This is a genomic window from Promicromonospora xylanilytica (assembly GCF_054782895.1).
Genome location: NZ_BAAGRP010000002.1, coordinates 1 through 57671, shown reverse-complemented (window position 1 = coordinate 57671; position 57671 = coordinate 1). Strand labels below are relative to the sequence as shown.

Sequence of the window (57671 nt, the reverse complement as noted above, 5' to 3'; positions counted from 1 at the left end):
CAGCGGGAACGCCACGGCGACGAGCACGCCGAGCGCCATGCCGGACAGGACGTTCGCCCAGGACAGGTCCCCCCAGAGCAGCACCCAGAGCAGGGCACCCACGGCCATCGTGGGCCACAGCCCGATGAGCTTGCGGGTCCGCCGGCGCCACGGCCGCTCGGTGTCTTCGGCATCCGTCATGGCTGGTCCTCCCCGGCATCGTTCGCGACGTCGTTGGACTCGCCGGTGCCCCGGGGCGCCCCGTCGGGGAACACCGCCTCGACGTACGTGTGGCCGTCCATGACCGTGGCGGCCGCTCGCTCGGCGTAGCCGTAGAGCGGACCCGCTGCCACGGTGAGGCCCACGCCGACGGCGACCAGCGCCGCCGTCGGGCCGACCATGCCCCAGGGCAGCGGGGACTGCTCCGGCAGCGGCTCCTTGTCGGTGGAGGCCTGCCAGAACGCCTTGTTCCAGGCCCGGATCACGGCGTACAGGGTCAGCAGCGACGTGAGCACCGACCCGGCCACGAGCACCCAGGCGAGCGCGGAGCCGTCCACCACACCGGCCTCGAGCAGCCCCACCTTGCCGAGGAACCCGGACAGGGGCGGGATGCCGGCGAGGTTCATCGCGGGGACGAAGAACAGGACCGCAAGACCGGGGGCCAGCCGCGCGAGACCGCCCAGCCGGTCGAGCGACGTGGTACCGCTGCGGCGCTCGATCAGGCCGACGACCAGGAACAGTGCCGTCTGCACGGTGATGTGGTGCACCACGTAGAAGATGGCGGCCGCCGTGCTCGCCTGAGTGGCGAGCGCCACCCCGAAGATCATGTAGCCGATGTGGCTGACCAGGGTGAACGACAGCAGACGTTTCACGTCGTCCTGCGCCACGGCGCCGAGGATGCCGACGAGCATCGTGGCCAGGGCCAGCACGAGCAGGACCGCCTCGAGCTTGTCGTTCGACGGGAAGAGCAGGGTCTGCGTGCGCAGGATGGCGTAGACGCCGACCTTGGTGAGCAGGCCGGCGAACACGGCGGTGACCGGTGCGGGAGCCGTCGGGTACGAGTCGGGCAGCCACGCCGAGAGCGGGAAGATGGCCGCCTTGATCCCGAAGGCGAGGAGCAGGAGGGCCTGGATCCCCAGCCGCACACCCGGATCGACGTCGGGCAGGCGCTCGGCGAGCTGCGCCATGTTCACGGTGCCCGTCGCGGCGTAGATCAGCCCGACGGCCAGCAGGAACACGATCGAGCTGAGCAGCGCGACGACCACGTAGACGCTGCCCGCCCGGATGCGCTCGCTGGTGCCGCCGAGCGTGAGCAGCACGTACGAGGCGGCCAGCAGGATCTCGAACCCGACGAAGAGGTTGAACAGGTCCCCGGCGAGGAAGGCGTCCGCCACACCGGCGGCCAGGATCAGGTACGTCGGGTGGAAGATCGCGACCGGCAGGACGTCGCGGCGCCCCGACTCGTCGGCGTCCGGGTCCTGCGCCTTGAGCGCCTCCCGCAGGAGCTTCGCGTTCCTGGTCGTCGGCGCGGTGCGTTCGTTGCGGTCGGCGATGCCCTGGGCCATCGAGTACAGCAGCACGCAGAGCAGCATGATGCCGCTGACGAGCAGCATGATCGCGGCGAGGGGGTCGGCGACCAGGTTGACGCCGACCGGTGCCGCCCAGCCGCCGACGTCGACCACGATCGGCCCGTCCTGCGCCGCGACCACGAGGCCCGCGGAGGCGGCGGTCGCCACGGACAGGGCCACGACGGAGATGACGCGCTGCACCCGTTCGTACCGGTGGAGCGCCAGCGCCAGGCCCGCGGCGAACAGGGGCACCAGCACCGGCAGCGGTACCAGGGTCTGCAGGGTCCACAGGTTCATGAGCCGTCACGTCCCCGGGCCGGCGGGTCCACCGGGTCGGGCAGCGCGACCTCGTCGCGCGCGGTCTCCGCCTGCTCGGCGAGTGTGGAGCCCGACTCCAGGGAGTCGCTGTCGGCGTACGACGGTACGTCCGCGACGGCGAGCCGCGCGATCCTGGTGTCCTCCAGGTCGTCCTGGACCTCGTCGTGGCCGTGCAGCTGCCAGGAGCGATACGCCATGGCCAGCACGAACGCGACCAGGGCGAGCGTGATGACGATGGACGTCAGGATCATGGCCTGTGCCAGGGGGTCGCTCATCGGCTCCGGTTCGGGGCCCGCGCTGGTGATGGGCGGCGCTCCCGCCCGGCCGCCCGCCACCAGGATCGCCAGGTTGGCGCCGTTGCCCAGCAGCACGAAGCCGAGCAGCACGCGGGTGAGCGACCGCTCCAGCAGCAGGTAGACGCCGGCGCCGAACAGCACGCCTACCGCGAGGATCAGCGAGCCGGAGGGCACGGTGTCGAGCACGATCATGCGCGCTCACCCCCTGACCGGCTCCCCGCACGGCCGTGCGATCCGACGACCTGGGCGAACGGTTCGGCCTGACGGTCCAGCTCGGCGCCGAAGGTGCGCAGGATGTCGATGACCAGGCCGATGACCACGAGGAACACTCCGATGTCGAAGAAGAGGCTGGTGACCAGGTGGATCTCGCCCAGCACCGGCAGGTCGAGGTGAACGATGGTGCTCTCGAGCGCGGACTGGCCGACGAGCAGTGCGACGAGGCCCACACCTGCCGACAGGAACAGCCCGGTGCCGAGCACGAGGCCCGGGTGCACCGGCGCCGCCTCGCCCAGCTCGTACCGGCCACCGGCCAGGTACCTGACGGCGAGCGCGAGCCCGGCGACGAGCCCGGCCGCGAACCCGCCACCCGGCGTGTTGTGCCCGCTGAACAGCAGGAACACGGCGAACAGGATCATCGGGTAGAACAGCACGCGGGTGAGTACCTCGAACAGGACCGACCGTTGCTCCGGATCGAGCGTCGGGCCGGCGACGAGCCAGGTCCCCTGCCGGACCTGCCGGGAACCGGCGGTCGCGACCTGCTCGGCCGGCTGGTCCGAGTCGGCCGGGTCGAGGCGGAGCACGTCGCCGCTGCGCTGGCGCAGGAAGACGAGGGACGCGACGCCCGTCGCGGCCACCAGGAGCACGGAGATCTCGCCCACGGTGTCCCAGGCGCGGATGTCGACGAGCGTGACGTTGACGATGTTGTGCCCGCCGCCGAAGGCCTCCGCCTCCGCCGCGAAGTCCACCGACACCGGCAGGTGCACGCGGACGAGCGGGGCCGCGGCGACGAACAGCATGACGACGAGGCCCGTGAGCACCCCGATCGCGAGCCGTACCCAGCGGCTCGCCGCGAGGGGCCGGTCCGAGAAGTACGGCGGCAGGCGCCGGAGCACCAGCACCATGATGACGAGGGTCAGCGTCTCGCACAGCACCTGGGTCAGTGCGAGGTCGGGGGCGCCGTGCAGCAGGAACAGCGCGGCGTTGCCGTACCCGGCCACACCGGCGAGGAACACGGCCTTCAGCCGGCGTCGCGCGCGGGCCGTGAGGACGGCTGCCACGGCGATCACGAGGACGATCACGAGCTGGGCCGGGCGGTCCCACGGCACCAGGGCGAACGGGCCGAGGTGGAGCACGCCGTCACGCCCGACGGCCTCGGTGGCGACGGCCAGCCCGCCGCCGGTCGGCTCGCCGACCAGACCGGCCGCCAGCGCGAAGCCGGGGCCGACCGCGAGCACGACGAGGATCATGCCGAGGTAGAAGGGCAGGGAACCACGCTGCGTTCCGGCCGTGACGTCCGCGGCGATCCGGTCCAGCCGGCGCATGAGCCTGCGGTAGACCACGTCGGCGCCGTCGGGGAACCACAGGGCTGCCTGTGCGCGCTCGAGGCGGTCCCGCTGCCAGAATGCCAGCGCGCCCACGAGGAGGATCACGGCGGTGACCGCGAGGACGGGGGTGAACCCCTCCCAGAGGGTGAGGTGCCCCGGCTCGCCGAGCGGGTAGGTGTCCGCGTGCGGGTCGAGCAGCGCCTGTCCCACCTGCGGGACGAGAGCGACGGCAAGGCCGAGGACGGCGAGGACGAGCGGCGGCGCGACCATCCAGAACGGCTGGGGGTGCACCGTCGCCGGGGCGGCGTCGAGCCTGTCCGGGGGCTCGGCGGGCTCGGCGGGCTCGGCGTCCGAGCCTTTCCGGGCGTCTCCGCCGGGCCCTTTGAGCAGGTCGTCCTGGTCCGGCAGGGACCGGAGGCGGGGCTTGAAGGCACCCCAGAGGAACCGCAGCCCGTACGCCACCGTGAGGGCGGACCCCAGCGCGACGACGGCGATCATGATCGTGCCGAGGAGGTCGCCGTCGTGCGACCAGGCCGCGAGTGCCGCCTCCTTGGCGACGTAGCCCGCGAACGGCGGCAGTCCGATCATCGACGCCGTCGCGAGCGTGGCGGCCAGGGCCGTGACCGGCAGACGGCGTCCGACACCGGCGAGCCTGCGCAGGTCACGGGTACCGGTCGCCGCGTCGATGACGCCGACGACGAGGAACAGCGACGCCTTGAACATGGCGTGGGCACCGAGCAGGGCCAGGCCGGCGAGTGCCGTCGCACGCGTGCCGTAGCCGAGCAGCAGCGTGAGGAGGCCGAGCTGGGAGACCGTGCCGAACGCGAGGACGAGCTTGAGGTCGTGCTGGCGCAGCGCGCGGTAGCCACCGAGCAGGAGCGTCGCACTGCCGAGCACGAGCACCACCGTGCGCCAGGCGGCCAGGTCGGAGAACGCGGGGGCGAACCGCGCGATCAGGTAGATCCCTGCCTTGACCATGGCCGCTGCGTGCAGGTAGGCCGAGACGGGCGTGGGGGCGGCCATCGCGGCGGGCAGCCAGAAGTGCGTCGGCACGAGGGCCGACTTGGTGGCGGCCCCGGCCAGGAGGCAGAGCACGGCGATCGTCACCGCGGTGCCGGACGGCGGGTCGGCGACCACCTCCGAGACGCTCCAGGTCCCGGCGGTCACGCCGAGCACCACCACGCCGACGAGCATCGCCAGGCCGCCGGCCGTGGTCACCAGGAGCGCCTGCATGGCGGCCCGCCGCGATGACGTGCGGTGGGAGTAGTGGCCGATCAGGAGGTAGGAGAACACCGAGGTGAGCTCCCAGAAGACGACCAGCAGGATCATGTCGTCCGCGACGACCAGGCCCGCCATGACGCCGGCGAACGCCACGAGGTAGCCCCCGAAGCGGCCGAGGCCGCGTGCGTCGTGGGCGAAGTACGCGCTGCAGTAGAGCAGGACCAGCGTGCCCACCGCGCCGACCACGAGCAGCATGACCCAGGACAGGGAGTCGAGCCGGAGGTCGATGGCGAAGCCCAGCGCCGGGATCCAGGGCACGTGCTCGGCGGGCGTGCGGCCGCCGAGGACCGCGGTCGTCTGCGAAAGCGCGTAGAGGGTGGCCCCTGCGGGCCCGAGGGCGAGCACCCAGAAGGCACGTCGGCCCAGCGCTCTGACCAGGGCGGGGGCGGCCAGGGCCAGGACCCCATGGGCGAGTAGTACGGGGAGCACGTCCGTGCCGTCCTGTCGGGGGCTCGGGACAGACGACGTCGTGCCTCACGCGCCGGGTGGGACCCCGGTGCGAGTACGGGCCGGTCTACCGCGCGAGCGCGGGCGGGTGGGCGATGACCCCTACTTTATCCGCTCGAGGGGAGTGGCCGTGCACCGGAACCTGTGAGCGGCCGCGATCGTTACCCCTGGAGCGAACCTGCCGATCCGCTGTCGGTCATTGGGTCACGAGCCGGTGTTTACGGCCTACGATGGACGACGGCGAAACTTGACGACGACCTGGGAGAACCCGCGTGTCCATCCTCGACAAGGTCCTACGCATAGGCGAGGGACGTGTCCTGAAGAAGCTGCATTCCGTGGCTGAGCAGGTCAACCGCTTGGAGCCCAGCTTCGTCGAGCTGAGCGACACCGAGCTGCGTGAGGAGACCGCACGTTTCCGGGAACGGCTGGAGCACGGCGCCACCCTGGACGAGCTCATGCCGGAGGCGTTCGCGGCGATCCGCGAGGCGGCTCACCGCACGCTCGGCCAGCGGCACTTCGACGTCCAGATCATGGGTGGTGCGGCGCTGCACCTCGGCAACATCGCGGAGATGCGCACCGGTGAGGGCAAGACGCTCGTGGCGACGACCGCGGCGTACCTCAACGGGCTCACGGGCGACGGCGTGCACGTGATCACCACCAACGACTACCTGGCCAAGTACCAGGGTGACCTGATGGGCCGCGTCTTCCGGTTCATGGGTATGACCACCGGTGTGATCCTCTCCGGCCAGACCCCGGCACAGCGCCGGGAGATGTACGCGGCCGACATCACGTACGGCACGAACAACGAGTTCGGCTTCGACTACCTGCGCGACAACATGGCCTGGTCCACCGACGACCTGGTGCAGCGTGGGCACAACTTCGCGATCGTCGACGAGGTCGACTCGATCCTCATCGACGAGGCCCGGACCCCGCTGATCATCTCCGGCCCCGCGGCCGGTGACGCGAACCGCTGGTACAACGAGTTCGCCAAGGTGGTGCGCAGGCTGGCGCCGACCGTCGACTACGAGGTCGACGAGAAGAAGCGCACCGTGGGCGTGCTCGAGCCCGGTATCGCGAAGATCGAGGACTACCTCGGCATCGACAACCTCTACGAGTCGCTGAACACGCCCCTGATCGGGTTCCTCAACAACGCGATCAAGGCGAAGGAGCTGTTCAAGCGCGACAAGGACTACGTCGTGCTGAACGGCGAGGTCATGATCGTCGACGAGCACACCGGCCGTATCCTCGCCGGCCGCCGCTACAACGAGGGCATGCACCAGGCGATCGAGGCCAAGGAGGGGGTGGAGATCAAGGCGGAGAACCAGACGCTCGCCACGATCACCCTCCAGAACTACTTCCGGCAGTACGGCAAGCTCGCCGGCATGACCGGTACGGCCGAGACCGAGGCCGCCGAGTTCCAGAGCACGTACAAGCTCGGCGTGGTCCCGATCCCGACGAACAAGGAGCCGCAGCGGATCGACCAGCCCGACCTCGTCTACAAGAACGAGGACGGCAAGTTCAACGCCGTGGTCGCGGACATCGTCGAGCGGCACGCCTACGGCCAGCCGGTGCTCGTGGGTACCACCAGCGTCGAGAAGTCGGAGCTCCTGAGCGCCAAGCTCAAGAAGGCCGGCGTGCCGCACAACGTGCTCAACGCGAAGGAGCACGAGCGGGAGGCCGCGGTCGTCGCGATGGCGGGCCGCAAGGGCGCCGTCACCGTCGCCACGAACATGGCCGGCCGTGGTACCGACATCATGCTCGGCGGCAACGCCGAGTACCTCGCGGTCGCCGAGCTCGCGGAGCGGGGCCTCGACCCGGTCGAGACGCCCGACGAGTACGAGGCGGCCTGGCCGCAGGCGCTGGAGAAGGCGAAGGATCGCGTCGCGACGGAGCACGACGAGGTGAAGGAGGCCGGTGGCCTCTACGTGCTCGGCACCGAGCGCCACGAGTCCCGTCGTATCGACAACCAGCTGCGTGGCCGCTCCGGCCGTCAGGGCGACCCGGGCGAGTCCCGGTTCTACCTGTCGATGCAGGACGACCTGATGCGTCTGTTCAACTCCGGGCTCGCCGAGTCGATGATGAACCGCGCCGGCTTCCCCGACGACATGCCGCTCGAGTCCAAGATGGTCACGCGCGGCATCATGTCGGCGCAGGGCCAGGTGGAGTCGCGCAACTTCGAGATCCGCAAGAACGTGCTGAAGTACGACGACGTGCTCTCCCGGCAGCGCACCGTCATCTACGCCGAGCGCCTGCGGGTGCTCGAGGGCGAAGACATGCACGAGCAGATCCAGCACTTCCTCACGGACACCATCACCGACTACGTGACCAACGCCACGGCCGAGGGCACCTCGGAGCAGTGGGACCTGGACGCGCTGTGGACGGCGCTCAAGGCCGTGTACCCCGTGTCGCTGACCCCGGCGGAGGTCGCGGAGGAGGCAGGCGGCGCCGACCGGCTCACGGCCGAGATGCTGCTGGAGGAGATCCTGTCGGACGCGCGGGTGGCCTACCAGGCGCGCGAGGACGAGCTGACGTCTCCGGCCATGCGCCAGCTCGAGCGCCGCGTGGTGCTCTCGGTGCTGGACCGCAAGTGGCGGGAGCACCTCTACGAGATGGACTACCTCAAGGAGGGCATCGGGCTGCGCGCCATGGCGCAGCGCGACCCGCTGGTCGAGTACCAGCGCGAGGGTTTCCAGCTGTTCCAGGCCATGACCGACGCCATCAAGGAGGAGTCGGTCGGGTTCCTGTTCAACCTCGAGGTCACGGTGCAGCAGCCGGGCGCGGAGCAGGCCGGCGACGGCGGCTCGGACCTGCCCGCCGTCGGACAGGTTCCGCCGCGCGGGCGTCTGGGCACCGGACAGCCGGACGCCCCGCCGACGACCCAGATCCCCACGGTGCAGCCCGCCGCCCAGGGGCAGGGCCAGCCGCCCGCGCCGCGGCAGCGCCGTGCCGCGGGTGCTGCGACGGAGCCGATCCTGCTCGCGAAGGGCCTCGACGCCCCGAACCGGCAGCAGCCGCTGACGTACTCGGCACCGAGCGAGGACGGCTCGGGCTCCGCGTTCATGCAGTCGTCGGACGGCGCCCGCCGCCGGGCGGCCCTGCACGGCGAGGCGACCGCCGCCACGAGCGACGGCCGCACGTTCCCCGGGACGCCGCGCAACGCGCAGTGCCCGTGCGGCTCGGGCAAGAAGTACAAGGTCTGCCACGGGGTCAACGAGGCCTGACCCGGCACCGCCCGTCGCACTCCACCCGCCGAGGTAGTCGTCTGGCGAGGTAGTCACCTAGCGCTCGCTGGATGACTACCTCGCCAGACGACTACCTCGGCGGTTCCGTGGTGAGACACGGGTCTCGCGTGTCAGATGAGGCGGTTACCCTGATCGCAGACGTCCGGAACTCCCCGTGTGGACCTGCACCGGACCGGACCGTTTCCCCAAGACGAAAGCAGGATCGCTGTGCCTGTCCACGTTCCTGAGCCCGCCCGCGGGCTGCGGGTTGCTCTGCTCGGCTGTGGCGTCGTGGGCACCGAGGTGGCTCGGATGCTGCTCGACCAGGGTGCGGACCTGGCCGCTCGGGTCGGCGCCCCGCTGGAGCTCGCCGGCATCGCGGTCCGCGATGCGGCCCGGCCTCGCGACGCGGTGATACCGCGCGACCTCCTGACCGAGGACGTCGAGTCGCTCGTGGACGGCGCGGACATCGTCATCGAGGTGATGGGTGGCCTCGAGCCGGCGCGTGCCCTGCTGCTGCGGGCCATCGAGAGCGGAGCCGCCGTGGTCACGGCGAACAAGGCGCTCCTCGCCGCCGACGGCCCCACGCTCTACAAGGCGGCGGACTCCGCGGGCGTCGACATCTACTACGAGGCGGCGGTGGCCGGTGCCATCCCGATCGTGCGCCCCGTGCGGGAGTCCCTGGCGGGCGACCACGTGCGCCGGGTCCTCGGCATCGTCAACGGCACCACGAACTACGTGCTGGACCAGATGGCGACGAACGGGCTCGAGCTCTCCGACGCCGTCGCGCAGGCGCAGGAGCTCGGCTTCGCCGAGGCAGACCCCACCGCCGACGTCGAGGGGTACGACGCCGCGGCGAAGGCCGCGATCCTCGCCAGCCTCGCCTTCCACACCCGCGTCTCGGCCGACGACGTGGCCCGCGAGGGCATCACCGGCATCACCGCCGACGACGTCTCGTGGGCGGCCCGCACGGGCCACGCCGTGAAGCTGCTGGCGATCGCCGAGCAGACCGGCGAGGGAGTGTCCGTGCGCGTGCACCCGGCGCTGGTGCCGCTGGAGCACCCGCTGGCGGGCGTCAAGGGCGCGTTCAACGCGATCTTCGTCGAGGCCGACGCGGCAGGCCCCCTCATGTTCTACGGCCAGGGCGCGGGCGGTCGGCCGACCGCCTCGGCGGTGGTGGGCGACGTCGTCTCGGCGGCGCGCCACCGCGTGCTCGGCGGCAAGGGCCCGCAGGAGTCCACCTACGCGGCCCGGCCCCTGCTGCCCGCGGACGCCGCGGTCACCCGTTACCAGGTCCGCCTGCTCGTCGCGGACCTCCCCGGAGTCCTCGCGCAGGTCGCGGGCGTCGTGGGCGATCACGGCGTGTCGATCGACACGATGCGCCAGACCGGACCCTCCGAGGGCACCGCCGAGCTGCTCCTGACCACCCACGCCGCCCGCGAGGCGTCGCTGGCCGCCACCATCGCGGCGGTCCGCGACCTCGAACCCGTCCGCGAGATCACGTCCGTCCTGAGAGTCGAAGGCTGAACCCGTGCCTCCTGTGCTGCCCGCTGAACCGAACCTCCCCTCCGCCGGCTCCGGTGGCCCGGCCGCCTCGCGCCTGTGGCGCGGTGTGATCGCCGAGTACGCCGACCGCATGCCTGCCCATGTGCAGCGCAAGATCGTGACGCTGGGCGAGGGTGGGACACCGCTGGTCCCCGCACCGGCGCTGTCCGAGCGCACAGGGGCCGACGTCTACGTCAAGGTCGAGGGCATGAACCCGACCGGCTCGTTCAAGGACCGCGGCATGACAGCGGCCATCTCCGCGGCGGCCGGGCGCGGTGCCCGGGCCGTGGTGTGCGCCTCGACCGGCAACACGTCGGCCTCCGCCGCTGCCTATGCCACGCGCGCCGGCATGATCTGCGCCGTGCTCGTGCCGGACGGCAAGATCGCCATGGGCAAGCTGAGCCAGGCCGTCGCCCACGGCGCGCGCCTGCTCCAGGTGGACGGCAACTTCGACGACTGCCTCGTGGCGGCCCGCAAGCTCGCGGACACGCACCCGGTCGAGCTCGTGAACTCGGTGAACCCTGACCGCATCGAGGGGCAGAAGACCGCCGCCTTCGAGATCGTGGACGCGCTGGGCGACGCCCCTGACCTCCACCTGCTGCCCGTCGGCAACGCCGGCAACATCACGGCGTACTGGAAGGGTTTCCGGGAGTACGCGGACGCTGGTGTCGCGAGCCGGACCCCGGCGATGTGGGGCTTCCAGGCGGCCGGTGCCGCCCCGATCGTCAAGGGCCACCCGGTCGACGAGCCGGACACCATCGCCACCGCCATCCGCATCGGCAACCCCGCCTCGTGGCAGCTCGCCGAGGAGGCGAGGGACACGTCGGGCGGCGTCATCGAGGCGGTGACGGACGAGCAGATCCTCGCCGCGCACCGCATCCTCTCCGCCGAGGTCGGCGTGTTCGTGGAGCCCGCCTCCGCGGCCGGCGTCGCCGGTCTCCTGGCGCGTCACGAGCGCGGCCTGGTGCCCGCGGGAGCCCGGATCACCATCACGGTGACCGGCCACGGGCTCAAGGACCCGAGCTGGGCGCTGCGCACGCCCGACGGTGGCGACGTGGAACCCGTCCGGGTGTCCGCCGACGTCGTCTCGATCGCCGACGCCCTGTCACTCTGATGCAGCTCGGCGCCGACCACGTGCGGGTCCGGGTGCCCGCGACGAGCGCGAACCTCGGCCCGGGGTTCGACTCGCTCGGCCTCGCCCTCGCCCTGTACGACGAGGTCGAGGTACGCCTCGTCGCGAGCTCCGAGGTGGTGGTGGAGGTCGACGGCGAGGGTGCTGGGAACGTGCCCCTCGGGGAGGACCACCTGGTGGTACGCGCGCTGCGGCGCACCATGGACCTGGTCGGTGCCGTCCCCACCGGCATCCACATGACGTGCCACAACGTGATCCCGCACGGCCGTGGGCTCGGCTCGTCGTCGGCGGCCGTGGTGGCCGGGATCGTCGCCGCGCGCGCCCTCCTGGCCGACCCGGGGGCCGTCGACGCGGCGACGGTGCTGGCCCTCGCCACCGAGTTCGAGGGGCACCCCGACAACGCGGCGCCCGCCATCCAGGGCGGAGCCACGGTCGCGTGGACCACCGACGGCGGGCCCCGCGCCGTCGGCCTCGACGTCGACCCGACGATCGAGGCCACGGTGCTGGTGCCCGACGCGCGCCTGGCCACGTCCCGGGCGCGGGCCGCGCTGCCGGATCGGGTGTCGCATGGTGACGCGGCGTTCACGGCGGGCCGGGCGGCCCTTCTGGTGGAGGCTCTGGCGCGGCGTCCGGAGCTGCTGTTCGACGCCACGGAGGACCGCCTGCACCAGCCGTACCGCGCGGGCGTCCTCGGGGCCTCCAGCGAGCTCATGAGGGCGCTGCGGGACGAGGGTGTTCCTGCCACCGTCTCGGGCGCCGGGCCGACCGTCCTGGTGCTCGCCGGTCCGGAGCACAGGGCGCGGCGGGACGCCGTCCTGGCCGACCTCGTGGACGAGACGGCGGGCTGGCGACGGATCACTCCGGGGATCGATCTGACCGGCGCACGCGCGCGAAGGATTTCTGGCAACCCAGGTGCGCTATCGTCCGGTTCGTCAGGTGCAAACGGGCCTCATGTCGTACCAGGATCGCCAGCAGTACGGGGTGGTAGTATGCAGTGAACCTTCGGATAGCACGTCCTGAGCCATGGTGGCTGGAACTCGGATTCAACTTCGGTTCTCACCGCCTGATCCGGCAGAGTCGTTCAATCACAGAGCCTCAGCCGCTCAGCCGTGCCCGTTGCAGGCCGTGACCAACGGCCACCGCATCTCGCGAGAAGGCAGACAACGCCCCCGTCAGCCGTCGTCGTCGTACAACGGATGCGAGGTTTTTCGCGTACTGGCCGCATCGTGCCGGACGCCCACCATCCCGCGGCCCGCGATCACGCGATCAGCCGCAGTTCGAGGGGGAAGGGTCCTTCGTGACAGACACCACCGATAACGCTCAGTCAGCAGCCGGCCGCACGGCCGGAGCGCTGAGCAGCATGCGCCTCGCCGAGCTCCAGGCCCTTGCCGGAGACCTGGGCGTGAAGGGCACCTCCAGGATGCGCAAGAGCGACCTCGTGGACACGATCCGCGAGAAGACGGGCGGCGCGACGAAGCGTCCCGACCGTGCCGCCTCCGCCTCCGCAGAGAAGCCCACGAACGACCGGCCCGCCCGCGGCCAGGCGCCGGCCGACAAGCCCGCCCGCGCCGAGGCGCCGGCCGACAAGCCTGCCCGCGCCGAGGCGCCGGTCGCCGCCGCCGAGGTCGCCACCTCGGGTGTGCGCGCCGACGCGACCGCGGAGGCCGAGAAGGCCGCTCGTCTTGCCCAGCTGGCCGAGGCCGTCGCGGCTCCGCGCGAGCAGGGCGGCGGACGTCGCTCCGGTCGTGGCCAGGGCGCCCCCGAGGGGACCACCGCAGGGGACGACAAAGGCCGCAACGCCCAGTCCGCCGGCGGGCGGCAGAACGCCCGTGGCAACGAGCGCGCGGGCGAGCGCGGCAACGGCAGCGCCAACGACCGTACGGCGGAGCGGGGCAACCCCCGCACGGCCGAGCGGAACAACGACCGCACCGCCGACCGCAACGAGTCCGACGAGGACCGTAACTCGCGTCGCCGCCGCGGACGGGACCGGGGCAGGGACCGCAAGCGCGGCCGCGGCCGTCAGGGTCCGGACGTAGCGGGTCTCGACAACGTCGAGGTGCGCGAGGACGACGTGCTGCTGCCCGTCGCCGGCATCCTGGACATTCTCGACAACTACGCGTTCGTGCGGACGTCGGGCTACCTGCCCGGTAACAACGACGTGTACGTGTCGCTGAACCAGGTCAAGAAGGCCGGCCTGCGCCGCGGCGACGCCGTCGTCGGCGCCGTGCGTCAGCCGCGCGAGGGCGAGGAGCCCCCGCAGCAGCCCGCGGGCAAGAACGCCCGTGTCAACAAGTTCAACGCCCTGGTGCGCCTGGACTCGGTGAACGGCATGACGCCGGAGGAGGCGCGGGAGCGTCCCGAGTTCAACCGGCTGACGCCGCTGTACCCGCAGGAGCGGCTGCGCCTAGAGAACCCCGAGGCCACCAAGCTCACGCCGCGCGTGATCGACATCGTCGCGCCGATCGGCAAGGGCCAGCGCGGACTCATCGTCGCCCCGCCCAAGGCGGGCAAGACGCTGATGATGCAGCAGATCGCCAACGCGATCTCGCTCAACAACCCTGAGGTCCACCTCATGGTCGTGCTGGTCGACGAGCGCCCGGAAGAGGTCACCGACTTCGAACGTTCGGTCAAGGGCGAGGTCATCTCCTCGACGTTCGACCGGCACGCGTCGGACCACACGCTGGTCGCGGAGCTCGCCATCGAGCGGGCCAAGCGCCTCGTGGAGCTCGGACAGGACGTCGTGGTGCTGCTCGACGGCATCACCCGCCTGTCGCGCGCCTACAACCTGGCGGCTCCGGCCTCGGGCCGCATCCTGTCCGGTGGTGTGGACGCTGCGGCGCTCTACCCGCCCAAGAAGTTCTTCGGCGCCGCGCGCAACATCGAGGACGGCGGCTCGCTGACCATCCTGGCCACCGCCCTGGTCGAGACCGGGTCGAAGATGGACGAGGTGATCTTCGAGGAGTTCAAGGGCACCGGCAACATGGAGCTGCGGCTCTCGCGGTCCCTGGCCGAGAAGCGCATCTTCCCGGCGATCGACGTCAACGGCTCGAGCACCCGTCGTGAGGAGATCCTCATGTCGAAGGACGAGCTGGCCATCGTCTACAAGTTGCGCCGGGTCATGGGCGCGCTCGACCAGACGCAGGCCGCCGAGCTGCTGCTCGGACAGCTCAAGAAGACCAAGACGAACGTCGAGTTCCTGCTGCACGTGCAGAAGACGACGCCGGGTGGTCTGACGGAGGACGAGAACGTGGGCGAGACCGTCTGAGCGGAACCGCAGACTCAGACGGCAACAGGGACCGTCTGATTCGGTCGGGCCCACGTCACACCACTCTCCCTCGCCCGCACGGGCGAGGGAGTGGCAGAATGACTGGCTGGCTCGCTGGTTCACGTCACTGCGATTCTGCAGGGCGACCCAGCGGCATCACACCAAGGAGCAACATGAGGGCTGGTATCCACCCCGAGTACGTCGTCACCGAGGTCACCTGCACCTGCGGTAACACGTTCACCACGCGCAGCACCGAGACGTCCGGCAAGATCGCCGCCGACGTGTGCAGCGCCTGCCACCCGTTCTACACGGGCAAGCAGAAGATCATGGACACCGGTGGCCGCGTGGCCCGGTTCCAGGCGCGCTACGGCAAGAAGGCCGCCGACAAGTAGCGACTTCGCAGCGCCGGTGGTCCGGTCCGACAACCTCTCCAGGGGCAGTCGGGACCCGGGCCACCGGCGCTGTCGTTTCCCCACAGCTTCCCCAGCACTCAACGGCTGGCGTACCGAGGAGAGAGCTTGAGCGAGTCCTTTGTCGGGGTCGGGCCGCTGCTCAGCGAGCACGCCGAGATCGAGTCCGCGCTGGCGGACCCCGCCGTGCACGCCGATCCCGGCCGCGCCCGCACGCTGGGACGGCGGTACGCGGAGCTCAACCAGGTCGTCGGCGCGTACCGCGCCTGGGAGCAGGCCCGCGACGACGCGGAGGCCGCCGCCGAGCTGGCCGCCGACGACGCGTCGTTCGCCGAGGAGCTGCCCGCCCTCCGGGCCGCCGAGGCTGCGGCCGAGGAGAAGCTGCGGCGCGTGCTGGTGCCGCGCGACCCCGACGACGGCCGCGACGTCATCCTCGAGATCAAGGCGGGCGAGGGCGGCGAGGAGTCCGCGCTGTTCGCCGGCGACCTGCTGCGCATGTACCTGAGGTTCGCCGAGCAGCAGGGCTGGTCCACACAGCTCCTGGAGGCCACGGCGTCCGACCTGGGCGGCTACAAGGACGTCCAGGTCGCCATCAAGGCGAAGAACGTCCAGGGCCCGGAGGACGGCGTCTGGCACAGCCTGAAGTACGAGGGCGGTGTGCACCGCGTGCAGCGCGTCCCCGTCACGGAGTCCCAGGGGCGCATCCACACGTCGGCGGCGGGCGTGCTGGTGTTCCCGGAGGTCGACGACCCGGGCGAGCTCGAGATCGACCAGAACGACCTGCGCATCGACGTCTACCGCTCGTCCGGCCCTGGCGGGCAGTCCGTGAACACCACGGACTCCGCCGTGCGGATCACGCACCTGCCCACCGGCATCGTCGTGTCGATGCAGAACGAGAAGTCGCAGCTGCAGAACCGCGAGCAGGCCATGCGGGTGCTCAGGGCCCGCCTCCTGGCGGCACAGGCGGAGGCGGCGGCCGCCGAGTCGGCCGAGCTGCGCCGCTCGCAGGTGCGTACGGTCGACCGGTCCGAGCGGATCCGGACGTACAACTTTCCGGAGAACCGGATCGCGGACCACCGCACGGGCTACAAGGCCTACAACCTCGACCAGGTGCTCGACGGCGACCTGGGACCGGTGGTCCGGTCGGCGATCGACGCCGACGAGGCGGAGCGGCTCGCGGCGGCGGCCGGTGTCTGAGGCTCGTGCCCGGACGCTCTTGCCCGCCGGGCCGGGGGAACGGCAGGCTCGTCCCGTGGTGGGAGGAGCGCGGTGAGCACACAGCTGTTGAAGTGGGCGGTCGAGGAGCTGGCAGACGCCGGGGTGGCGTCACCCCAGGCGGACGCCGAGACGCTCCTGGCGCACACCCTCGGCGTGGACCGTCCGGAGGTACGGCGGCTGGCCGTGCTGGGCCGTGAGGTGCCCGACGACGCAGCACGCGCCTTCACGGGCCTGATCGGCCGGCGGGCGGCGCGCGAGCCGCTGCAGCACCTGACCGGGGTCGCGGCCTTCCGGCATCTTGAGCTGGCTGTCGGCCCGGGAGTCTTCGTGCCGAGGCCCGAGACCGAGGAGGTGGCCCAGGTGGCCATCGACGAGGCCGCCAAGATCGCCGGCGAGCGCGCGGCGGTCGTCGTCGACCTGTGCACGGGGACGGGAGCGATCGCTCTGGCCGTGGCCACGGAGGTGCCCGGTGCCCGGGTGCACGCCGTCGAGCTGGACAAGGACGCGCACGCCTGGGCGGAGCGCAACGTCGACGCCGTGAGCGCCGCCGTCGCGGACGGGACGCCCGAGCGGGTGGTGCGGCTCGTCAAGGGTGACGCCCGCACCGCGCTGTACGGCATCGACGGGCAGGCCGACGTCGTGGTGTCGAACCCGCCGTACGTGCCGTCCGACGCGGTGCCGGTCGACCCGGAGGTCGCCGAGCACGATCCCGCCGTCGCGCTGTACGGGCTGGGGGCCGACGGGCTGGAGGTGCCGCGTGGCATCACCGCCGCCGCGGCGCGGCTGCTGCGGCCCGGCGGGCTGTACGTGATGGAGCACGCGGAGGTCCAGGCGGAGGCCGCGCGCGCGATGGTCGCGGCGGCCCTCGACGCCGACGGGCACCCCGCGTTCGGGGAGCCCGAGACCCGTGCGGACCTCACGGGGCGCTCCCGCATGGTGGTCGCGCGCCGGAGGGCATCTGCTGGTCCCCGGATCGTGAAAGACTGTTCCGCGTGAGTGTGCCTGTGCATCCCGTGCTCGACGCCACCGACCCGCAGACCTGGGGCCCCGCGATCGACGAGGCAGTGAATGCGATCTCCCGTGGCGGCGTCGTGGTCCTGCCCACCGACACCGTGTACGGCATCGGTGCTGACGCGTTCGACGAGGCGGCGGTAGCCGCCCTTCTCGCGGCCAAGGGCCGCGGCCGGCAGATGCCGCCGCCGGTCCTGGTGGGGGAGGTGGCGACGCTCGACGGCCTGGCCATCGACGTCCCCGACGACGCCCGCAAGCTCGTCGAGGCCTTCTGGCCCGGCGGCTTCACCATCATCCTGCGCGCGCAGCCGTCGCTGCAGTGGGACCTCGGCGACACGGGCGGCACCGTCGCCCTGCGGATGCCGGACCACCCCGCGGCGCTCGCGCTGCTCAAGCGGACGGGCCCGCTGGCCGTCTCCAGTGCGAACAGGTCGGGCAGCCCGGCGGCGCTGGACGTGGCCGACGCGCGACGCCAGCTCGGCGAGGCGGTGGCCGTCTACCTCGACGGCGGCGAGGCGCCCGGCGGTGTCGCGTCGACGATCGTCGACGGGACCGGCCCCGTGCTGCGCGTCGTCCGTGAGGGCGCGGTGCCGCTCGAGGCGCTGCGCGAGATCGCCGACGTCGAAGGACCCGCGATGTCGCGTGAGGACGACCCGAGCGAGCCCTCGGCCGGCGCCGCGGAGGACGACGAGTGAGGGTGTACCTGCTCCTGATGCTCGTGGCCGCCGCGGTCACGTTCCTGACCACGCCGTTCGCCCGCTGGGTAGCCCTCAAGACCTCCGCCATCTCGGCCGTGCGCGCCCGTGACGTGCACCAGGTGCCCACGCCGCGCCTCGGCGGGCTCGCGATGCTCATCGGCATCGTCGTGCCGGTGCTGCTGGCGTCCCAGATGCCGTTCCTCGAGGGTGTCTTCTCCGCGCGCCAGGCGCCCCAGGCCTGGGGCATCGTCGGCGGCGCCGCGATCGTGTGCGCGCTCGGCTGGGCCGACGACAAGTGGGACCTCGACTGGATCACCAAGCTTGCCGGTCAGGTGCTGGCCGCCGGCTTCATGGCTCTGCAGGGCGTCCAGCTCATCACCATGCCGATCGCGGGCGTGACCATCACGTCGTCGCGCATGTCCCTCGTGGTGACGGTGCTGGTGATCGTCATCGCGATGAACGCGGTGAACTTCGTGGACGGCCTCGACGGCCTCGCCGCCGGCATCGTCGCCATCGGCGGTACCGCGTTCTTCCTCTACACGTACGGGCTCACGCAGCAGTCCACGCCGGACAACTACGCCAGTCTCGCCTCGCTCATGCTCGCCGTGATGGTGGGGGTGTGCGTCGGGTTCCTGCCGCACAACTTCCACCCTGCCCACATCTTCATGGGGGACGCCGGATCGATGCTGATCGGCCTGGTGATGGCCGGTGCCGCCATCACCGTGACCGGCAACATCCCGCCGGGCATCATGACCGGCGCCAAGGCTCTGCCCGCGTTCATCCCCCTCCTGCTGCCGGTGGCGGTGCTCATGCTGCCGCTGCTCGACATGGGGCTGGCGGTGATCCGGCGGCTCGCCGCGGGCAAGTCGCCCATGGCGCCCGACCGCATGCACCTGCACCACCGGATGCTGGCCCTCGGCCACTCCCACCGCCGCGCCGTGGTGATCCTGTACGTGTGGACCGCCGTGTTCGCCTTCAGCGCCGCCGCGCTCGTGCAGTGGGACTGGGAGATCGTGCTGATCTGGACCACCGTGTTCGTGGTGCTGGCGCTGCTCGCGACCCTGGGCCCGCTGCGCCACCGCGGCCGCTTCCTCGACGACGACGTCGCCGCGCTGTCCGGCCAGACCCCGAAGGTTCCCGCGGCGGTCGGGGCCGGTGTGGCGGAGCCGCGCGTCGTCCCGCAGGGCGCCCGCCCGAGCGCTGCTCACCTGAGCTCTGCGCCCAAGACCAAGGAGACCATCGAATGACCGAGCAGAACCCGACCGCGCCGCAGCCTGCCGGCGAGAGCTTTGCCGCCGAGCGTGCCGTGCTGCGCGTCGCCGGGCGGGACGGCCTCCTGCTGGTGGCCGGCCTGGCGGTCCTGGGCTCGATCGCCGGCTACCTGCTCGCCGGCCTGCCTGGCGTGTGGGGAGCCCTGGTCGGCGCCGCTCTCGCAGGGTTGTTCTGCGGGGGCACCGTCCTGTCCATGCTGTTCGCGGTGGGCAAGGGCCCGACGGCCACCGGTGCGATCGTGATGGGCGGCTGGCTCATCAAGATCGCCGTGCTGATCGGCGTGCTGGCGGCGCTGGCCGGACTCGACTTCTACGACCGCTGGACGCTCATGGCGGTGGTGCTGGTCGGCGCCGTCGGCTCGGCGCTGCTTGACTATCGTGCGGTCAAGAGCGGCCAGGTCCCGTACGTCCGACCCGACGCAGAGGCCTGACCCGTCCCGGTGTCCTGGTGCGGTACGCGCGCCAGGTTGCGCATTACGTCACAAGGGGCTGTGTTATGCGGTTCCACGGCCAAAACCACGTGGGATATAGGTTAGGCTTACGCCGAATCCATGACGGCCAGGCCCGATGGCGCGCCCGTTCCGCCACTTGCGGAGAACGCGCGCAGGGCCTAATGACCACCTGGGAGTCCTCCTGTCCACGCATGCGACGTCCGTAATCCTCGCCGCCACCGAAGGCCACGAGGGTGAGGGCGGCTTCCACACGCCGTCGATCTCCGACTTCTTCCCGTCGGCCATCCTCTTCGAGGGCACGATCTTCCAGATCGACCGCCTCTGGATCATCCGAATCATCGCCACCCTGGTGCTGCTGTCGATCTTCGTGATCGCCGCCCGCCGGGCGAAGGTGGTACCGGGTCGGTTCCAGGCAGGCGTCGAGTTCCTGCTGAGCTTCGTCCGGGTCCAGATCGGTGAGGAGATCATGGGCAAGGAGCGCTCTCGTCGCTTCGTGCCCATGCTCACCACCATCTTCCTGAGCATCCTGGCGTTTAACCTCACGGGTGTGATCCCGGGCCTGAACCTCGCCGGTACCTCGCGAATCGGGCTGCCGCTCGTCCTCGCGCTCTGGGTGTTCGTCACCTACTGGGCGGTCGGCATCCGGAAGCACGGGCTGGGCGGTTATCTCAGGGCGAACCTCTTCCCGCCCGGGGTACCGTGGCCGATCTACTTCATCCTGACGCCGATCGAGCTGCTGCAGCTCCTCATCATCCGGCCGGGCTCGCTGATGGTCCGACTGGTGGCCAACATGGTCGCCGGCCACATCATCCTCGTGCTCTGCTTCGCTGCTACGCAGTTCTTCGTCGTGGACTCGGCAGGCACCGGGCTGATGATCTTCGGAGCGCTCACGCTCCCGGCCGGCATCTTCATGACCCTGTTCGAGGTTCTGGTCGCCTTCCTGCAGGCGTACATCTTCGCCCTGCTGGCCGCGGCCTACATCAACATGTCGCTGGAGGAGGAGCACTGAGACTGCTCCCTTCTCCTGGCGGCGCTGCATAGCTTCACCTGGAAAACCCGCGACGGGCGCACCAGCGCCTCCGCACACCATGCGACGCCGAACCGACCGGTCCGGCGCCCAACGGAAGGAAGACGCAAGTGGACGTCATCACTCTCGCCGAGGTCAGCGGCAACGTGAACACGCTCGGGTACGGCCTTGCCACGCTCGGCCCGGGTATCGGCCTCGGTATCCTCATCGGCAAGACGATCGAGGGCATGGCTCGCCAGCCCGAGGTCGCCGGCCAGCTCCGCGCCACCATGTTCCTCGGTGTCGCGTTCGTGGAGGTGCTCGCACTGCTCGGGCTCGTCGCCGGCTTCCTGTTCCAGTGATGGTGGCGCACTCGAGCGCCGCCCGAGCAGCGGCGCCAGCAGAAGAGCCGCAGGGTATCGAGCTGTTCCTGCCCGCCGGATACGACATCTTCTGGTCGGCGGTGGTCATGGCGATCATCGCGGCGGTGTTCTACAAGCTGGTCCTGCCCCGCATGAACGCCGTCCTGGACGAGCGCGCCAGCCTCATCGAGGGTGGCATCGCGAAGGCCGAGGAGGCGCAGAAGCAGGCTGACGAGGCGCTGGCTCAGCAGCAGCAGCTGCTCGCCGAGGCGCGTGCGGACGCCGCTCAGGTCCGTGAGGAGGCGCGTGCCGAGGGCACCGCCATCATCAAGGACCTCAAGGTCAAGGCGAGCGAGGAGGCGGCGCGCATCACCGAGACCGCCCGTCGCCAGATCGAGGCCGACCGTCAGGCCGCTTCGGTGTCCCTGCGCACAGAGGTCGGCGCGCTCGCGACCGACCTGGCGTCGAAGATCGTGGGCGAGTCCCTCGAGGACTCGGCTCGGCAGTCGCGCGTGGTTGACCGCTTCCTCGACGAGCTCGAGGCAAGCCAGGCCGTGGCAAGCAACAAGGAGGCGTGATGCGGGGATCGAGCGGGGCATCGCTGACGGCGGCGCAGGAGCGCTTCGAGCCGGTGCTGCGCGCCGCAGGTACGGACGCTCTGGCCCTGGGTGAGCAGCTGCTCACCCTGGTGTCGGCGCTGGACGACTCAGCTGCGCTGCGCCGCTCGCTCGCCGACCCCTCGCGCGAGGGTGAGGCCAAGGCCGGCCTGGTGGCCGACCTGCTGAGCGGTTTCGACGAGCGTGTGGTCGACCTGGTCTCCGGCCTGGTCCGGTCCCGCTGGGCGAGCGACGCGGACCTGGCCGACGCCGTCGAGCGTCTCGGTGTGGACGCCGTCCTGGCGTCCGCCGAGGCGCGCGGGTCGCTCGAGACCGTGGAGGACGAGCTCTTCCGGGTCAGCCGAGGGCTCGACGGTCAGCGCGAGGCCAAGCAGGTTCTCTCGGACGCCTCGACGGCTCCCGAGCGCCGTGTGGCGCTCGTGGACTCGCTGGTGGGCGGCAAGGTAGACGTGGTGACGCAGCGTCTGGCGCAGCGGGCGACGTCCGCACTGCGGGGCCGTCGCTTCGTGCAGACGATCGGGTGGTTCGGCGACGTCGCTGCAGAGCGTCGCAAGCGTCTTGTCGCCGCAGTGACGAGCGCGACAGTGCTCACGCGCGAGCAGGAGCAGCGCCTCGGTGCGCTGCTCGAGCGTTCGTACGGGAAGCCTGTGCAGCTGAACGTCACCGTGGACCCGGCAATCGTCGGGGGCATGCGCATCCAGGTCGGCGCGGACGTCGTCGACTCCACCGTCCTGTCGCGCCTTGCGGACGCATCGCGTCGGCTGGCCGGCTGAACACGTGAACAAGAACCTTCCGCCGCGGCTCTCGCGGCCACGACAGGAGAAGAGCAATGGCTGAGCTGACGATCCGGCCGGACGAGGTCCGGGCCGCACTGGACAGCTTCGTGAAGGCCTACGAGCCCCAGGAAGCGGTCGCCGAGGAGGTGGGCCGCGTCGCGTACGCAGCGGACGGCATCGCCCGCGTCGAGGGTCTTCCCGGCGTGATGGCCAACGAGCTGCTGCGCTTCGAGGACGGCACGCTCGGACTCGCGCAGAACCTGGACGTCCGCGAGATCGGTGTGGTCGTCCTGGGCGAGTTCACCGGCATCGAGGAGGGCCAGGAGGTCCGTCGTACCGGTGACGTGCTCTCGGTCCCCGTGGGCGAGGGCTACCTCGGCCGCGTGGTCGACCCGCTGGGCACCCCCATCGACGGCCTCGGCGCGATCGACACGGAGGGCACCCGTGCCCTCGAGCTGCAGGCGCCCGGCGTCATGCAGCGCAAGTCGGTCCACGAGCCGCTGCAGACCGGCATCAAGGCGATCGACTCGATGATCCCGATCGGCCGTGGCCAGCGTCAGCTGATCATCGGCGACCGCCAGACCGGCAAGACGGCGATCGCGGTCGACACGATCATCAACCAGAAGGCGAACTGGGAGACCGGTGACCCGACGCAGCAGGTGCGCTGCATCTACGTCGCGATCGGCCAGAAGGGCTCGACCATCGCCTCCGTGCGTGGCGCGCTCGAGGAGGCCGGCGCTCTCGAGTACACGACGATCGTCGCGGCTCCGGCGTCCGACCCGGCAGGCTTCAAGTACCTCGCGCCGTACACCGGCTCGGCCATCGGCCAGCACTGGATGTACCAGGGCAAGCACGTCCTGATCATCTTCGACGACCTGTCGAAGCAGGCCGAGGCCTATCGCGCCGTGTCGCTGCTGCTGCGCCGCCCGCCGGGCCGCGAGGCCTACCCGGGTGACGTGTTCTACCTGCACTCCCGTCTGCTCGAGCGTTGTGCGAAGCTCTCGGACGAGCTGGGTGCCGGCTCGATGACCGGTCTGCCGATCATCGAGACCAAGGCGAACGACGTCTCGGCGTACATCCCGACGAACGTCATCTCGATCACGGACGGCCAGATCTTCCTGCAGTCCGACCTGTTCAACGCCGACCAGCGTCCCGCGGTGGACGTCGGTATCTCGGTCTCCCGAGTCGGCGGTGACGCGCAGATCAAGGCCATGAAGAAGGTCTCCGGCACGCTCAAGCTGGAGCTGGCGCAGTTCCGCTCGCTCGAGGCGTTCGCGATGTTCGCGTCCGACCTCGACGCCGCGTCCCGCGCACAGCTGCAGCGCGGCGCCGTCCTGACGGAGCTGCTCAAGCAGCCCCAGTACTCGCCGTACGCGGTCGAGGACCAGGTCGCGGCGGTGTGGGCCGGTACGAAGGGCAAGCTCGACGACGTAGCGGTCGAGGACGTCAAGCGGTTCGAGACCGAGCTGCTGGACCACCTGCGCCGCAAGACGGACGTCCTGGAGACGATCCTCAAGTCCGGCAAGCTGGAGTCCGACACGGAGGAGGCGCTGAGCGCCGCCGTGGACGACTTCCGGGCGGGCTTCCAGAAGGGTGACGGCACGCCGCTCGTCGGTGGCGCGGCCGACGAGGGTCCTGTCGACGTCGAGCAGGCGCAGATCGTCGTCAAGAAGAAGGCCTGACCCGTGGCCGGTGGAGCTCAGCGCGTCTACAAGGCGCGGATCAAGTCGACGCAGTCGCTGAAGAAGATCTTCCGCGCGCGTGAGCTGATCGCCGCGTCCCGTATCGGCAAGGCTCGTGCGGCGGCAGCGGCGGCGGCTCCGTACGCGCAGGCGATCACCCGTGCGGTGTCGGCTGTCGCGTCGCACACGGACGTGGACCACCCGCTCACGCAGGAGGAGGGCGGCAACCGCGCAGCGGTGCTCGTCGTCTCCTCCGACGCGGGCATGGCGGGTTCCTACCCGATGGCGATCGTCCGCGAGGCCGAGAAGCTCATCGGGCAGCTGACCGCCGAGGGCAAGGAGGTCGTGCTCTACGTGGCCGGCCGCCGCGCGATCGCGTACTACACGTTCCGCGGGCGGGAGATCACCAAGAGCTGGTCGTACGGTTCGGAGAAGCCGACGCCCGAGGCGGCGCAGGACATCGCCGAGACGCTGCTCGAGGTGTTCCTCGCGGAGGAGCCCGACGGCGGTGTCAGCGAGATGCACGTGGTCTCCACGCTGTTCGTCAACATGGTGACGCAGCGCGCCCGCGTGGTGCGCATGCTGCCGCTCGAGGTGGTCGAGGGCGTGTCCGAGGCCGACGAGCACGAGGCGCTGCCGCTCTACGACTTCGAGCCGTCGCCCGAGGCCGTGCTGGACGAGCTGCTCCCGCGCTACGTGCAGCAGCGCATCTACGCGATGCTGCTCGACGCCGCCGCGTCGGAGCTGGCAGCCCGCCAGCGCGCCATGCACACGGCGACCGACAACGCCGAGGACCTGATCCGCACCTACACGCGACTGGCCAACCAGGCACGTCAGGCGGACATCACCCAGGAGATCAGCGAGATCGTCTCCGGGGCCGACGCCCTGGCGTCCTGAACAGACCGAAAGACTCCCCGCCGGAGGACCCTCCGGCCCACCGAAGCGAGGCAAGTATGACCGCCACCACCGTGGAATCCACGGTCGAGCACACGAGCGGCCCCGGCACCGGCCGGGTCGCTCGGGTGATCGGCCCCGTCGTGGACATCGAGTTCCCCGATGACGCGATCCCCGAGATCTACAACGCGCTCACCGTCGAGATCGACCTGTCCGGCAAGGGCGAGAGCGAGAACAAGTTCACGCTGACGCTCGAGGTCGAGCAGCACCTGGGTGACTCCCTCGTGCGTGCCATCGCACTGAAGCCGACCGACGGCCTGGTCCGTGGTGCCGTGGTGACCGACACGGGCGAGCCGATCAGCGTGCCCGTCGGTGACATCACCAAGGGCAAGGTCTTCAACGTCACGGGTGACGTCCTGAACCTCGCCGAGGGCGAGAAGTTCGAGGTCACCGAGCGCTGGCCGATCCACCGCAAGGCGCCGGCCTTCGACCAGCTCGAGTCCAAGACCCAGATGTTCGAGACGGGCATCAAGTCCATCGACCTGCTGACCCCGTACGTGCAGGGTGGCAAGATCGGTCTCTTCGGTGGTGCGGGCGTCGGCAAGACGGTCCTCATCCAGGAGATGATCCAGCGTGTGGCCCAGGACCACGGTGGTGTGTCGGTGTTCGCCGGTGTCGGCGAGCGCACCCGTGAGGGCAACGACCTCATCGACGAGATGGACGAGGCGGGCGTCTTCGACAAGACCGCGCTCGTCTTCGGCCAGATGGACGAGCCGCCGGGCACGCGCCTGCGGGTCGCCCTGTCGGCGCTGACGATGGCGGAGTACTTCCGCGACGTGAAGAAGCAGGACGTGCTGCTCTTCATCGACAACATCTTCCGCTTCACGCAGGCCGGTTCCGAGGTCTCCACGCTGCTCGGCCGTATGCCGTCCGCCGTGGGCTACCAGCCGAACCTGGCCGACGAGATGGGCCTCCTCCAGGAGCGCATCACCTCGACGCGTGGTCACTCCATCACGTCGCTGCAGGCCATCTACGTGCCTGCTGACGACTACACCGACCCGGCACCGGCGACGACGTTCGCCCACCTGGACGCCACGACCGAGCTCTCCCGCGAGATCGCGTCGAAGGGTCTCTACCCGGCGATCGACCCGCTGGCCTCGACGTCCCGCATCCTCGACCCGCGCTACGTGGGCCAGGAGCACTACGACGTGGCGACCCGCGTGAAGTCGATCCTGCAGCGCAACAAGGAGCTGCAGGACATCATCGCTATCCTCGGTGTGGACGAGCTCTCGGAAGAGGACAAGACGGTCGTCGCGCGTGCGCGTCGCATCGAGCAGTTCCTCTCCCAGAACACGTACATGGCCAAGAAGTTCACGGATGTGGAGGGCTCGACGGTCCCGCTTGCTGAGACCATCGAGGCATTCAAGAAGATCGCTGACGGTGAGTTCGACCACATCGCCGAGCAGGCCTTCTACAACATCGGTGGCCTTGAGATGCTCGAGGAGAACTGGGCACGGATCCAGAAGGAGTACGGGGCCTGAGGCTTCGTACGTCCCCCGTGCGTGATGCCGCCCCGACGGGCAGCCCGGAAGGTCAGGGCGGTCCGGAAGGGGCGGCACCGCGTCCGCTACATCGGAAGGAGCTCTCGTGGCAGAGCTGAGTGTGGACCTCGTGTCCCGGGACCGTAAGGTCTGGAGCGGTACGGCGACCCAGGTGAGCGCGCCGTCCGCGGACGGCCAGATCGGCATCCTGGCGAACCACACGCCGCTGCTGGCTGTGCTTCGCGCGGGCGCGATCAAGGTGGATACCGCCTCCGGCCCCGCCGTGGAGGCGCAGGTCACCGGTGGTTTCGTGTCCGTGGACAACAACCTCGTCACCCTGGTGGTCGACGAGATCTCCCTGGTCTGAGGGAGAGCGCGAGTGCCGGGCGTCATCTGGATCGCGATAGCGGTGGTCGGTGCGCTCGCGCTCGTGCTCGCAGCCGGTATCTCCCGGCTGCGGACGCTCTCTCGCAGAGTGGGTTCGTTCGACTGCAGTGCCCGGCCGACCGGAAACCCAGAGGGTTCCTGGACGCCGGGCATCGCCCAGTACGCGGTGGGCCGGATCGAGTGGTGGCGGTGCTGGTCGCTGTCGCCCCGTCCGGCCCGCACGTGGTACCGGGAGCGGCTGGCCGTGACCGGCCGCACCCCGCTGGACCCGGACGAGGGTGGTCAGGGTGACCACTACCTCGTCCAGTGCCGGTACGACGGGCTCGACTTCGAGCTCGATCTCGCTGCCGGCGACTACTTCGGCCTCGCCTCCTGGCTCGAGGCCGCCCCTCCCGGACGACAGGATCTGGTTCTCTGATGCGGCTGGTCGTGGCCGACTGCTCCGCCCTCTACACGGGCCGCCTGACCGCGATGCTCCCGCCGGCCACCCGGCTGCTCGTGGTCAAGGCTGACGGAAGCGTGCTGATTCACTCCGACGGCGGCTCGTACAAGCCGCTGAACTGGATGAGCCCCCCGTGCACCCTCGCGGTGCGTGAGCCCTCCGAGGAGGCTGCCGAGCGCGGCGTCACGGAGGTGTGGACCGTCCAGCACGCCAAGTCGGACGACCGGCTCGAGGTGGAGCTGTTCACGGTGCACCACGACTCCGCGCACGACCTGGGCATCGACCCGGGTCTCGTGAAGGACGGCGTGGAGGCGCACCTGCAGGAGCTGCTCGCCGAGCAGATCGCCCTGCTGGGCGACGGGCACACGCTGGTCCGTCGCGAGTACCCCACCGCTATCGGGCCCGTGGACATCCTGGCGCGGGACGCCTCCGGTGCCACGGTGGCCGTGGAGATCAAGCGCCGCGGCGACATCGACGGCGTCGAACAGCTCACGCGATACCTGGACCTGCTGAACCGGGACCCGATGCTGGCCCCGGTCCGCGGCGTGTACGCCGCCCAGGAGATCAAGCCGCAGGCGCGTGTGCTGGCCCATGACCGCGGTATCGGCACCCTCCTGCTGGACTACGACACCATGCGCGGCGCGGACGACCCGACGACCCGTCTCTTCTGACCCTACAGCTCGGTCAGTGACCAGGCGGCGTTCGGGGTCTCACGGATCACCGCGTAGCCCCCCGGGGCCACCACGATCCCCCGGTCCGTCGCCGCGTCCGTGACGAGGTCGTGGCCGGGGCCGGCCACCTGGACCGGCCGCTCGCCGTGGTGCAGCAGGAAGAGGTACGTGGCCGTGGCGCCCCGCCGTCGAACGGCCTCCAGGCCCGTGCCGACCGCCCCGGCGACGACCGGGCGCACGCCGTGCGACTCCAGCAGCTCCGCGACGAACGCGTCCCACGACTCCTGGACCAGCCGCGTCGACACGTACGTGGCCGTGCCGTCGCGGTCCCCGACGCGGTGCCGGGTGACTGCCGGCGAGCCCGCGAGGGCCCCTTCGGCGTAGGTGGCCAGCACCTCCGCCCCCCGCGCCTCGATCCGCTCGGTCCACTGGTGGACGACGGAGCCGTCGCTGAGCCTCTGGTCCTCGTCCGGCGCGAGCGGGCGGTGCTCCGTGACGCGCACGCCCAGGAGGTCGCGCAGGCGCCCGGGGTAGCCGCCGGGAACCACCCGCTGGTGCTCGTCCGCGACCCCCGTGAACCGGCCGACGACGAGCTGTCCGCCCGCCTCGACGTACCGGGTCAGCCACGTGACGGTGGCGGAGCCCAGGGCCATGAGGGTCGGCACGAACAGCGCCCGGTAGCGTCCGACGTCGGCTCCGGAACGCACGAAGTCGACGGCGACGCCGGCGCGCCACAGGGCGCGGTGGGTCGCCCGGGCCTCGGCCGCGTAGTCGAGGTCGTCGTTCGGCAGGTGCGGCGTCTCGAGCGACCACCAGCCCTCCGCGTCCCAGAGAATCGCGACGTCGGCGTCGACGACCGGTCCGTCCTCGGGCGGTGCCGCGACCTCCTGGAGGCGGCCGAGGAGCGCTCCGAGCTCGACGACGCCCTCGAACGTGCGGCTCTCCGGGCCGGCGTGCGGCACCATGGCGCTGTGCCAGGTCTCGGAGCCGCCGGCCGAGGCACGCCACTGGAAGAACAGCGCGCCCTGCGATCCCCTGGCGACATAGCCGAGAGAGTTGCGGATCATCCGGTCGGGGTCCTTGAAGGCCTGTCGCGCACCGTCCCGGATACCCGAGGCGCTCTGCTCCATGAGCAGCCACGGGCCACCGCCCCAGGACCTGGTCAGGTCCGCGCCGTACGCGACGTGGGCCTCGCCGTCCGGCCCCGGGGTGTCGAGATAGTGGTCCACGGAGACCAGGTCCAGGTGCTCGCTCCAGCCCCACTGGTCGAGGTGGTTCCAGGTGGGCAGCATGAAGTTGGTGGTGACGGGCGCCGCCGACCCGGCCGCGCGGAGCTCGTCGCGCTGCTCGGTGAAGGCGGCGAGCATCTCGTCGGAGCAGAACCGCTTGAAGTCCACCACGTGCGCGGGGTTGTGCAGGTACTGGGTCGCGCGCGGCGGCAGGATCTCGTCCCAGTCGTCGTACCGCTGGGACCAGAAGGCCGTGTTCCAGGCCTCGTTCAGGGCCGCGAGCGAGCCGTGCCGCTGACGCAGCCAGCGCCGGAAGGCCGCTGCCGCGTGCGGACCGTGGTCGACGGTGCCGTACTCGTTGTGCACGTGCCAGCCGCGCAGGCGCTGGTGGGCGCCGTACCGCTCGGCGAGGAACCGCGCGACGCGCCGGGCGGCGTGCCGGTAGGCGGGCGCGCTGATCGCGTACGTGTCCCGCGAGCCGTGGGACAGCCGGGTCCCGTCGGGCCGCACCGGCATCGCGTCGGGGTGCGCCCTCGTGAACCACGGCGGCGGGGACGCGGTGGGCGTGGCGAGGAAGAACCCGATCTCGTGGGCGTCGAGCAGCGCGACGACGTCGTCCAGCCACCCGGCGTCGAACTCTCCCTCGCGGGCCTCGATGGCGGCCCAGGAGAACACCCCGATCGTCACCGTGTTCACGCCGGCCCGGCGCATGAGCGCCATGTCCTCGGCGCAGACCTCGCGCGGCCACTGCTCGGGGTTGTAGTCGCCGCCGAAGAGCAGGCGGGCGGGTGCGAAGGGAACCGTCATGGATAGTCCTCGGGTCGGCGGGTACGGGAGGTCGGCGGGCACGGAGGTCGGCGGGGGAGACGGGGCGAAGCGACGACGGCAGGCGACCGCGGCTAGCGGCCGAGCTCTCCTGCCCGGTGGGCATCATTCACATCTTCCTTGACGTGCGGTGAATGCCTGGGCCGTTCTGGCGAAGCGCTTCGATGATGGGGTCTCATCGTTGTCAGGCACGGCAACGGCTGTCAATGCCGGTCGAAGCGGCTGCGCGGCGTGACGGCCGACTCAGCGTCGTCGTGGCGTGCGCCCGGCGGCCTCCCGACCGCGTGAGACCCGTGACGACCGGACCGGGGCGCGACCCTGGCAGGATGTCCGCATGACTGATTCCGGTGCTCTCGTGGTGCGTGGCCGCCTGGTCCAGCCGGCCCGGGTGGTGGACGACGGCGTCGTCGTCACCTCCGGTGGTCGCGTCACCTTCGCTGGTTCGCTGCCCGACGCCGTCGCGGCCGGCCACGGCCCACTCGTCGGGCTCGTCCCGCCCGCTCCGGAGACGTACGTCCTGCCCGGTCTCGTGGACCTGCACAACCACGGTGGAGGCGGCGTCTCGTTCCCGGACGTGACGTCGTCCGCCGCCGCGCTCGCCGGCGTGCTGGAGCACCGCCGCCACGGCACCACCACCATGCTCGCGTCGCTCGTGACGGCCCAGCCGGACGTGCTGCTCGAGCGTGCCGCCGTGCTGGCCGAGCTCGCCGTGGTCGGCGAGATCGAGGGCCTGCACGTGGAGGGACCGTTCCTCTCGTACCGCCGCAGGGGTGCGCACAACCCGGCTGACCTGCAGGAAGGCAGTGCCGAGCTGGTCAAGGACCTGGCCGCGGCAGCCCGCGGCTCTCTGCGCACCATGACGGTGGCTCCCGAGGTGCCGGGCGTCGCGGGTCCCGGGGGTGCCGCGCAGGCGCTGCTCGACGCCGGAGCGCTGCCCTCGCTCGGCCACACCGATGGCAGCACCGAACAGGCAGAGGCCCTGATCACGCAGGTCACCCGGGCCCTGGCCGCCCAGGGCGCACCGCGCGGGCCCATGACGGCCACCCATCTCTTCAACGGCATGCGCCCGCTGCACCACCGGACGCCCGGCCCCATCGCGGCGTGCCTGGCCGCGGCGGCGCGTGGCGACATGGTCGTCGAGCTCATCGGCGACGGGGTGCACCTCGACGCGGCGACCGTCCGCTCGGTGTTCGACATGGTGGGGGCCGACCAGGTGGCCCTGGTGACCGACGCGATGGCCGCGGCGGGCGTGGCCGACGGCCACTACGACCTGGGACCCATGTCGGTGGTGGTGCTCGACGGCGTCGCGCGCATCGCCGACGCGGCCGACCCCGGTGCGGAAGGTCCGATCGCCGGGGGCACCGCCCATCTCGTCGACGTCGTGCGCTGCGCCGTGGCGGGGGGCGTGCCCCTGCCGGACGCCGTGCGGTCCGCGACCGCCGTGCCCGCCCGCGTGCTGGGGCTGGCGGGTGAGGTGGGCTGTCTCGAGCCCGGCGCCCGCGCCGACGTGCTGGTCACCGACGCGGACCTGCGCCCGGTCCGGGTGCTGCGCCACGGTGTTGACGTCGATGTCGCCGGTGCGTAACGCACCGCTGTTAGCGTGCGGCGCATGACGTCTCCCGTGTTCCAGCCCGGCCAGACCGTAGTGCGGCGCGAGATCATGCGCGGCGAGCCGTGGATCGCGATCCCGCAGGTCTGCGTCCAGGACGACGGCGACCTGCTCGTCACCTACACGCCGGGCGGTACCCCGCTGGTGTACCCGCAGACCGGTACGTTCCCCGTGGGCGAGCACCCGTGGAAGACGGCAGGCGGCACGCGCTGGCGCGGGCACGGCAGGCTCGAGCTGCACTGGGCCGGGGTGGAGCACTCCCTCTTCCTGTTCTGGGCCGATCCCGAACGGGCCTTCCAGGGCTGGTACTTCAACCTCGAGGACGCGCCGCGGCGGACCGCCATCGGGTTCGACACGCTGGACCACGAGCTGGACGTCTGGTGGGCCGCGGACGCCGAGACCTACGAGTTCAAGGACGTCGCCGAGTTCGAGGAGACCGGGCCGGCGCGCTACCCGGGCCGCATGGAGCAGATCCGTGCCGAGGGCGACCGTATCGCCGCTCTGCTCGACGCCGGCGAGCTCTGGTGGGACAAGGCCTGGGCGGACTGGACGCCCGACCCGTCGTGGCAGCCCCGCGAGATCCCCGCCGGCTGGGCGAGCCTGCCGTTCGAGACGCGCTGAACCGCGACTCGCCGGTGGCGGCACCCACCGGAGAGGTCACCGCGGCAATTCCGGTGGCAACTCGGTTCGTGGGCGCTACGGTCGGTTCGTGCCCTCTTCCGTCCCGGTCCCCAGACCTGCCGCACCCGGTTCCTCCCCTCGACCCGCAGCACCCGCCCTCGCCTACCGCGACGAGCCCGCGTGGCCCGTGACCACCGACCGCCTCACGCTCCGCCCGGTCGTGCCCGACGACGCCGAGGCCTTCCTCGCCTGGCGCTCCCGCCCCTCCGTGGTGCGGTACATGTACCTGCCGCCGTGGGACCCCGCGACGGCGGCGCAGAAGCTGCGTACCTGGTCCGAGGCCCCGTTCGAGCAGCCCGGCGACGTCCTGGTGCTGGCCGTGGAGCTCGACGGCGAGGTCGTGGGCGAGACCCTGCTCAAGTGGGCGGCCGGTCCCCGGCAGGTCGAGGTCGGCTACGCCCTGCACCCGGACGTCAGCGGGCGGGGCCTCGCCACGGAGGCCGCCGGGGCGACCCTCCGCCTCGCCTTCGCCGCGTACGGCTTTCACCGCGTGTTCGCGCGCATCGACGAGGAGAACGCCGCCTCGGTGCGGGTCGCGGAACGCCTCGGCATGCGCCGCGAGGCACGCCTGGTGGAGAGCGACCTGCGCGACGGCGTCTGGTCCACCGAGGTGGTCTACGCGATCCTCGAGCACGAGCAGCCGGGGACCGCGTAGCGGCTCAGGCCCCGCCGGCGCCGACCGTGAGGTCCGCCCGCACCCGCAGGTCACCGGCCGACGGGCCGGACGCCACACCATAGGTACCCGGCTGCAGCACCATGGCACCGGCCTGCCACACGGCGAGCGCGCCCAGGTCCAGCGGGACCGGCACCTCCGCCGGCGCACCCGGCGCCAGCCGGACCCGCGCGTACCCCAGCAGCTGCCGGCGCGCCCCCGGCACCGGCAGGTCGGGGGACAGCCCGTACACGCCGACGAGCTCGTCCACGGACCGGTCGCCGGTGTTGCGCACCGAGACCATCGCCGTGGTCCCGCCACCCGCACCGGCGGGGCGCCGCGGTGTCGGAGCCGCCGCGCCGTCACGGACCAGCCGCAGCCCCTCGTAACCGACGGTCGTGTAGCTCAGCCCGTGCCCGAACCAGTACGCCGGCTCGCTCGCCAGGTGCCGGTAGGTGACACCCTGGCGGGCGACGTCGTAGTCGAACAGGTCCCCTGCCTGCGCCTCGGTGGCGGGCCAGGTCTGCGCGAGCCGCCCGTACGGCTCGGCGTCGCCGGAGAGCACGTCCACGAGCCCGCGCCCGGCCTCCTGCCCGCCGTGCGACGCCCACACGAGCGACCCCGGCGCCGCGCCGGCCCCGGGAAAGCCCGTCCCCAGCACGTACGGGTACGACGACGTGAGCACCAGCACCGCCGCCGGGCACGCCTCACGGGCCACCCGCCAGATCTCGGACATCGAGCCGGGCAGCTCGAGGCCGGTGCGGTCCTCGGTCTCGCGCCCGCCCAGGTGCGGGTCGTTGCCTGCGGCCACGAGCACGACATCGGCGCCCGCCGCCGCCCGGGCGACCTCCGCGTGTCCCGAGACGACGGTGCGCCACGTGAACCGTTCGGCGTCGGCGAGCCGGGTGCCGTCGGCGACCAGCAGGCCCGACCCGCGCTGCACCCGTAGCCAGCGTCCGCTCGCCACGTGGTGCAGCGACCAGGTGCCGTCGTCGTGGTGATGGCGCCGGAACGACTCCTGCACCACCCAGCCGCCGACCCGTTCGGCGTCGGCCCGCAGGATCCAGTCCGCGGCCGTCAGGAGCCGACCCGACGCGAGCGCACCGAAGGTGAGCAGGCCGTCACCCCAGTCGGTGACGTCCAGGTGGGTGTCCGGACCGGCGTCGGGCGCCGTCACGCTCACCTCGCCGTCCGCCGCGACCGTCACGTACGTGCCGGACGACGCCGCACGCAGCGCCACACGGTCCGCCCCCCGCGCGACCTCGACGACCGCGTCGGGGTAACGCTCCCTGACGGCACGCGCGAGGGACACCGTGTACGGCGGGGTGCCCGAGTACCAGTCCGTCAGGACCTGGTCGGCCAGCGGTCCGACGACCGCGACGCGCCCGGGCGCTCGCAGCGGCAGCGTCCCGTCGTTGTGCAGCAGCACGACGGACTTGGCGGCCGCCTCGCGGGCCAGCGCGCGGTGCTCGGGAAGGTCGATCGCCTCCGGCCCGATGTGGGCGTACGGGTCCGCCGGCCCGTCCAGCTCGCCGGTGCGCAGCCGCAGCTCGATCAGCCGCAGTGCGGCCGTGTCGACGTCGTCCGGCGTCAGCAGGCCGGCGTCCAGCGCCTCGCGCAGCCGTCCCAGCGTGACGGACGGGTCGGTGTCGTTGTCCGTGAACGAGTCGAGGCCCGCGCGTACGGCGGCCGCGTGCGCCTCGGCATGGGAGCCGAAGGCCCGCTGCACGGAGACCAGGAAGGTGGGCGCCCCCGCGTCGGAGACGACGGCCACCGACCCGGGGGCCCAGGAGCGCAGCTCGGTCAGCAGGTCGCCGGACGTGTGGGCCGGGACCCCGTTGACCAGGTTGTACGAGGGCATGACGGCACCGGCCACACCAGCTTCGACAGGGCCGCGGTAGGCAGGCAGCTCGTACTCGTGCAGGGTCCGCTCGGACAGGTTCGACGACGTCGCCGAGCGGTCGGTCTCGTTTCCGTAGCCGAGGAAGTGCTTGAGGGCAGGCACCGTCTTCCAGACCGTCGGGTGGTCACCGCGCAGGCCGCCGCAGTACGCCGTGGCGAGCCGGGACACGAGGCGGGGCTCCTCGCTGTACCCCTCCTCGCCGCGCCCCCAGGCGGGGTGGCGCAGCGGGTTCACGACCGGCGCCCAGACGTTCAGGGACACCGCGGGGTCCTCGGCGTGCTTGGCACGCAGCTCGGTCGCGACCAGGTCGCCGAGCCGGCGCAGCAGGTCGGTGTCCCAGGTGGCGCCCAGCCCGACGGGCTGCGGCAGCACCGTCGCCCGGCCGAGCCACGCGACGCCGTGCAGGGCCTCGGCGCCGGTGTGGAAGGCAGCGAGGCCGAGCCGCTCGATCGCGGGCTGGTGCTGGTGCAGCAGGCTCAGGCGCTCGCCCGGCGTCAGCCGGTCGAGGAGGTCGCGTGCCCTGTCGGCCAACGGCGCCGCGGGGTCCCGGAAAAGGTGCTGTGTCTCGTCTGGCACGTCGTCGTGCTCCCTTGTCGTCCGGGGCTGCCCGGGTGGTCGTCAGCGTCCGGTCGAAAGGGTAGACGCGCTCTCGAAACGGTTCAATGGCCTGCGGGCAATATGAGCGATTCATTGCCCTGGATCCCAGCATTGCCCTATGGTTTTGCCATCGATAGAGGTCGAAGCGCTTCGACGTTGATTCGCCAGCACCCCTGTCGACTCCGGGCACACTGACGTGCCGCTCTGCCCACGAAGGAGTGAAGAGCCATGACAGCACCTCTGCTGACCGGTCGGCTGGACCGACGGTCGTTCCTCGGCTTTCTGGCGGTCGGCGCCGGCGTCGTCGGCGTACCGTCCCTGCTCACCGGGTGCACCACGGCCGCAGGTGGACCGGTCGCCGCCCCCGGGGCCGTGACCGCCGCCAACCTGCCCGCGTACGTGCCCGTCGAGTACGTGAAGCCGGACTTCCCCAGCGTGAACGGTTCCACCGCCGGCTACGCGAGCATCCCCGAGGAGCTCGTCACCGCCTTCGAGACCCCGCCCGGCTCCGGCGGCACCTACACGGCGATGACGCCGCTGTGGAGCACCATCCCGTCCACCCAGGGCAACGCGTACTTCGACGCCGTGAACGAGGCGCTCGGGACCACCGTCGAGTTCCAGATCTCGGACGGGAACACCTACGGCGACAAGCTCGCCGCCGTGCTCGCGTCCGCGAAGGACGTGCCCGACTGGGTGTGCGTGCCCACGTGGAACGTCCCGCCGCGGTTCGGCCAGGCGGTTGACGCGCTGTTCCAGGACCTCACGCCGTTCCTGGCCGGCGACAAGGTGAAGAAGTACAAGAACCTCGCCAACCTCCCGACCGACGCGTGGCGGTTCTGCGTCTTCGACGACAAGCTCTACGGCCTGCCCTTCCCCGGCGAGGTGGTCAACAACGCGATCTTCCACCGTGCCGACCTCTTCGCCGAGCTGGGCATCGAGGCTGCGCCCACCACCGCGACGGAGCTGCTCGAGCTCGCCAAGGAGGTGACCGACCCGGGCAAGAACCGCTGGGGCGCGAACGACCTGTGGGTCGCGGCGAACATGATGTTCGCGGTGCCGCCGCTCGACCGCTGGAGGCTGGACGACGCGGGCAAGCTGGTCCACCGCATCGAGACGGAGGAGTACCGGGCGGCTCTCGACTGGCAGGTCAAGCTCTACGCGTCGGGTGCCGTGCACCCGGACGCCGTGGCCGACCGCCCGGAGGCGGCCAAGCCGAACTTCGAGTCCGGCGCGGTGCTGATCAGCACCGACGGCGTGGGCGGCTGGCACGAGGCGCTCGGTCGGATGCTCGCGGTGAACCCCGGCTACGACCAGCGCCCGTTCCCCTTCTTCGCGGCCGAGGGCGGCGACCCGGCACTGTGGAAGGGCGCCCCGGCCAACATCTTCTCGTTCCTCAAGAAGAACGACGACCCGGCGAAGATCGAGGAGCTGCTCGCGGTGGCGGACTTCCTGGCCTCCCCGTTCGGCACCGCGGAGTACAACCTGATCAACTTCGGCGTGGAGGGCACGCACTACGAGCTCGACGAGCACGGCCTGCCTGCGCCGACCGAGAAGGCGGCCACGGAGGTGGCCCAGTCCTACATCTTCCTGGTGGACCCGCCGGTGGTGAACGCCAAGGTGCAGTACCCCGGCTTCGTCGAGGCGTTCTGCACGTGGATGGCCGACGCGTCCCAGTACCTGGTCGAGGACCTGTTCTTCGGCATGCAGATCTCCGAGCCGGCGCAGTACGCCGCACTCAAGGCGCCGTTCGAGGACCTCGAGAAGGACATCGCACGCGGGCGCAAGACCATGGCCGACCTCGACGAAGCGGTGGCGACGTGGAGCAGCTCCGGCGGTGAGGAGCTGCGCGCTTTCTACCAGGACATCCTGGACAACAAGTGAGCGCCGACACCGCGGCACGAACCGCCGACGACACCGCCGCACGTCCGGCGGCCGTGGCGCAGGGCGCGCTCCGCCGCAAGGTGCCCTGGACCACGCGGCTGCGCAAGGACCGCACCCTGCTGATCATGGTGGCCCCCGCCGTGCTGCTCCTCGCCGTCTTCGCGTACGTTCCGATGCTCGGCAACGTGGTGGCCTGGCAGGACTACTCGCCGTACGTCGGTGTCCGGGAGAGCCCGTTCGTCGGGTGGGCCAACTTCGCGCGGGTGTTCACGAACCCGCTGTTCCTGGACGCCGTGTCGAACACGCTGGTCATCACCGCGTTCCAGCTCGTGTTCTTCTTCCCGGTGCCGATCGTGCTCGCGCTGCTCCTCAACAGCGTGCTGACCCCGGCCCTGCGCACCACGATCCAGTCGATCGTGTACCTGCCCCACTTCTTCTCGTGGGTGATCGTCGTGACCATCTTCCAGCAGATCTTCGGCGGGGCGGGGGTCGTGGCGACCAGGCTGCGGGAGGCGGGGTACACAGGCTTCGACCTGATGACCAACCCGGACACGTTCCTGCTGCTCCTCACCGCGCAGTCCGTCTGGAAGGACGCCGGCTGGGGGATCATCATCTTCCTCGCCGCGCTCGCCACCGTGGACACCCAGCTCTACGAGGCGTCGGTGGTGGACGGCGCGGGCCGGTGGCGCCGCATGTGGCACGTGACCCTCCCGGCACTGCGGCCGGTGATCATCCTGCTCCTGATCCTGCGGCTGGGCGACTCGCTCACCGTCGGGTTCGAGCAGCTCATCCTCCAGCGCGGTGCCGTGGGTACCGACGTGGCGGAGGTGCTCGACACGTTCGTCTACTACCAGGGTGTCGTGAACGGCGACTGGGCCTTCGCGGCCGCCGCCGGGCTCGTCAAGGGCCTGGTGTCGCTCGCCCTGGTGCTCGGGGCCAACAAGCTCGCCCATCTCGTGGGCGAGGCGGGGGTGTATCAGCGCGCATGACCGTCCGAACAGAGAACCGGTCCACCCGGTACCGCGCACTGCTGCGCGGCAAGAACCGCCCGGTCTGGGAGGAGGACCCCAACCCGTTGGGACTCGTCGTCAAGGGGGTCGCGCTGCTGGTCATCGTGGCCACGGTGCTGTTCCCCCTGTACACGGTGGTGCTCACCAGCCTCTCCACCCAGGCGGACATCACCCGGTCGGGCGGCCTCGTCACCGTGCCGGGCGGCCTGTCGCTCTCGGCCTACACCCAGATCCTGTCCGGCGGGATCGTCACGCGGGCCACGATCGTCAGCGTCGGCATCACGGTGGTCGGCACGGTGCTGTCCACCACGGTGTCGGTGCTGGCCGCGTACGGGCTCAGCCGGCCTGGCTCGTTCGCGCACCGCCCGGTGCTCTTCCTCTTCCTCATCACCATGTTCTTCGGTGCCGGGATGATCCCGACCTACCTGCTGGTGAGCAACCTGGGGCTGATCGACAGCTACTGGTCGCTCATCCTCCCGGGGGCGGTGAGCGCGTTCAACGTGCTGATCCTGCGGGCGTTCTTCATGGGCATCGACCGGTCCATCACGGACGCCGCCCGGATCGACGGCGCGGGGGACTGGCGCATCCTCGGGCAGATCGTCCTGCCCATGTCGAAGGCCGTCGTGGCGGTGGTCGCACTGTTCTACGGCGTCGGCTACTGGAACGCGTTCTTCAACGCGATGCTCTACATCAACGACAACGCGAAGTGGCCGCTGCAGCTCGTGCTGCGCTCCTACGTGCTGCAGGGAGTGACGCTCCCCGGCAGCGGCGTGGGCCAGGTGGACGTCGACGACGGCGCCGTGACGGGGCTGCCCGTGAAGATGGCGGTGATGGTGCTCGCGATCATCCCGATCCTCGTGGTGTACCCCATGGTGCAGCGGCACTTCACGAAGGGCGTGATCTTCGGGGCCATCAAGGGGTGAGCCGCACCGGGAGCCCGCCGTCAGCCGAGCGCGCCGGCGGGCCCGTACGCCGAGCTCGCGCGCTCGGTGAGCACGGGGGCGAGCAGCCTGGTCTCGGACGGCTGCTCGCCCTCGAGGCGCGCCATGACCATGTCGACGGCCACCTTGCCGATGTCCTCGGCGGGCAGGTCGATGCTGGTCATCGGCATTCGCTGGGAGAGCGCTACGTCCCTGGGGCACACCGCGACCACGGACATGTCGGTGCCGACCACGATGCCGCGGTCGGCCAGGCGGGCCAGCACATGGGGGAGGGCACCCTCGTTGTGCACGACGATCCCCGTGGTGTCCGGCGCGGTGGCCAGGAGCGTGTCGACCGCCTCCGAGGCGCCCGACGGCGTGGAGTCGCACGCCTCCACCCTGACCGTCAGCGCGGAGCTCTTGGCCTGGTTCCGCACGCCCCGCATCATCCGCTCGGCGTAGGAGGTGTGCCGCCGCAGCACCTCCGGCGGCGAGCCGATGAGCGCGACGTCGGTGTGGCCGGACCCGGCGAGGTGCCGTACCGCGAGCCGCCCGGCGGCCTCGAAGTCGAGGTCGACGCAGCTCAGGCCTTCGGGATCCTGGGGCAGGCCGATCAGTACCGTGGGCTGCTTGGCGGCCGCGACGAGGGGCACGCGCGGGTCGTCCGCCTCGATGTCCATCATGACCAGGGCGTCCACCATGGACCCGCTGGTCACGCGGTCGAGGCCGCTCACGTCGTCCTGGGTCAGCAGCAGCACGTCATGGTCGAAGTCCCGCGCGCGGGTGACCACTCCGGCGACGAACTGCATGATGACCGGCACGCTCACGCCGACGCGCAGCGGCGCCATGAGCGCGATGACGTTGGTGCGGGACGACGCCAGCGCGCGCGCACCGGCGTGCGGCCGGTAGCCGAGCTTCTCGATGGCGCGCTCGACCCGGGCCCGCGTGGGCGCGGAGATGGGCCGCTTGCCCGACAGCACGTAGGACACGGTCGAGGTCGAAACCCCCGCCGCCCTGGCGACGTCGTCGATCGTAGCCACGGAGCTCCTCATCTCGTCGGTACCGCAGGGTGCCTGGTGCGGTGGCAGGTGGGCGCGTGACGCGCCGGCACACCAGTGTGCCGCATGGCAGGGAAGCGCTTCGACAAAATACTAGCCTGCCTGTTCAACTATGGCACTGGACACGCGCCGCCGCACAGGGTTAGCGTGTTGAAACGCTTCGACGATCCAGACGCGGAAGTCTGGACGCGACCGAGAAGGGGGAGCCCATCGGGCTCTGCGAACCAAGGAGATGCGATGAAGCACCAGCGGACGATGACTGCCGTGGCGACCGTGCTGGCCGGCGCCCTGGCCCTGACGGGCTGCACCGGGCAGAGCGGCGGGGGCGGCGACACCGATGACAGCACGCTGACGATCTGGCACTACGAGAACGAGGACTCGGCGATGGGCAAGGCCTGGGCCGAGGCCATCAAGATCTTCGAGGAGGAGAACCCGGACGTCACCGTCGAGGTGGAGAAGCAGACGTTCGAGCAGATCCAGAAGAACGCCAAGATCGTGCTCACGGGCGACGACGTGCCCGACGTCATGGAGTTCAACAAGGGCAACGCGACCGCGGGCCAGCTCGCGGCGCAGGGCCTGCTGACCCCGCTGACCGACGCCGCCACCGAGCGCGGGTGGGACGAGAAGCTGACCGGCTCGCTCGCGGCCACCGCGACGTACGACGAGCAGGGGCTCATGGGCTCCGGCGAGTGGTACGGGGTGCCGAACTACGGCGAGTTCGTCGGCGTCTACTACAACAAGGACATGTTCGCCGAGCACGGGCTCGAGGTGCCGACCAGCCTGGACGAGCTCGACGCCGTCCTGGCCGCCTTCAAGAAGGAGGGCATCACGCCGCTGGCGGAGGCCGGCGCGGAGTACCCGCTCGGCCAGCTCTGGTACGAGCTCGTGCTGGCGTACGGAGACCGTGCCCTGGTGGACGACTACCAGCTCTTCGCGAACGACGTCGACTTCCACTCCGAAGCGATGACGAAGGCCACGGAGAAGCTCGACGAGTGGATCGAGAAGGGGTACATCGCCCCCGACTCCGCGGCCCTGACGGCCGAGGACATGGGCGTCTCGTTCATCGACGGCACCTACCCGCTCATGGTCAGCGGCTCCTGGTGGTTCGGCCGCCTCGCGACCGAGGTCGAGGCCGACTGGGGCCAGTTCAACTTCCCCGGCAACACGCTGCACACCGGCTCGTCGGGCAACCTGTGGGTGGTCCCGGCCAACGCCGACTCGACCAGCCTCGCCGAGGAGTTCATCGACATCACGCTGCGGCCCGAGGTCCAGAACATCCTCGCCGCCGAGGGCGGTCTGCCCGTCGCCGGTGACGCCTCGGTCATCGAGGACGAGCGCACCCGGGAGCTCACCGAGAACTTCCAGGCGATCCTCGACGAGGACGGCCTGGCGTTCTACCCGGACTGGCCCGTGGCCGGCTACTACGACGTGCTCGTCAGCGAGCTGCAGTCCCTCGTCAACCGGTCCAAGACCCCGGAAGAGGTCCTCGACGGGCTGCAGGGCTCGTACGACGAAGGCAAGGCCGACCTGCTCGATGGCTGACAGCACCCTGACCGAAGAACGGCCGCGCGCGGCCGAGCGCCCACGGGCGCAGGGGCCGCGCCGTCGCCGTCGGGCGCCGTGGGTGGGGTACCTGCCCTACCTGCTGCCCGGTGGGATCGCATTCCTCGTGGTCATCGGGTACCCGCTCGTGACGAACGTGTACTTCAGCCTGTTCAGGTGGCGCGGCGGCATGGCGCCGCTACGCTGGAACGGCCTGGGCAACTACGCGGACCTGCTGGGCGACGACAAGTTCTGGACGTCGTTCGCCAACTCCGCGGCGATGATCGTCGCGATGGTCGTGGTGCCGACGCTGCTGGGCCTCGTGCTCGCCGCGGTGCTGTTCGACTACCTCGGCCGGCGGTTCGGCGAGCGCGTCTCCTCGGTGCTGCGGGCCACCTACTACCTGCCACAGATCCTGCCCGTCGCCGTGGCGGGCGTGCTGTGGAACTGGATCCTGAACTCCCAGACCGGTGCGCTCAACGTGATCCTGCGCGGGATCGGCATCGAGACGCCGCCCAACTGGCTCGGCGACCCCACCACGGCGCTGCCGTCGGTGATGCTCGTGCTGATCTGGGTGCAGATGGGCTATCCCGTGGTCATCTTCATGGCGGCCCTGCAGCGCGTCGACCCGGAGCTCTACGAGGCCGCGGAGCTCGACGGCGCCGGATGGTGGGACCGGTTCCGGGCCATCACGGTGCCCCAGATCCGGCCCGAGGTCTTCGTGGTCACACTGACCTGCACGGTGGCCGCGCTCAAGGTGTTCGGACCCATCTACGTGCTGACGCGCGGCGGGCCCGAGAGCTCGACGCTCGTCCCGAGCTACTACTCCTACCTGAGCTTCTTCGACAAGTCCCAGGTCGGCTACGGGTCCGCGATCGCCACGGTGCTCACGCTCGTGATCGTCGTCGTGGCCGTGGTCATCCTCGGCCTGCAGGGCCGAGCGGAACGACGTGAGCGGGAGGGGATCTGACATGGCTGTCGCCACAGACGTACGCGCGACCGCGCGCCGGACCCGGGCGAGCGGCACCGCCGTCGACGCCAGGTACCGTCGCGGTCCCGGCCGCTGGCTCGTGCTGGCGCTCGCGGTCCTCGTAGGGCTCGCGGTCCTCGCGCCGTTCGGGATCATGCTGCTCAACGCCTTCAAGTCGCCGCAGGACTACGCGGCGAACGGGCCGTTGGCGCTGCCGTCCGGCCTCTACCTCGACGGGGTCGTGGCCTTCTGGGAGCGCACCGACTTCCCGGTGAAGCTCTGGAACTCGGTGTTCATCTCAGCGATCGTCGCGGTGCTCGGCGCGCTGCTGTCGCTGCTGAACGCCTACGCGATCGGCATCGGCCGGGTGAAGGGGCGGCTGTGGATCGTCGCGCTGTTCCTGCTGGCGAACATGCTGCCGCAGGAGGCCCTGATCTACCCGCTGTTCACCATGGCGCAGTCGGTCGGGCTCTCGAACTCCCAGTGGTCGGTGATCATCATCTTCACCGTCATCCAGTCGGCGTTCGGCACCTACCTGCTCTCCTCGGTGCTCGGCACGTTCCCGCCGGCGCTGCTGGAAGCCGCGGCGCTCGACGGCGCGAGCCGGTGGCGCATCCTCTGGCAGGTCGTCTTCCCGATCGTGCGGCCCACGCTCTCGGTCCTGATGATCTTCTTCTTCATCTGGACCTGGAACGAGTTCTTCATCCCGCTGGTCATGCTGACCAGCAACGACACCCAGACGATCCCCATCGCACTGGCCTCCCTGCAGGGCGATCGCATGATGGACGCGCCGACGATCAACGCGGGCTCGCTCGTGTCGCTGGTACCGGCCGTCATCTTCTTCCTGATCTTCCAGCGCACCCTGACCAGGGGCGTGACCGCCGGAGCGGTCAAGTGAACCCGTCCCACGACGCCCTACAGAAACGAGTGAGGCCCCAGTCATGAGATTCACCGACGGCTACTGGCAGCTGCGCCCCGGCGTCGAGATGCTTCGCCCGCGCGACATCGACACCGTCGAGGCCGGCGACGACACCCTGACCGTGTACGCGCCCACCGCGCCGATCACCAAGCGCGGCGACACCCTGAACCGCCCGCTCGTGACCGTGACGTTCGACGCTCCGGCGGACGACGTCATCGGGGTGCGCATCGAGCACCACCAGGGCCGCCGCGACCCCGGCCCGCACTTCGCCGTCAACCGCGAGCCGGGGGCGGTCAAGGTGGTGGTGCCCGAGTCCGGCCCCGCCGAGCTCACCTCCGGCGGCCTGACCGCCCGCGTCTCCACCGACGGCCCGTGGCACGTCGACTTCGTGGCCGACGGAGAGGTGCTCACCTCGTCGTTCGACCGGAGTGTCGGCATCGCGAGCACGCCCGACGGCGACTTCGTGCACGAGCAGCTCGGGCTCGGCGTCGGCGAGCACGTCTACGGACTGGGCGAGCGGTTCGGCGCGTTCGTGAAGAACGGCCAGAGCGTCGACGTCTGGAACGAGGACGGCGGCACCGCGAGCGAGCAGGCGTACAAGAACGTGCCGTTCTACCTGACCGACCGCGGCTACGGCGTGTTCGTCGCCCACCCGGAGCGGGTCTCGTTCGAGGTGGGTTCCGAGGTCGTCAGCCGCGCCCAGTTCTCGGTCCCGGGGCAGTCGCTCCAGTACTACGTGATCCACGGGCCCACGCCCGCCGAGATCCTGCGCCGGTACACGGCCCTGACGGGGCGGCCCGCCGTCGTCCCCGCCTGGTCGTACGGGCTGTGGCTCTCGACGTCGTTCACGACGAACTACGACGAGGAGACCGTCAACAGCTTCATCGACGGCATGGCCGAACGCGACATCCCGCTGTCGGTGTTCCACTTCGACTGCTTCTGGATGCGGCAGTTCCACTGGTGCGACTTCGTGTGGGACCCGGCCACGTTCCCCGACCCCGAGGGCATGCTGGCCCGGCTGCACGACCGCGGCCTGAAGGTCTGCGTCTGGATCAACCCCTACATCGCCCAGCGTTCGCACCTGTTCCGCGAGGGCCGGGAGAAGGGCTACCTGGTCATGACGCCCGAGGGCGACGTCTGGCAGTGGGACAAGTGGCAGGCCGGCATGGGTCTGGTCGACTTCACCAACCCCGAGGCCGCCGCGTGGTACCAGGACAAGCTGCGCGTGCTGCTCGGCCAGGGCGTCGACGCCTTCAAGACGGACTTCGGCGAGCGCATCCCCACCGACGTCGTCTGGCACGACGGGTCCGACCCGCAGCGCATGCACAACTACTACACCTCCTTGTTCAACAGGACGGTCTTCGAGCTGCTCGAGGAGGAGCGCGGGCGCGGCGAGGCAGTGCTGTTCGCGCGGTCCGCGACAGCGGGCACGCAGGCCTACCCCGTGCACTGGGGCGGCGACTGCGAGTCCACCTTCGTCTCCATGGCGGAGTCCCTCCGGGGCGGTCTCTCGCTGTCGCTGTCCGGGTTCGGCTACTGGAGCCACGACATCGGCGGGTTCGAGGGCACACCTGACCCCGCGGTGTTCAAGCGGTGGGCCGCGTTCGGCCTGATGTCGTCGCACTCCCGGCTGCACGGGTCCAGCTCGTACCGGGTGCCGTGGGCGTTCGACGACGAGGCGGTCGACGTCACGAGGAAGTTCACCAGGCTGAAGCTGCGGCTGATGCCGTACCTCGGCGGGCTCGGCGACGTCGCGGCCACCGAGGGACTGCCCGTCATGCGGCCCATGGTGCTCCAGTTCCCCGACGACCGGACCGCCGCGTCCGTGGACACCCAGTACATGCTGGGGCCGTCGCTGCTGGTGGCGCCGGTCTTCCACGAGTCCCGCGCGGAGTACTACGTGCCGGAGGGCGAGTGGACCCGCCTGCCGGACGTCGCGGCCGACGGACTGGCGGCGACCGTGACGGGGCCGCGATGGGTCACCGAGGAGCACGGCTTCGACAGCCTGCCGCTGTTCGTCCGGCCCGGCACGGTGGTACCCGTGGGTGCGCGCGACGACCGGCCGGACTACGCGTGGGCCGAGGGCGTGACGTTACGCTGCACCCGTCTGCCCGAGGGGTACGACGAAGAAGTGCTGGTCCCGGGTGGCACGGGCGCACCCGCGACGTTCCGCGTGCGGTGCGACTCCGGCGTCGTGCGAGTGACCAGTGGCGACGCTCCTGGTGAGTGGAGCGTCGAGAACGAAGGACGGACCGTTCGGGCCACGGGCCCAGGAGAGGTGACACTGTGAGTGCACGGAGTTTCCCCAGCGATTTCCTCTGGGGCTCGGCGACCGCGTCGTACCAGATCGAGGGTGGTGCGACCGAGGGCGGGCGCGGGCCGTCCATCTGGGACACGTTCTCCCACACCCCCGGCAAGACGCTGAACGGGGACACGGGCGACGTCGCGGACGACCACTTCCACCGGTGGCAGGAAGACGTCGAGCACATCAAGAACCTGGGCCTCGGCGCGTACCGGTTCTCCATCTCGTGGTCGCGCGTGCAGCCGGGCGGGTCGGGTGAGTTCAACCCCGAGGGCATCAGGTTCTACTCGGACCTCGTCGACGGGCTGCTCGCCGCGGGCGTGAAGCCCGTGGTCACGCTCTACCACTGGGACCTCCCGCAGGAGCTCGAGGACGCCGGCGGCTGGACCAACCGCGACACGGCCTACGCCTTCGCCCGGTACGCCCGGAAGATGGCCGAGGAGCTGGGCAGCCGCATCGACGTCTGGACCACGCTCAACGAGCCGTGGTGCACGGCGTACCTCGGCTACGGCTCGGGCGTCCACGCGCCGGGCCGGACCGAGCCGCTGGCGGCGCTGCAGGCGGTGCACCACCTGAACCTGGCGCACGGCCTCGCGGTCCAGCAGATCCGTGAGGTGCTGGGCGACTCCGCGAAGGCGTCGATCACGCTGAACCTGCACGTCTTCCGGCCGGACGACCCGTCGTCCTCGGCCGACCAGGGCGCCGTCCGCACGGTCGACGCGCTGGCCAACCGGGCGTTCCTCGGCCCGGTGCTCGAGGGTGCGTACCCCGCGGACCTGCTCGAGAACACCGCGTCGGTCACCGACTGGTCGTTCGTGCAGGACGGCGACCTGGAGATCGCGCGCCAGCCGCTCGACGTGCTGGGCGTGAACTACTACTCCACGGCACGGGTACGGCACTTCTCCGGGGAGGGCGAGCGGCAGCAGGCCGACGGGCACAAGGACTCAGCGGGCACGCCGTGGATCGCGGCGGACGACGTCGAGTTCCTGCCGCAGCCCGGCCCGTACACCGCCATGGGCTGGAACATCGAGCCGGCCGGCCTCACGGACCTGCTGGTCTCGCTGCGCGACGCCTACCCGGACCAGCCGCTCATGGTCACGGAGAACGGTGCCGCGTTCGAGGACACCGTGGTGACGGAGGACGGCGTCGCCCGCGTGCACGACGTCGAGCGGGTCGCGTACCTGCACGACCACGTCGAGGCCCTGGGACTCGCCCGGGACCAGGGCGTGGACGTGCGCGGCTACTTCGCGTGGTCGCTGCTCGACAACTTCGAGTGGGCCTACGGCTACGACCGCCGGTTCGGCATCATCCGGGTCGACTACGAGACCCTGGAGCGCACCTGGAAGGACTCGGCGCACTGGTACCGCCGCCTGGCGACGACCAACACCCTGCCACCGGTGGACCAGGAGGCGTAGCCCGGAGCCTCCTGGTAGGTGGTCGGTAGTACGTCAGAAGGTCGGCAGCCCGGGTTGCCGACCTTCTGACGTACTACCGACCACCCACGCTGCGCCTCCTGGGTACCTTGTGGGGGTGAGCGGATCAGGTGGGGTGGGGGCGGAGCAGCTGCGCGGCGTGCTGAGAGGGCTGCGGGACGACGCGCGGGTTCCCGCGCTCTCGGCAGCCACAGGGCGTGCGGGAGAAGTCGTCTGGGCGGAGGTCGCCGCCGCTCCCTGGGCGGGCAGCCCGACGCCGGAGCACGCCTTCCGCATCGGGTCCATCACCAAGCCCATGGTCGCCGTGGCGGTGCTCCGGCTCGTCGACGAAGGCCTCGTGGCGCTCGCGGACCCGGTCGGGGAGCACCTGCCGGACGCACCGGGGCCCGACGCCACGATCCGCCACCTGCTCACGCACACGAGCGGCCTCCAGGCGGAGTTCCCGGGGCCCTGGTGGGAGCGCCACGGCGGACCCACGTGGGACGAGCTGGCCGCCTCCGGCGTGGAGCAGCTCTGGGACCCGGGCGAGAGGTACCACTACAGCAACCCGGGCTTCGCCGTGCTGGGCCGCCTGGTCGAGGTGGTCCGCGGCCGGGCCTGGGACAAGGTGCTCCGGGACGAGCTGTGGGACCCGCTGGGCATGACCGCGACCGGCCGCGTGCCCACGGGCCCGCACGTCACGGGGTACGCCGTGCACCCGCACGCCGATCTGGTGCACCACGAGCCCGTGGCCGAGTACCGCGCGGCGGGGCCAGCGGGGGAGGTGTGGTCCACCCCGGCGGACCTGGTGCGGTTCGGCCTGTGGCTCGTGGGCGGCGAGGCCGACCGCGCGGCGGGCGAGGCGGTGCTCCCGCTCGCGCTGCGCCGCCACATGGCCGTCCCGCGCGTGGTGGTCGACGACGCGGGACCCGTGGACGGCCCATGGCCCACGGCTCACGGGCTCGGGGTGCGCGTGCGGCAGGACGGCGCCTTGCGCACCGTCGGGCACGGCGGGTCGGTGCCCGGCTTCACGGCGGACCTGCGCGCGGACGCGGTCACCGGCGACGTCGTGGCGGTGTGCGGCTCGTCGACGCTCGGCTTCGGCGGCGGCGCCGCCCTGCTCTCGGCGCTCCAGGGGTCGGCCGCGCGTGGGCCGCTGGCACCGGAGGACTCGCACGGCACGGTCGAGCGGGCGGTCGGGCGCGGTGCCACCGGGCCGGGCGAGATCACCGGCACCTGGTACTGGGGGCCGTCCCCGCACACGGTACGGATCGGCCCGGGAGGCCGCGTCGAGCTGCGCTCCCAGGACGGCGGCGGCCGGGGCACCGTGTTCGACGCCGTGGACGGCGAGCTGCGGGGCGTCGAGGGCGGCTACTGGCTGGGGGAGCGGCTGCGGGTGTGCGAGGCCGGTGGTGAGCCTGTGGCGCTGGACGTCGGCACGTTCCACTTCACCCGGGCTCCCTACGACCCGGCGACGGCCGTACCGGGTGGTGTGGACCGTGCCGGATGGCATCGTCCGGACCCCGCGGCATGACACGCCCAAGCGTCGCGACACGCCGCTGACTCAGATCACTTTTCGGGCCTCCCGGGAGCCGGGAGGTGCCCTTTCTCGCGGCTCCGAGGACCCCGCCCGGGGGTGGCGCGGGAAGCGCTCCACGCCGCCTACCAGGCGGTGTCAGAGGCTCGTGGCAGCATGGTCCATGAGCGTCGGGAACGTCTCGGTCGTAGTGAGCCGTCCCCCTCCAACCACAACATGTCGTAAGCGAGCGAGTGTCAGACACTAGGTGTAGTGTTTGGTTCAGCGGGAGACGCAGACCCGCAAACAAAGCACACCAACGTAACTTCACGGGTGTCCTTCGAGGTCAGAGGAGGCGGACATGAGCGTCACGGTCTACAGCAAGCCGGCGTGCGTCCAGTGCGACGCGACGTACCGGGCACTGGATCGCAAGGGCGTCGAGTACACGGTCGTCGACATCACGCAGGACGCCGAGGCGCTCGAGATGGTTCGCGGTCTCGGGTACCTCCAGGCGCCGGTCGTCGTGGCCGGTGACACTCACTGGTCGGGCTTTCGTCCCGACCAGATCAGCGCGGTCGCCGCGCTTCAGGCCGCCTCGGCCTGACCAGAAGTACCGCAACGTCGGCAAGGAGACGTGACGTGGGTTCTCTCGTCTACTTCTCCAGCGTGTCGGAGTACACGCACCGGTTCGTCGAGAAGCTCGCTCTCGACGAGCTGGGCATGTCGGTGCACCGGATCCCGCTGCGCCCGGCCGACGGTTTTCTGCGCGTGGACGAGCCCTACGTCCTCATGGCCCCCACGTACGGTGGCGGCAACGAGGGCGGGGCGGTCCCACGGCAGGTGAGGAAGTTCCTCAACGACGAACACAACCGGTCGCTCATTCGCGGCGTCATCGCTGCGGGGAACACCAACTTCGGGGCTGCGTACTGCATCACCGGGGACATCATCGCTGCGAAGTGCCATGTCCCGTACCTGTACGCCTTCGAACTCTTGGGTACTGCGCAGGACGTCACGCGCGTCCGCAACGGATTGGGACGATTTTGGCAGCAACAACCACAGAGCCTCTCCGCCTGAACTGCGAGGGCGTGAGCGAGATCCCCCTGGAGTCCCTCCAGATGGACTACCACTCGCTCAACGCCATGCTGAACCTGTACGGGCCGGACGGGAAGATCCAGTTCGAGAAGGACCGCGAGGCGGCTCGCCAGTACTTCCTGCAGCACGTCAACCCGAACACCGTCGAGTTCGAGTCGCTCGAGGCGAAGCTCGAGCACCTCGTCGAGGCCAAGTACTACGACCCGGCCGTGCTCGCGAAGTACTCCGGGGAGTTCGTCAAGGAGCTGTTCCAGCTCGCGTACTCGAAGGAGTTCCGCTTCGAGACGTTCCTCGGCGCCTTCAAGTACTACACCTCGTACACGCTCAAGACGTTCGACGGCAAGAAGTACCTGGAGCACTTCGAGGACCGCGTCGCCATGGTGGCGCTCGGCCTGGCCGACGGCGACGAGCAGACGGCGCGCGACATCGTCGAGGAGGTCATCTCCGGGCGGTTCCAGCCGGCGACCCCGACCTTCCTCAACGTCGGCAAGGCGCAGCGCGGCGAGCCCGTGTCCTGCTTCCTGCTGCGCATCGAGGACAACATGGAGTCGATCGCGCGCAGCATCAACTCCGCGCTGCAGCTCTCCAAGCGGGGCGGCGGCGTCGCCCTGCTCCTGAGCAACATCCGTGAGCACGGCGCGCCGATCAAGCACATCGAGAACCAGTCCTCCGGCGTCATCCCCGTGATGAAGCTCCTGGAGGACTCCTTCTCCTACGCCAACCAGCTCGGCGCGCGTCAGGGTGCCGGTGCCGTGTACTTGCACGCCCACCACCCCGACATCATGCGGTTCCTCGACACCAAGCGGGAGAACGCGGACGAGAAGATCCGCATCAAGACGCTCTCGCTCGGCGTGGTCATCCCGGACATCACGTTCGAGCTGGCCAAGAAGAACGCGGACATGCACCTGTTCAGCCCGTACGACGTCGAGCGCATCTACGGCGTGCCGTTCGCCGACATCTCCATCTCGGAGAAGTACGACGAGCTCGTCGCGGACGACCGGATCCGCAAGACCACGATCAAGGCACGCGACTTCTTCCAGACGGTCGCCGAGCTGCAGTTCGAGTCCGGTTACCCGTACATCATGTTCGAGGACACGGTGAACGCGGCGAACCCGATCAAGGGCCGCATCACGCACTCGAACCTGTGCTCCGAGATCCTGCAGGTCTCCACCCCGTCGACGTTCAACGAGGACCTCTCGTACAGCGAGGTCGGGCGGGACATCTCCTGCAACCTGGGTTCGCTGAACATCGCCAAGGCGATGGACTCGCCGGACTTCGGCCGCACCATCGACACCGCGATCCGCGCCCTGACCGCCGTGAGCGACCAGACGGCCATCGAGTCGGTCCCGTCGATCAAGCGGGCCAACGAGATGGGTCACGCCATCGGCCTCGGCCAGATGAACCTGCACGGCTACCTCGCCCGTGAGCGCATCTACTACGGCTCGGACGAGGGCATCGACTTCACGAACATCTACTTCTACACCGTGGCCTACCACGCGATCGCGGCGTCCAACCGCCTGTCGATCGCGCGCAAGCAGAAGTTCGGTGGGTTCGAGGACTCGAAGTACGCGACGGGCGAGTACTTCGACAAGTACGTCGAGCAGGAGTGGAAGCCGGCCACGGAGCGCGTCGCACGCCTCTTCGCCGACGCCGGGGTGTCCATCCCGACGCAGGACGACTGGCGCGAGCTGCGGGCCTCGGTCATGGAGCACGGCATCTACAACCAGAACCTCCAGGCGGTGCCGCCCACGGGTTCGATCAGCTACATCAACAACTCGACGTCGTCGATCCACCCGGTCCCGGCCAAGATCGAGATCCGCAAGGAAGGCAAGCTCGGCCGCGTCTACTACCCGGCGCCGTACATGACGAACGACAACCTGGACTACTACCAGGACGCGTACGAGATCGGCTACGAGAAGATCATCGACACGTACGCGGCGGCGACGCAGCACGTGGACCAGGGGCTGAGCCTCACGCTGTTCTTCAAGGACACCGTCACGACGCGCGACGTGAACAAGGCGCAGATCTACGCGTGGCGCAAGGGCATCAAGACCCTCTACTACATCCGCCTGCGTCAGCTTGCTCTTGAGGGTACGTCCGTGGAGGACTGCGTCAGCTGCATGCTGTGACGCGTCCGCACAGTCAGATCCCTCCGACCGCAGCCCTCTAAAGGAACTTCCATGTCGCCCACCGGAAAGCTCAAGCTCATCGATCGCGTGACCGCGATCAACTGGAACCGCCTCGAGGACGAGAAGGACCTCGAGGTCTGGGACCGTCTCGTCGGCAACTTCTGGCTGCCCGAGAAGGTCCCGGTCTCCAACGACATCCAGTCGTGGAACACCCTCTCGGAGCACGAGAAGACCATGACCTCGCGGGTGTTCACCGGGCTGACCCTCCTGGACACCATCCAGGGCACGGTCGGTGCGGTGTCGCTGATCCCGGACGCGCTCACCCCGCACGAGGAGGCGGTGTACACCAACATCGCCTTCATGGAGAGCGTGCACGCGAAGAGCTACTCGTCGATCTTCTCCACGCTGCTGTCGACGCCCGAGATCGACGACGCGTTCGAGTGGTCGGAGAACAACGAGAACCTGCAGAAGAAGGCAGAGATCGTTCTCAACTACTACCGCGGCGACGACCCGCTCAAGCGCAAGGTCGCCTCGACGATGCTCGAGTCGTTCCTGTTCTACTCCGGCTTCTACGCGCCGATGTACTGGTCCTCGCGGGCCAAGCTCACGAACACGGCCGACCTGATCCGCCTCATCATCCGTGACGAGGCGGTGCACGGGTACTACATCGGCTACAAGTACCAGAAGGGCCTCGCGCAGCTGACGCAGCCCGAGCAGGACGAGCTCAAGGCGTACACGTTCGACCTGCTCTTCGAGCTGTACGAGAACGAGGTGGAGTACACCGACTCGCTCTACGGCGAGCTGGGGCTGACCGAGGACGTCAAGAAGTTCCTGCGGTACAACGGCAACAAGGCCCTGATGAACCTGGGTTACGAGGCGCTGTTCCCCAAGGAGGACACGGACGTCAACCCGGCCATCCTCGCGGCGCTGTCGCCGAACGCCGACGAGAACCACGACTTCTTCTCGGGGTCGGGCTCGTCGTACGTGATCGGCAAGGCCGTGGAGACCGAGGACGACGACTGGGACTTCTGACCTCGTGTCGGAAGCTCGTCGCTCATAGCGGCTGATCAGAGGCCCGGAACCGCAGATTCCTGCGGTTCCGGGCCTCTTTGCGTGCCGACTCTCCATGGACACAGGAGGTCGGAGATGGACGGAAGCACCCATTCAGTGCGGCACGGGGGTGGCACGCGCACACCTGTCATGTGCCGATCAGAGGTGCCAGCACGCGGAATCTGTGGGTGGCATGCCTGGTCGGTCGTGCCAGAGCGTGCCACGAACGTGCCGATGAGAGTGCTGAGAACGCTGGAATCTAGCGGATCTGGGCGCTTTCGGCGGGCGAGTGGCACGAGATGGCACGGCAGTCCACCAGCGTCCATCCGAGAGCAGGTGAGGGCACGATGAGCACGACGAGACGAGAGGGATGGGGGAGTCTGCGCAAGCTCCCTTCCGGCCGATGGCAGGCGCGTTACCCAGCGCCGGGCGGAAAGACCTACACCGCCAGGACTGAGGATGACAAGCCGCTCACCTTCGCGACGAAGACGGACGCCCGCGAGTGGCTGTCCGAGATGCACACCACGATTGCGCGTGGTCAGTGGGAGCCACCTGCAGCGATAGCCAAGCGTCGGCGGGCAGAGGCTGCGGCGGCACAGGCGAAGTCCCTTGAGTTCAGTGCATACGCAGCGCACTGGCTCGAGAAGATCAGAACGGAGCCCACTCGGAGCGGTCGGAAGCGGGCGGCGTCGACAATCCGTTCCTACAAGGGAAAGGTCGACGGCTACCTCGTACCCGAGTTCGGAGACCAGCTGGTTCGTGCGATCGACGAGGAGGCTGTCCGCAGGTTGACCGTCAGGCTGGACTCCATCCCATCGGTTTTGAATACGAAGGCGGAGTACAACGGTGTGACGCGGCCAGTGCTCGTCGTGCTCATGATGATCCTGCGGCAGGCCGTGCGGGATGGCGTGATCACGGAGATGCCAGACATCAAGATCCCGGGGCAGAAGCCGGTGCGGCACGACGCTGACCACGACCCGGGTGATGACGTCGCTGAGCCCGAGCAGGTCGAGGCGCTCTACGAAGCGACCCCGGACCTCTGGCGGATCATGGTGCTGCTCGCTGCCTGGTGCCAACTGCGCCGTGGGGAGGCGCTGGGATTGCAGCGCCGTGACATCGAGTGGCACGACGACGGAACCGCGACCCTGCACGTCCGCCGGCAGATGAATGCCAACACTGGCGACTACTCCGACCCCAAGAGCGATGCCGGAAAACGGTCGATGAGCGTCCCGAAGATCATGCGTGCGCGCCTGAAAGAGCATCTCCGTAACCACGTCGATGAGGCTCGTAAGGCGCCGGTGGTTCCTGCGATCGCAAAGGGAAACGCGCCGCTGTCGAGCACGAGCTGGTACGGCGCCTGGGCGGAGGCACGAGACGCGGTGTTCGATCTCCCGCATCGATTCAGGTTCCACGATCTTCGGCACACCGGCCTGACGATCTTCGCTCAGGAAGGCGCGACTCTTGCCGAACTGATGCGCCGTGGCGGCCACGCTGACATCAAGGTCGTGCTCCGGTACCAGCACGCAACGATGGCTCGTGATCGTGAACTCGCCGAGAAGATGAGCGACAAGGCTATGGCGCGAATCCGGGCCTCGGAGAAGGCAAAGCGAGAAAAGTCCGACGCGGCATAAGGAGAGCAGCGGGCCCAGGAACCGTAGGGTTCCTGGGCCCACCGCTCTACGACGGCTATAGGGGTAGTCCTGGTGCGATCTCATTCATCACCATTGACGGTGGGTATCGTTGAGATAAGCGAGGAAGCCAGTTCTTCGGGGTCGACGCGCACGAGCCGCCCGACTTTATAGCCCGTGATCGTGCCGTCCGAGATCCGTCGTCGGAGAGTCTTCACTGAGATCTGAAAGGCGCGTGCGCCTTCGCGCAGCGATATAAGTCGAGTGGGCCTCTCATCGCGGTCGGACATGGAACCTCCTGGTCTATCCACGGTCGCTGTCATTTCGAGGGCCGGAACGCCTTGCGGTGTGCTTGTAGCAGTCCCAAGCGCACGGACGGCATTGCCGGTTGCTGCTGGTATCTAGGTGGGTTGCCTGCACCGCCGACCGTCTCTGGCATCGTGAGAGCTCGCGGGGCACGCGTACCCCCCGTCAGCGCGTGTCCAAGTGCTCTTCCCGGGTCCAGGTCGTGATCCAGGAAGCGGGGCTGGGGGAGCTGGTCAAAACGGGGGCTCGACACCCGGGTCGGTGGGAGGGTCGTAGCGCGCTGGCAGGAAGCCAAAGGTCACCGCCTGCCCGCGCGGGCGCGGCGGGATGAGGCCGCGTAATTGCAGCTGCGCGCGGATGTGCGCCGTCTCTCGGGCCGCAGCGCGGTAGCCGTCGATCGTTGGGCCGAAGCGTTCCCAGCGAGTTCCGTCCTCGTCGGACACGATCTCTTCTCGGTACCCGCGGCCTATGTCTCGCAGGACTTCACCGGCGAAGTCGGCTGCGTCCACGACGCGTTGGACGTTGCCACCTGCCTCGATCAGCCGGTACAGGCAGAACGAGGGCTGCGGGTCCGGGTCGTAGGTCCAGATCTGCGAGTCGTAGACCCGCTGGCTGTAGGCCACGTATTCCTGCCAGACACGTCGCGCGGTACGCAGCCGGGATGCGTCCGCTCCGGGACCCATGCCTGGGATACCGAGGGTGAGCGCCTGCCAGCGCTCGGCGTGCAGGGCTTGGTCGAAGTTCATCGCGGGCATGACGGCTCTCTCTTCGGTGCCAGTCGGCGAGCAGGCGGCGCGCTACAGCGCAGGCCCGTCGGTGTCGGGCGCCGACCGGCGTGGCTCAGTCGTCGGCGGCGCGGGGCGCGGTTCTGGCGGGGGTGTGGGACGTGGCCCAGCGTGGAGCTTGAAGTCGATCGCGATGGTCGTCTGGTCGTGGAGCACGTCGCCCAGATCGACGCCGAAGGCACCGCCGAACGGTGCCGCCGTGGTCATGCCGGGCTGGACGGGGTCCGGGACGATGTCGCCCAGCACTGCCCAGGGCGCGACGGCGTAGCACTCGTTGATCAGCATGTCCGGGTGCTCATGAACGTGAACCGGGGTGCGGCGGATGAATGGCAGGCCCATGGGCGGGTGGCCGGGTTCGCGGCGGCGCAGCATGAGCAGGTCGACCGGGCTGTCCAGCAGGGGCGCGTGGCGTAGCGCGGATGCGGGCAGTCGGGAGGCTGCGATCAGGTCGGCGTGCTTGGCGATCGAGCGCCGCGGCTGGGCGTCGGCGCCTTCTAGGAGTTGGCGGTGGGCCAGGGCGACCAAGAGTCCGCCGGGTCGTAGCCAGGTCAGGGCCTGGCGTATCAGGCTGTGGTGGTTCATCGCGATGTCGACCTGCCCGCTGCGGGTCAGGATCCGGGTGTCGGCCCAGGGCAGGTTCGCGATCACGACATCTGCCGTGTCGCCCTCGAAGGCGTCGGCCGTGTGGACGTCGATCGGGTCGAAGTTGAGGTCACGGTGGGGCCACTGCGTCGCTGGGGGAAGCTCGCCGGCCAGCAGGACTCGGTCCGCGACGTCCTTGCTGAGGACCTGGCCGTCGATCGTCAAGCCGTCCAGAGTGCGAGGTGCGTCCGGCGGTGCGCCGGCGAGGATCTCGGCGTCCCGCCCGAAGGCGAGGAGACGCCCGGTGTACTCCAGGGCCTTGATGTGACCCCACATCTGGGTCGCGATCGTGTGGTGGGCGTCCGTGGCCGAGGTGTGATGGTGCAGGTCGATGGCGATGTCCTCGAGCGCCGCGTCCAGTACTTCCTTGCTGTGCTCCATGCCGTTCTCTCCTTGGTGTGGTCGGGGACCCGGTGGTGCGTGGGCTTCGCGGGGTTACAGGTGCAGGCCAGGAGGTTCCTGGCCTGGGTGGGTGGCGCCGTGCCGGGGTACCGGGCCCCCGCGCTGCCTCATCTGGGCCGGCGGTGTGGCGCCGGGACCGTGCTGGCGGGCGATCTGGCCGAACACGGTGTTGAGGCGATCTGGCCAGGTGTGGTCGGGGTCATGGACAGCGAGCTGTTGCATGCCCCAGCGGTCGGTGCCCACCTCCCGGGTGCCCAACATCCGGTCAGGGCGGATGGCGAAGTACGTGCTCTCGTGCAGCCCGTCCTTCGGCGACCAGTGGACGCGGGGGAACCGCAGGGCCGCGTCCGGATACCCGCCGTCGCGGCGCCGCAGAACCAGGACATCGACCGGCGCGTCGCAAGCGGGTGCGGCACGCAGCGCGTGGGAGGGCAGCCGTGCCGCGCCGAGGAAGTCGGCCATCAGGGCCAGGCGTGCCCAGCGCGATGGGTCGGGGGGGGCTTCACCCCGTTTGGTGGACACGCTGATACTGGATCGTGGATCCAGAGGAAGCGAGTTTGATCCGCATGGCTATGAA

Annotated in this window: 49 protein-coding genes (1 of these 49 running past the window's edge); 38 read left to right on the top strand and 11 right to left on the bottom strand. The window is 70.3% G+C overall.

The features are described from left to right. The 4 genes in view from ACYVK7_RS02065 to ACYVK7_RS02050 are tightly spaced (each overlapping or abutting the next) and all read right to left on the bottom strand, a layout consistent with a single transcriptional unit that may run on beyond the window. On the bottom strand, nt 1–180 hold the start of the coding sequence (locus ACYVK7_RS02065) for a Na+/H+ antiporter subunit E (RefSeq protein WP_460886012.1). Its footprint begins 435 nt before the window's first position; 180 of the gene's 615 nt are visible here — the first part of the coding sequence; its start codon is at nt 178–180; its stop codon lies beyond the left edge, outside the window. Further along, nucleotides 177–1844, bottom strand: a complete 1668-nt coding sequence (locus ACYVK7_RS02060; RefSeq protein WP_460886011.1) for a Na+/H+ antiporter subunit D — start codon at nt 1842–1844, stop codon at nt 177–179. Before ACYVK7_RS02060 ends, ACYVK7_RS02065 begins: the two co-directional genes overlap by 4 nt. Next, nucleotides 1841–2353 carry a Na(+)/H(+) antiporter subunit C gene (locus ACYVK7_RS02055; RefSeq protein WP_460886010.1) on the bottom strand — a complete coding sequence of 171 codons (513 nt, stop codon included), beginning with the start codon at nt 2351–2353 and terminating at the stop codon, nt 1841–1843. Before ACYVK7_RS02055 ends, ACYVK7_RS02060 begins: the two co-directional genes overlap by 4 nt. After that, complete coding sequence (locus tag ACYVK7_RS02050; protein ID WP_460886009.1) at nt 2350–5415, bottom strand: Na+/H+ antiporter subunit A; 3066 nt, start codon at nt 5413–5415, stop codon at nt 2350–2352. The genes ACYVK7_RS02055 and ACYVK7_RS02050 overlap by 4 nt, the downstream gene beginning before the upstream one ends. A gap of 290 nt (nt 5416–5705) precedes the next feature. On the opposite strand from ACYVK7_RS02050, the gene secA reads away from it, so the two are divergent. The 21 genes from secA (at nt 5706) to nucS (ending at nt 28034) form a co-directional block, all read left to right on the top strand. After that, nucleotides 5706–8654 carry a preprotein translocase subunit SecA gene (secA, locus tag ACYVK7_RS02045; RefSeq protein WP_460886008.1) on the top strand — a complete coding sequence of 983 codons (2949 nt, stop codon included), beginning with the start codon at nt 5706–5708 and terminating at the stop codon, nt 8652–8654. Between the two features lie 228 nt (nt 8655–8882). Further along, a complete protein-coding gene (locus tag ACYVK7_RS02040; protein WP_460886007.1) occupies nt 8883–10181 on the top strand; it encodes a homoserine dehydrogenase in 1299 nt (432 codons plus the stop codon). A gap of 73 nt (nt 10182–10254) precedes the next feature. After that, nucleotides 10255–11313, top strand: coding sequence for a threonine synthase (gene thrC, locus ACYVK7_RS02035; RefSeq protein ID WP_460886303.1), 1059 nt, complete (start codon nt 10255–10257; stop codon nt 11311–11313). After that, on the top strand, nt 11313–12329 hold the full coding sequence (thrB, locus tag ACYVK7_RS02030; RefSeq protein WP_460886006.1) for a homoserine kinase: 1017 nt from the start codon (nt 11313–11315) through the stop codon (nt 12327–12329). Before thrC ends, thrB begins: the two co-directional genes overlap by 1 nt. A 299-nt stretch (nt 12330–12628) precedes the next feature. Next, nucleotides 12629–14596, top strand: coding sequence for a transcription termination factor Rho (gene rho / locus ACYVK7_RS02025; protein WP_460886005.1), 1968 nt, complete (start codon nt 12629–12631; stop codon nt 14594–14596). 173 nt (nt 14597–14769) lie between these two features. Beyond that, the gene (gene rpmE, locus ACYVK7_RS02020; protein WP_377199870.1) at nt 14770–14988 is read left to right on the top strand and encodes a 50S ribosomal protein L31; all 219 of its coding nucleotides are present in this window, start codon (nt 14770–14772) and stop codon (nt 14986–14988) included. 126 nt (nt 14989–15114) lie between these two features. Next, nucleotides 15115–16203 (top strand): peptide chain release factor 1, encoded by a 1089-nt coding sequence (prfA, locus tag ACYVK7_RS02015; RefSeq protein WP_460886004.1) that lies wholly within the window; start codon nt 15115–15117, stop codon nt 16201–16203. Between the two features lie 72 nt (nt 16204–16275). Continuing rightward, entirely contained in the window at nt 16276–17220 is a 945-nt protein-coding gene (gene prmC, locus ACYVK7_RS02010) for a peptide chain release factor N(5)-glutamine methyltransferase (protein WP_460886003.1), read from the top strand. Next, on the top strand, nt 17217–17930 hold the full coding sequence (locus ACYVK7_RS02005; protein ID WP_460886002.1) for an L-threonylcarbamoyladenylate synthase: 714 nt from the start codon (nt 17217–17219) through the stop codon (nt 17928–17930). Before prmC ends, ACYVK7_RS02005 begins: the two co-directional genes overlap by 4 nt. Further along, complete coding sequence (locus tag ACYVK7_RS02000; RefSeq protein WP_460886001.1) at nt 17927–19180, top strand: MraY family glycosyltransferase; 1254 nt, start codon at nt 17927–17929, stop codon at nt 19178–19180. Before ACYVK7_RS02005 ends, ACYVK7_RS02000 begins: the two co-directional genes overlap by 4 nt. After that, nucleotides 19177–19635 carry a hypothetical protein gene (locus tag ACYVK7_RS01995; RefSeq protein ID WP_275005399.1) on the top strand — a complete coding sequence of 153 codons (459 nt, stop codon included), beginning with the start codon at nt 19177–19179 and terminating at the stop codon, nt 19633–19635. The genes ACYVK7_RS02000 and ACYVK7_RS01995 overlap by 4 nt, the downstream gene beginning before the upstream one ends. Before the next feature lie 157 nt (nt 19636–19792). Next, nucleotides 19793–20665: a F0F1 ATP synthase subunit A gene (gene atpB, locus ACYVK7_RS01990; RefSeq protein ID WP_275005400.1), complete on the top strand. Its 873-nt coding sequence runs from the start codon at nt 19793–19795 to the stop codon at nt 20663–20665. Between the two features lie 128 nt (nt 20666–20793). Beyond that, nucleotides 20794–21024 (top strand): ATP synthase F0 subunit C, encoded by a 231-nt coding sequence (locus ACYVK7_RS01985; RefSeq protein WP_275005402.1) that lies wholly within the window; start codon nt 20794–20796, stop codon nt 21022–21024. Next, nucleotides 21024–21602 carry a F0F1 ATP synthase subunit B gene (locus tag ACYVK7_RS01980; protein WP_275005403.1) on the top strand — a complete coding sequence of 193 codons (579 nt, stop codon included), beginning with the start codon at nt 21024–21026 and terminating at the stop codon, nt 21600–21602. Before ACYVK7_RS01985 ends, ACYVK7_RS01980 begins: the two co-directional genes overlap by 1 nt. Next, a complete protein-coding gene (locus ACYVK7_RS01975; RefSeq protein WP_275005404.1) occupies nt 21602–22414 on the top strand; it encodes a F0F1 ATP synthase subunit delta in 813 nt (270 codons plus the stop codon). Before ACYVK7_RS01980 ends, ACYVK7_RS01975 begins: the two co-directional genes overlap by 1 nt. A 56-nt stretch (nt 22415–22470) precedes the next feature. After that, nucleotides 22471–24099 carry a F0F1 ATP synthase subunit alpha gene (atpA, locus tag ACYVK7_RS01970; protein ID WP_460886000.1) on the top strand — a complete coding sequence of 543 codons (1629 nt, stop codon included), beginning with the start codon at nt 22471–22473 and terminating at the stop codon, nt 24097–24099. A 3-nt stretch (nt 24100–24102) separates the two neighbouring features. Then, nucleotides 24103–24996, top strand: a complete 894-nt coding sequence (locus ACYVK7_RS01965; RefSeq protein WP_460885999.1) for a F0F1 ATP synthase subunit gamma — start codon at nt 24103–24105, stop codon at nt 24994–24996. Between the two features lie 56 nt (nt 24997–25052). Beyond that, nucleotides 25053–26534 carry a F0F1 ATP synthase subunit beta gene (atpD, locus tag ACYVK7_RS01960; RefSeq protein WP_460885998.1) on the top strand — a complete coding sequence of 494 codons (1482 nt, stop codon included), beginning with the start codon at nt 25053–25055 and terminating at the stop codon, nt 26532–26534. A 106-nt stretch (nt 26535–26640) separates the two neighbouring features. Further along, nucleotides 26641–26901 (top strand): F0F1 ATP synthase subunit epsilon, encoded by a 261-nt coding sequence (locus ACYVK7_RS01955; protein ID WP_460885997.1) that lies wholly within the window; start codon nt 26641–26643, stop codon nt 26899–26901. Nucleotides 26902–26913: 12 nt separating this feature from the next. Further along, nucleotides 26914–27339 (top strand): DUF2550 domain-containing protein, encoded by a 426-nt coding sequence (locus ACYVK7_RS01950; protein WP_460885996.1) that lies wholly within the window; start codon nt 26914–26916, stop codon nt 27337–27339. Then, on the top strand, nt 27339–28034 hold the full coding sequence (gene nucS / locus ACYVK7_RS01945; RefSeq protein ID WP_460885995.1) for an endonuclease NucS: 696 nt from the start codon (nt 27339–27341) through the stop codon (nt 28032–28034). Before ACYVK7_RS01950 ends, nucS begins: the two co-directional genes overlap by 1 nt. Nucleotides 28035–28036: 2 nt before the next feature. Here the strand turns inward: nucS and ACYVK7_RS01940 are convergent, their stop codons facing one another. Further along, nucleotides 28037–30070 (bottom strand): beta-galactosidase, encoded by a 2034-nt coding sequence (locus ACYVK7_RS01940; protein ID WP_460885994.1) that lies wholly within the window; start codon nt 30068–30070, stop codon nt 28037–28039. 352 nt (nt 30071–30422) lie between these two features. Here ACYVK7_RS01940 and ACYVK7_RS01935 point away from each other — a divergent pair, with 352 nt between their 5' ends. From ACYVK7_RS01935 to ACYVK7_RS01925, 3 genes are all read left to right on the top strand, one after another. Further along, a complete protein-coding gene (locus ACYVK7_RS01935; protein WP_460885993.1) occupies nt 30423–31673 on the top strand; it encodes an N-acetylglucosamine-6-phosphate deacetylase in 1251 nt (416 codons plus the stop codon). Nucleotides 31674–31697: 24 nt separating this feature from the next. Further along, the gene (locus tag ACYVK7_RS01930) at nt 31698–32318 is read left to right on the top strand and encodes a ribonuclease FAU-1 family protein (protein ID WP_460885992.1); all 621 of its coding nucleotides are present in this window, start codon (nt 31698–31700) and stop codon (nt 32316–32318) included. An 88-nt stretch (nt 32319–32406) separates the two neighbouring features. Further along, the gene (locus tag ACYVK7_RS01925) at nt 32407–33033 is read left to right on the top strand and encodes a GNAT family N-acetyltransferase (RefSeq protein ID WP_460885991.1); all 627 of its coding nucleotides are present in this window, start codon (nt 32407–32409) and stop codon (nt 33031–33033) included. Nucleotides 33034–33037: 4 nt separating this feature from the next. Here ACYVK7_RS01925 and ACYVK7_RS01920 read toward each other — a convergent pair whose 3' ends face one another. After that, nucleotides 33038–35509, bottom strand: a complete 2472-nt coding sequence (locus ACYVK7_RS01920) for a glycoside hydrolase family 3 C-terminal domain-containing protein (RefSeq protein WP_460885990.1) — start codon at nt 35507–35509, stop codon at nt 33038–33040. A 249-nt stretch (nt 35510–35758) separates the two neighbouring features. On the opposite strand from ACYVK7_RS01920, the gene ACYVK7_RS01915 reads away from it, so the two are divergent. The 3 genes from ACYVK7_RS01915 to ACYVK7_RS01905 are packed head-to-tail and all read left to right on the top strand — an operon-like array spanning nt 35759 to nt 39344. Next, complete coding sequence (locus ACYVK7_RS01915; protein ID WP_460885989.1) at nt 35759–37411, top strand: extracellular solute-binding protein; 1653 nt, start codon at nt 35759–35761, stop codon at nt 37409–37411. Next, nucleotides 37408–38400, top strand: a complete 993-nt coding sequence (locus ACYVK7_RS01910; RefSeq protein ID WP_460885988.1) for an ABC transporter permease — start codon at nt 37408–37410, stop codon at nt 38398–38400. The genes ACYVK7_RS01915 and ACYVK7_RS01910 overlap by 4 nt, the downstream gene beginning before the upstream one ends. Beyond that, the gene (locus ACYVK7_RS01905; protein WP_460885987.1) at nt 38397–39344 is read left to right on the top strand and encodes a carbohydrate ABC transporter permease; all 948 of its coding nucleotides are present in this window, start codon (nt 38397–38399) and stop codon (nt 39342–39344) included. The genes ACYVK7_RS01910 and ACYVK7_RS01905 overlap by 4 nt, the downstream gene beginning before the upstream one ends. Before the next feature lie 20 nt (nt 39345–39364). Here the strand turns inward: ACYVK7_RS01905 and ACYVK7_RS01900 are convergent, their stop codons facing one another. Beyond that, nucleotides 39365–40381, bottom strand: a complete 1017-nt coding sequence (locus tag ACYVK7_RS01900) for a LacI family DNA-binding transcriptional regulator (RefSeq protein WP_460885986.1) — start codon at nt 40379–40381, stop codon at nt 39365–39367. Nucleotides 40382–40636: 255 nt separating this feature from the next. Between ACYVK7_RS01900 and ACYVK7_RS01895 the strand changes: the two genes are divergently transcribed. The 11 genes from ACYVK7_RS01895 (at nt 40637) to ACYVK7_RS01845 (ending at nt 54962) form a co-directional block, all read left to right on the top strand. Continuing rightward, nucleotides 40637–41941 carry an ABC transporter substrate-binding protein gene (locus ACYVK7_RS01895; RefSeq protein WP_460885985.1) on the top strand — a complete coding sequence of 435 codons (1305 nt, stop codon included), beginning with the start codon at nt 40637–40639 and terminating at the stop codon, nt 41939–41941. Continuing rightward, complete coding sequence (locus ACYVK7_RS01890) at nt 41934–42911, top strand: carbohydrate ABC transporter permease (RefSeq protein ID WP_460885984.1); 978 nt, start codon at nt 41934–41936, stop codon at nt 42909–42911. The genes ACYVK7_RS01895 and ACYVK7_RS01890 overlap by 8 nt, the downstream gene beginning before the upstream one ends. A 1-nt stretch (nt 42912) precedes the next feature. Further along, nucleotides 42913–43809: a carbohydrate ABC transporter permease gene (locus ACYVK7_RS01885; protein ID WP_460885983.1), complete on the top strand. Its 897-nt coding sequence runs from the start codon at nt 42913–42915 to the stop codon at nt 43807–43809. Between the two features lie 43 nt (nt 43810–43852). Next, the gene (yicI, locus tag ACYVK7_RS01880) at nt 43853–46120 is read left to right on the top strand and encodes an alpha-xylosidase (protein WP_460885982.1); all 2268 of its coding nucleotides are present in this window, start codon (nt 43853–43855) and stop codon (nt 46118–46120) included. Beyond that, entirely contained in the window at nt 46117–47547 is a 1431-nt protein-coding gene (locus tag ACYVK7_RS01875) for a GH1 family beta-glucosidase (protein WP_460885981.1), read from the top strand. The genes yicI and ACYVK7_RS01875 overlap by 4 nt, the downstream gene beginning before the upstream one ends. Before the next feature lie 115 nt (nt 47548–47662). Further along, nucleotides 47663–49078, top strand: a complete 1416-nt coding sequence (locus ACYVK7_RS01870; RefSeq protein ID WP_460885980.1) for a serine hydrolase domain-containing protein — start codon at nt 47663–47665, stop codon at nt 49076–49078. Nucleotides 49079–49421: 343 nt separating this feature from the next. After that, nucleotides 49422–49664 carry a glutaredoxin-like protein NrdH gene (gene nrdH / locus ACYVK7_RS01865; RefSeq protein WP_020017613.1) on the top strand — a complete coding sequence of 81 codons (243 nt, stop codon included), beginning with the start codon at nt 49422–49424 and terminating at the stop codon, nt 49662–49664. A 35-nt stretch (nt 49665–49699) separates the two neighbouring features. Beyond that, nucleotides 49700–50134, top strand: a complete 435-nt coding sequence (nrdI, locus tag ACYVK7_RS01860) for a class Ib ribonucleoside-diphosphate reductase assembly flavoprotein NrdI (protein ID WP_357466945.1) — start codon at nt 49700–49702, stop codon at nt 50132–50134. Between the two features lie 41 nt (nt 50135–50175). Next, nucleotides 50176–52281 carry a class 1b ribonucleoside-diphosphate reductase subunit alpha gene (gene nrdE / locus ACYVK7_RS01855; protein WP_460886302.1) on the top strand — a complete coding sequence of 702 codons (2106 nt, stop codon included), beginning with the start codon at nt 50176–50178 and terminating at the stop codon, nt 52279–52281. 51 nt (nt 52282–52332) lie between these two features. Continuing rightward, nucleotides 52333–53313 (top strand): class 1b ribonucleoside-diphosphate reductase subunit beta, encoded by a 981-nt coding sequence (gene nrdF / locus ACYVK7_RS01850; RefSeq protein WP_460885979.1) that lies wholly within the window; start codon nt 52333–52335, stop codon nt 53311–53313. 365 nt (nt 53314–53678) lie between these two features. Then, on the top strand, nt 53679–54962 hold the full coding sequence (locus ACYVK7_RS01845) for a tyrosine-type recombinase/integrase (RefSeq protein WP_460885978.1): 1284 nt from the start codon (nt 53679–53681) through the stop codon (nt 54960–54962). Nucleotides 54963–55042: 80 nt separating this feature from the next. Here ACYVK7_RS01845 and ACYVK7_RS01840 read toward each other — a convergent pair whose 3' ends face one another. The 4 genes from ACYVK7_RS01840 to ACYVK7_RS01825 all read right to left on the bottom strand — a co-directional run bounded on the left by ACYVK7_RS01840 (nt 55043) and on the right by ACYVK7_RS01825 (nt 57556). Beyond that, the gene (locus tag ACYVK7_RS01840; protein ID WP_460885977.1) at nt 55043–55249 is read right to left on the bottom strand and encodes a helix-turn-helix domain-containing protein; all 207 of its coding nucleotides are present in this window, start codon (nt 55247–55249) and stop codon (nt 55043–55045) included. 249 nt (nt 55250–55498) lie between these two features. Further along, entirely contained in the window at nt 55499–56020 is a 522-nt protein-coding gene (locus tag ACYVK7_RS01835) for a hypothetical protein (RefSeq protein WP_460885976.1), read from the bottom strand. 42 nt (nt 56021–56062) lie between these two features. After that, nucleotides 56063–57073: a hypothetical protein gene (locus ACYVK7_RS01830; protein ID WP_460885975.1), complete on the bottom strand. Its 1011-nt coding sequence runs from the start codon at nt 57071–57073 to the stop codon at nt 56063–56065. A 54-nt stretch (nt 57074–57127) separates the two neighbouring features. Continuing rightward, a complete protein-coding gene (locus ACYVK7_RS01825) occupies nt 57128–57556 on the bottom strand; it encodes a hypothetical protein (protein ID WP_460885974.1) in 429 nt (142 codons plus the stop codon). Nucleotides 57557–57671: the final 115 nt, after the last annotated feature.

Coding starts and splice junctions, on each gene's coding strand:
- atpD (WP_460885998.1), top strand. CDS start 25,053: ATGACCGCCACCACCGTGGAATCCACGGTCGAGCACACGAGCGGCCCC.
- ACYVK7_RS01980 (WP_275005403.1), top strand. CDS start 21,024: ATGGTGGCGCACTCGAGCGCCGCCCGAGCAGCGGCGCCAGCAGAAGAG.
- ACYVK7_RS01935 (WP_460885993.1), top strand. CDS start 30,423: ATGACTGATTCCGGTGCTCTCGTGGTGCGTGGCCGCCTGGTCCAGCCG.
- ACYVK7_RS01840 (WP_460885977.1), bottom strand. CDS start 55,249: ATGTCCGACCGCGATGAGAGGCCCACTCGACTTATATCGCTGCGCGAA.
- ACYVK7_RS01825 (WP_460885974.1), bottom strand. CDS start 57,556: ATGGCCGACTTCCTCGGCGCGGCACGGCTGCCCTCCCACGCGCTGCGT.
- nrdH (WP_020017613.1), top strand. CDS start 49,422: ATGAGCGTCACGGTCTACAGCAAGCCGGCGTGCGTCCAGTGCGACGCG.
- ACYVK7_RS01905 (WP_460885987.1), top strand. CDS start 38,397: ATGACCGTCCGAACAGAGAACCGGTCCACCCGGTACCGCGCACTGCTG.
- ACYVK7_RS01895 (WP_460885985.1), top strand. CDS start 40,637: ATGAAGCACCAGCGGACGATGACTGCCGTGGCGACCGTGCTGGCCGGC.
- ACYVK7_RS02060 (WP_460886011.1), bottom strand. CDS start 1,844: ATGAACCTGTGGACCCTGCAGACCCTGGTACCGCTGCCGGTGCTGGTG.
- ACYVK7_RS01915 (WP_460885989.1), top strand. CDS start 35,759: ATGACAGCACCTCTGCTGACCGGTCGGCTGGACCGACGGTCGTTCCTC.
- thrB (WP_460886006.1), top strand. CDS start 11,313: ATGCAGCTCGGCGCCGACCACGTGCGGGTCCGGGTGCCCGCGACGAGC.
- ACYVK7_RS01830 (WP_460885975.1), bottom strand. CDS start 57,073: ATGGAGCACAGCAAGGAAGTACTGGACGCGGCGCTCGAGGACATCGCC.
- ACYVK7_RS01975 (WP_275005404.1), top strand. CDS start 21,602: ATGCGGGGATCGAGCGGGGCATCGCTGACGGCGGCGCAGGAGCGCTTC.
- ACYVK7_RS01940 (WP_460885994.1), bottom strand. CDS start 30,070: ATGACGGTTCCCTTCGCACCCGCCCGCCTGCTCTTCGGCGGCGACTAC.
- nucS (WP_460885995.1), top strand. CDS start 27,339: ATGCGGCTGGTCGTGGCCGACTGCTCCGCCCTCTACACGGGCCGCCTG.
- ACYVK7_RS01995 (WP_275005399.1), top strand. CDS start 19,177: ATGACCGAGCAGAACCCGACCGCGCCGCAGCCTGCCGGCGAGAGCTTT.
- ACYVK7_RS01845 (WP_460885978.1), top strand. CDS start 53,679: ATGAGCACGACGAGACGAGAGGGATGGGGGAGTCTGCGCAAGCTCCCT.
- nrdE (WP_460886302.1), top strand. CDS start 50,176: ATGGACTACCACTCGCTCAACGCCATGCTGAACCTGTACGGGCCGGAC.
- yicI (WP_460885982.1), top strand. CDS start 43,853: ATGAGATTCACCGACGGCTACTGGCAGCTGCGCCCCGGCGTCGAGATG.
- ACYVK7_RS01835 (WP_460885976.1), bottom strand. CDS start 56,020: ATGCCCGCGATGAACTTCGACCAAGCCCTGCACGCCGAGCGCTGGCAG.
- nrdF (WP_460885979.1), top strand. CDS start 52,333: ATGTCGCCCACCGGAAAGCTCAAGCTCATCGATCGCGTGACCGCGATC.
- rpmE (WP_377199870.1), top strand. CDS start 14,770: ATGAGGGCTGGTATCCACCCCGAGTACGTCGTCACCGAGGTCACCTGC.
- ACYVK7_RS01885 (WP_460885983.1), top strand. CDS start 42,913: ATGGCTGTCGCCACAGACGTACGCGCGACCGCGCGCCGGACCCGGGCG.
- ACYVK7_RS02055 (WP_460886010.1), bottom strand. CDS start 2,353: ATGATCGTGCTCGACACCGTGCCCTCCGGCTCGCTGATCCTCGCGGTA.
- ACYVK7_RS01890 (WP_460885984.1), top strand. CDS start 41,934: ATGGCTGACAGCACCCTGACCGAAGAACGGCCGCGCGCGGCCGAGCGC.
- atpA (WP_460886000.1), top strand. CDS start 22,471: ATGGCTGAGCTGACGATCCGGCCGGACGAGGTCCGGGCCGCACTGGAC.
- ACYVK7_RS01930 (WP_460885992.1), top strand. CDS start 31,698: ATGACGTCTCCCGTGTTCCAGCCCGGCCAGACCGTAGTGCGGCGCGAG.